General features: G+C 74.3%; 40 protein-coding genes and 1 pseudogene (1 of these 41 cut by a window edge). 25 read left to right on the top strand and 16 right to left on the bottom strand.

The genetic code is table 11. The features are described 5' to 3' along the window. Window positions 1–496, top strand: a 496-nt coding sequence (locus IE305_RS19365) for a malic enzyme-like NAD(P)-binding protein (RefSeq protein ID WP_308440254.1), incomplete at its 5' end; no start/stop codon positions are given. A 15-nt stretch (window positions 497–511) separates the two neighbouring features. On the opposite strand, the gene IE305_RS19360 is transcribed toward IE305_RS19365, so the two are convergent. Beyond that, entirely contained in the window at window positions 512–1,567 is a 1,056-nt protein-coding gene (locus tag IE305_RS19360; RefSeq protein ID WP_190130909.1) for a YihY/virulence factor BrkB family protein, read from the bottom strand. 174 nt (window positions 1,568–1,741) lie between these two features. Between IE305_RS19360 and IE305_RS19355 the strand changes: the two genes are divergently transcribed. The 7 genes from IE305_RS19355 to argJ all read left to right on the top strand — a co-directional run bounded on the left by IE305_RS19355 (window position 1,742) and on the right by argJ (window position 10,403). Beyond that, window positions 1,742–2,332, top strand: coding sequence for a GTP-binding protein (locus tag IE305_RS19355; RefSeq protein ID WP_190130908.1), 591 nt, complete (start codon window positions 1,742–1,744; stop codon window positions 2,330–2,332). Window positions 2,333–2,605: 273 nt separating this feature from the next. Beyond that, window positions 2,606–3,883: an MFS transporter gene (locus IE305_RS19350; RefSeq protein WP_190130907.1), complete on the top strand. Its 1,278-nt coding sequence runs from the start codon at window positions 2,606–2,608 to the stop codon at window positions 3,881–3,883. 55 nt (window positions 3,884–3,938) lie between these two features. After that, a complete protein-coding gene (locus IE305_RS19345) occupies window positions 3,939–5,657 on the top strand; it encodes a thiamine pyrophosphate-binding protein (protein WP_190130906.1) in 1,719 nt (572 codons plus the stop codon). A 2-nt stretch (window positions 5,658–5,659) separates the two neighbouring features. Beyond that, a complete protein-coding gene (locus IE305_RS19340; protein ID WP_190130905.1) occupies window positions 5,660–7,171 on the top strand; it encodes an asparagine synthase-related protein in 1,512 nt (503 codons plus the stop codon). A gap of 56 nt (window positions 7,172–7,227) precedes the next feature. Further along, a complete protein-coding gene (speB, locus tag IE305_RS19335) occupies window positions 7,228–8,178 on the top strand; it encodes an agmatinase (protein ID WP_190130904.1) in 951 nt (316 codons plus the stop codon). Then, complete coding sequence (gene cs1 / locus IE305_RS19330; RefSeq protein WP_190130903.1) at window positions 8,175–9,149, top strand: clavaminate synthase Cs1; 975 nt, start codon at window positions 8,175–8,177, stop codon at window positions 9,147–9,149. Before speB ends, cs1 begins: the two co-directional genes overlap by 4 nt. A gap of 66 nt (window positions 9,150–9,215) precedes the next feature. Continuing rightward, on the top strand, window positions 9,216–10,403 hold the full coding sequence (gene argJ, locus IE305_RS19325) for a bifunctional glutamate N-acetyltransferase/amino-acid acetyltransferase ArgJ (RefSeq protein WP_190130902.1): 1,188 nt from the start codon (window positions 9,216–9,218) through the stop codon (window positions 10,401–10,403). A 59-nt stretch (window positions 10,404–10,462) separates the two neighbouring features. Here the strand turns inward: argJ and IE305_RS19320 are convergent, their stop codons facing one another. The 3 genes from IE305_RS19320 to IE305_RS19310 form a co-directional block, all read right to left on the bottom strand. Further along, entirely contained in the window at window positions 10,463–10,750 is a 288-nt protein-coding gene (locus IE305_RS19320) for a GlsB/YeaQ/YmgE family stress response membrane protein (protein ID WP_190130901.1), read from the bottom strand. 110 nt (window positions 10,751–10,860) lie between these two features. After that, window positions 10,861–12,837, bottom strand: a complete 1,977-nt coding sequence (locus IE305_RS19315) for an APC family permease (protein WP_190130900.1) — start codon at window positions 12,835–12,837, stop codon at window positions 10,861–10,863. A gap of 212 nt (window positions 12,838–13,049) precedes the next feature. Further along, window positions 13,050–13,802 (bottom strand): response regulator transcription factor, encoded by a 753-nt coding sequence (locus IE305_RS19310; RefSeq protein WP_190130899.1) that lies wholly within the window; start codon window positions 13,800–13,802, stop codon window positions 13,050–13,052. A 353-nt stretch (window positions 13,803–14,155) separates the two neighbouring features. Here IE305_RS19310 and IE305_RS19305 point away from each other — a divergent pair, with 353 nt between their 5' ends. Together IE305_RS19305 and IE305_RS19300 are read left to right on the top strand one after the other, a co-directional pair. Next, window positions 14,156–14,869, top strand: a complete 714-nt coding sequence (locus tag IE305_RS19305; RefSeq protein ID WP_190130898.1) for a sensor histidine kinase — start codon at window positions 14,156–14,158, stop codon at window positions 14,867–14,869. Then, the gene (locus IE305_RS19300) at window positions 14,853–15,521 is read left to right on the top strand and encodes a response regulator (RefSeq protein ID WP_190130897.1); all 669 of its coding nucleotides are present in this window, start codon (window positions 14,853–14,855) and stop codon (window positions 15,519–15,521) included. Before IE305_RS19305 ends, IE305_RS19300 begins: the two co-directional genes overlap by 17 nt. A gap of 2 nt (window positions 15,522–15,523) precedes the next feature. On the opposite strand, the gene IE305_RS19295 is transcribed toward IE305_RS19300, so the two are convergent. Continuing rightward, on the bottom strand, window positions 15,524–16,915 hold the full coding sequence (locus IE305_RS19295; protein WP_190130896.1) for a TfuA-like protein: 1,392 nt from the start codon (window positions 16,913–16,915) through the stop codon (window positions 15,524–15,526). After that, window positions 16,912–18,090 carry a YcaO-like family protein gene (locus tag IE305_RS19290; RefSeq protein ID WP_190130895.1) on the bottom strand — a complete coding sequence of 393 codons (1,179 nt, stop codon included), beginning with the start codon at window positions 18,088–18,090 and terminating at the stop codon, window positions 16,912–16,914. The genes IE305_RS19295 and IE305_RS19290 overlap by 4 nt, the downstream gene beginning before the upstream one ends. Before the next feature lie 307 nt (window positions 18,091–18,397). On the opposite strand from IE305_RS19290, the gene IE305_RS19285 reads away from it, so the two are divergent. The 8 genes from IE305_RS19285 to IE305_RS19250 all read left to right on the top strand — a co-directional run bounded on the left by IE305_RS19285 (window position 18,398) and on the right by IE305_RS19250 (window position 28,924). After that, complete coding sequence (locus IE305_RS19285; protein WP_190130894.1) at window positions 18,398–18,550, top strand: hypothetical protein; 153 nt, start codon at window positions 18,398–18,400, stop codon at window positions 18,548–18,550. A 95-nt stretch (window positions 18,551–18,645) separates the two neighbouring features. Next, entirely contained in the window at window positions 18,646–20,514 is a 1,869-nt protein-coding gene (locus IE305_RS19280; protein WP_190130893.1) for a group-specific protein, read from the top strand. Next, window positions 20,501–22,369, top strand: a complete 1,869-nt coding sequence (locus IE305_RS19275) for a TOMM precursor leader peptide-binding protein (protein ID WP_229891200.1) — start codon at window positions 20,501–20,503, stop codon at window positions 22,367–22,369. The genes IE305_RS19280 and IE305_RS19275 overlap by 14 nt, the downstream gene beginning before the upstream one ends. Beyond that, window positions 22,366–23,397, top strand: a complete 1,032-nt coding sequence (locus IE305_RS19270; RefSeq protein WP_190130892.1) for a hypothetical protein — start codon at window positions 22,366–22,368, stop codon at window positions 23,395–23,397. The genes IE305_RS19275 and IE305_RS19270 overlap by 4 nt, the downstream gene beginning before the upstream one ends. Further along, entirely contained in the window at window positions 23,394–25,976 is a 2,583-nt protein-coding gene (locus IE305_RS19265; RefSeq protein ID WP_190130891.1) for a lantibiotic dehydratase, read from the top strand. Before IE305_RS19270 ends, IE305_RS19265 begins: the two co-directional genes overlap by 4 nt. Beyond that, window positions 25,960–26,964 carry a lantibiotic dehydratase C-terminal domain-containing protein gene (locus tag IE305_RS19260; RefSeq protein ID WP_190130890.1) on the top strand — a complete coding sequence of 335 codons (1,005 nt, stop codon included), beginning with the start codon at window positions 25,960–25,962 and terminating at the stop codon, window positions 26,962–26,964. The genes IE305_RS19265 and IE305_RS19260 overlap by 17 nt, the downstream gene beginning before the upstream one ends. Further along, window positions 26,961–28,370 (top strand): SagB family peptide dehydrogenase, encoded by a 1,410-nt coding sequence (locus IE305_RS19255; protein WP_190130889.1) that lies wholly within the window; start codon window positions 26,961–26,963, stop codon window positions 28,368–28,370. The genes IE305_RS19260 and IE305_RS19255 overlap by 4 nt, the downstream gene beginning before the upstream one ends. A gap of 5 nt (window positions 28,371–28,375) precedes the next feature. Then, window positions 28,376–28,924 carry a hypothetical protein gene (locus tag IE305_RS19250; RefSeq protein WP_190130888.1) on the top strand — a complete coding sequence of 183 codons (549 nt, stop codon included), beginning with the start codon at window positions 28,376–28,378 and terminating at the stop codon, window positions 28,922–28,924. Here the strand turns inward: IE305_RS19250 and IE305_RS19245 are convergent. Continuing rightward, a complete protein-coding gene (locus IE305_RS19245; protein ID WP_190130887.1) occupies window positions 28,887–29,354 on the bottom strand; it encodes a hypothetical protein in 468 nt (155 codons plus the stop codon). The genes IE305_RS19250 and IE305_RS19245 overlap by 38 nt on opposite strands. A 118-nt stretch (window positions 29,355–29,472) precedes the next feature. Here IE305_RS19245 and IE305_RS19240 point away from each other — a divergent pair, with 118 nt between their 5' ends. Then, window positions 29,473–29,940: a bacteriocin immunity protein gene (locus IE305_RS19240; protein ID WP_229891199.1), complete on the top strand. Its 468-nt coding sequence runs from the start codon at window positions 29,473–29,475 to the stop codon at window positions 29,938–29,940. 14 nt (window positions 29,941–29,954) lie between these two features. Here IE305_RS19240 and IE305_RS19235 read toward each other — a convergent pair whose 3' ends face one another. Genes IE305_RS19235 through IE305_RS19225 form a run of 3 tightly spaced genes read right to left on the bottom strand, consistent with a single transcriptional unit; the run spans window position 29,955 to window position 32,288 of the window. Further along, window positions 29,955–30,449, bottom strand: a complete 495-nt coding sequence (locus IE305_RS19235; protein WP_190130886.1) for a hypothetical protein — start codon at window positions 30,447–30,449, stop codon at window positions 29,955–29,957. A 46-nt stretch (window positions 30,450–30,495) separates the two neighbouring features. After that, a complete protein-coding gene (locus IE305_RS19230; protein WP_190130925.1) occupies window positions 30,496–31,398 on the bottom strand; it encodes a serine hydrolase in 903 nt (300 codons plus the stop codon). A gap of 8 nt (window positions 31,399–31,406) precedes the next feature. Then, window positions 31,407–32,288, bottom strand: coding sequence for a LysR family transcriptional regulator (locus tag IE305_RS19225; RefSeq protein ID WP_190130885.1), 882 nt, complete (start codon window positions 32,286–32,288; stop codon window positions 31,407–31,409). Window positions 32,289–32,380: 92 nt separating this feature from the next. Here IE305_RS19225 and bla point away from each other — a divergent pair, with 92 nt between their 5' ends. Beyond that, complete coding sequence (bla, locus tag IE305_RS19220) at window positions 32,381–33,268, top strand: class A beta-lactamase (protein ID WP_190130884.1); 888 nt, start codon at window positions 32,381–32,383, stop codon at window positions 33,266–33,268. A gap of 15 nt (window positions 33,269–33,283) precedes the next feature. On the opposite strand, the gene IE305_RS19215 is transcribed toward bla, so the two are convergent. The 4 genes from IE305_RS19215 to IE305_RS19200 all read right to left on the bottom strand — a co-directional run bounded on the left by IE305_RS19215 (window position 33,284) and on the right by IE305_RS19200 (window position 39,418). Further along, window positions 33,284–36,052, bottom strand: a complete 2,769-nt coding sequence (locus tag IE305_RS19215) for an NHLP bacteriocin export ABC transporter permease/ATPase subunit (RefSeq protein WP_190130883.1) — start codon at window positions 36,050–36,052, stop codon at window positions 33,284–33,286. Continuing rightward, entirely contained in the window at window positions 36,049–38,292 is a 2,244-nt protein-coding gene (locus tag IE305_RS19210) for an NHLP family bacteriocin export ABC transporter peptidase/permease/ATPase subunit (RefSeq protein WP_190130882.1), read from the bottom strand. Before IE305_RS19210 ends, IE305_RS19215 begins: the two co-directional genes overlap by 4 nt. After that, window positions 38,289–39,095 (bottom strand): biotin/lipoyl-containing protein, encoded by an 807-nt coding sequence (locus tag IE305_RS19205; protein ID WP_190130881.1) that lies wholly within the window; start codon window positions 39,093–39,095, stop codon window positions 38,289–38,291. The genes IE305_RS19210 and IE305_RS19205 overlap by 4 nt, the downstream gene beginning before the upstream one ends. A gap of 104 nt (window positions 39,096–39,199) precedes the next feature. Next, window positions 39,200–39,418, bottom strand: coding sequence for a hypothetical protein (locus IE305_RS19200; protein ID WP_190130880.1), 219 nt, complete (start codon window positions 39,416–39,418; stop codon window positions 39,200–39,202). Window positions 39,419–39,997: 579 nt separating this feature from the next. On the opposite strand from IE305_RS19200, the gene proP reads away from it, so the two are divergent. Then, entirely contained in the window at window positions 39,998–41,506 is a 1,509-nt protein-coding gene (proP, locus tag IE305_RS19195) for a glycine betaine/L-proline transporter ProP (protein WP_190130879.1), read from the top strand. A gap of 32 nt (window positions 41,507–41,538) precedes the next feature. Here the strand turns inward: proP and IE305_RS19190 are convergent, their stop codons facing one another. Further along, a complete protein-coding gene (locus IE305_RS19190) occupies window positions 41,539–42,153 on the bottom strand; it encodes a LysE family translocator (RefSeq protein ID WP_190130878.1) in 615 nt (204 codons plus the stop codon). A 233-nt stretch (window positions 42,154–42,386) separates the two neighbouring features. Between IE305_RS19190 and IE305_RS19185 the strand changes: the two genes are divergently transcribed. From IE305_RS19185 to IE305_RS19170, 4 genes are read left to right on the top strand one after another with little or no spacing between them, the layout of a single operon-like run. Then, the gene (locus IE305_RS19185; protein ID WP_190130877.1) at window positions 42,387–43,355 is read left to right on the top strand and encodes a cucumopine synthase-related protein; all 969 of its coding nucleotides are present in this window, start codon (window positions 42,387–42,389) and stop codon (window positions 43,353–43,355) included. Further along, a complete protein-coding gene (locus IE305_RS19180; RefSeq protein WP_190130876.1) occupies window positions 43,352–44,464 on the top strand; it encodes an NAD(P)/FAD-dependent oxidoreductase in 1,113 nt (370 codons plus the stop codon). Before IE305_RS19185 ends, IE305_RS19180 begins: the two co-directional genes overlap by 4 nt. 42 nt (window positions 44,465–44,506) lie before the next feature. Then, on the top strand, window positions 44,507–45,565 hold the full coding sequence (locus IE305_RS19175; RefSeq protein WP_190130875.1) for an AMP-binding protein: 1,059 nt from the start codon (window positions 44,507–44,509) through the stop codon (window positions 45,563–45,565). Beyond that, the gene (locus IE305_RS19170) at window positions 45,565–47,019 is read left to right on the top strand and encodes an aldehyde dehydrogenase family protein (protein ID WP_190130874.1); all 1,455 of its coding nucleotides are present in this window, start codon (window positions 45,565–45,567) and stop codon (window positions 47,017–47,019) included. Before IE305_RS19175 ends, IE305_RS19170 begins: the two co-directional genes overlap by 1 nt. Here the strand turns inward: IE305_RS19170 and IE305_RS19165 are convergent. Continuing rightward, window positions 46,946–47,502: pseudogene (locus IE305_RS19165) on the bottom strand (histidine phosphatase family protein) (its annotated part continues 82 nt past the right edge of the window); the annotation flags it as partial. The gene IE305_RS19170 and the pseudogene IE305_RS19165 overlap by 74 nt on opposite strands.

The following is a 47,502-nucleotide window of genomic DNA, read 5'->3' as shown; positions in this document are numbered from 1 at the left end:
TGCGGGCTCGGCGCTGCGGTGGATCGCGGACAACACCAACCCGGAGGGGATGACGGGCACGCTGAAGGAGGCCGTGCGCGGCGCGGACGTCTTCATCGGCGTCTCGGCCCCGAACGTCCTCGACGGCACGGATGTGGCCGCGATGGCGAAGGACGCGATCGTCTTCGCGCTGGCCAACCCCGACCCGGAGGTCGACCCGGCGGTGGCCCGGCAGACCGCCGCGGTGGTGGCCACCGGCCGCTCCGACTTCCCCAACCAGATCAACAACGTGCTGGTCTTCCCCGGCGTCTTCCGCGGCCTGCTCGACGCGCAGTCCCGCACCGTCAACACCCAGATGATGCTGGCCGCCGCCGGCGCCCTGGCCGACGTCGTCGCCGAGGACGAACTCAACGCCAACTACATCATCCCCAGCGTCTTCAACGCGAAGGCGACGGAGGCGGTGGCGTCCGCCGTCAAGCGCGCGGCCCTGGCGGTGCGCGAGGACGCGGCCTCCTAGGCTCTCCTGGGTCTCCTACGCCTTCCTGGGCTGCCGGGCCTCCCGGGTGTTCGCGTGCTGGGGCCCGTGGTCCCAGGCGCGGGTGTCGCGGGGTTCGACGTACGGTTCCTCGTCGCGGGGATGGCCGCCGAGCGCGGCGCGTTCCCGCGCGAGTTCCGCGTCGAACTCCAGGCCCAGCAGGACCGCGAGGTTGCTGATCCACAGCCAGACCAGGAACACGATCACCGCGGCGAGACTGCCGTAGGTCTTGTTGAAGGCGCCGAAGTTCGCGACGTACAGCGCGAACCCGGCCGAGGACGCCAGCCACAGCACCAGCGCCACCACGCTGCCGGGGGTGACCCAGCGCAGGCCGCGGCCGCGGACGTTGGGCGCCGCCCAGTACAGCACCGCGATCATGACGGTGACGAGGACGACGAGCACCGGCCACTTGCCGACCGCCCAGACGGTCAGCGCCGTGTCGCCGATGCCGAGGGCGGTGCCCGCCCGGTGGGCGAGGCTGCCGGTGAACACGACGATCAGCGCGCTGGTGCAGGCCATGGCGGTCATGAGCAGCGTGAGCACGAGGCGCAGCGGCGTCAGCTTCCACACCGGCCGGCCCTCGGGCAGGTCGTAGACGGCGTTCGAGGCGCGGATGAACGCGGCGACGTAGCCGGAGGCCGACCACACCGCGCCGAGCAGGCCGACGACGGCGAGGGCGGAGCCGGTGCCGGCGCCGCCCCGCAGCTGCCGCACGGCGGCGGTGAGCACGTCGCGGGCGGCACCGGGTGCGAGGTGTTCGAGGTTGGCGAGCACCTGGTCGGTGACGGACGGTCCGGCGAGGTCGAGCACCGAGACGAGCACCAGGAGGGCGGGGAAGAGGGAGAGCACCCCGTAGTAGGTCAGCGCGGCGGCGCGGTCGGGGAGTTCGTCGTCCCGGAACTCGGTGACCGTGCGCCGCAGGACCGCCCACCACGACCGCCGGGGCAGGGCGGCCGGCTCGTCGGGTGCCCTGCGCTCGGCCGCGGGTGAGGGCCCGGCTCCGGACCCGTCCCGGCTCTGCTGCGGTTCATGCCCCTGCTCCAACGGCGCCATGCCGGGCGGATGTCCCGGCCGCGGCCCGGGAAACCCCCGGCCGCGGGAGACCCCGTGGCGTTGCCGTGCGCCCTCGCGCGCCCGTGCGCCCCGCGTCGCCCGGCGGATGCGGGGCAGCCGCCGGTGAGGCCGGCGGCGGGGAGGGTCCCCGGGCGCCGGGGAGGGGGGATCGGCGTGACCGAGCACGTGCCGGGGACGGACCGGGCGTACGTGACCGTCAGCACGGTCGGCTCCGCGGGCCACGGCAAGACGACGCTGGCCACCGCGGTCGGCAAGGCGGCGGCGAAGGCGTACCGGCAGGACGCCCGGGCCGTCGACGGCATCGTGGAGGCGGTGAGCCGGACGGACGAGCACGTGGCCACGCACAGTGCGCACAGCGCGTACGTCACGGCCGCCTGCCACTACACGCACTTCGACGCCTCGGCCGGGCATGTGGCGGAGCTGCTGGGGAACACCCGGCTGGACGCGGTGGTCCTCGTCGTCTCGGCCGCGGAGGGCGTGACGGAGCAGACCCGGGAGCATCTGCGGCTCGCCCGCCGGGCGGGGGTGCCGGTGGCCGCGGTGTTCCTGACCATGTGCGACCGGCTGGGCGACGGCGACGCGGGCGGCGTGGAGAAGAGCGTGCGCGAGGTGCTGGACGCCCCGGACGTGCCGGTGATCCAGGGGTCGCCGCTGAAGGCCCTGTCCGGCCATCCGGCGTGGGAGGCACCCCTGGTGGAGCTGCTGGAGGCGATGGACGCCTTCGTCGCCGCACCGGCGTCGTGACGACGGTCACATGAGGGAAATCACCCTCAAATCGGGCCATTACTGCCTCTTCTTGTTCTTTTCCGTCCTTACCCTGGACGGATGCCCCCCTCAGCCCCGGCCCTCTCCCGTCATGCCCGCGTCCAGTCCCCCGACCCCGCCCCCGTCGTACCGCACCCGGCCACCGGGCCCCGGCTGAGCAGCGACGCGAGTGACGTAAGTGACGTAAGTGACGTAAGCGAGGACGGCGGGTCCCCGGCGCTACTCGCCGACCCGCCGGGCGGCCGGCGGGCCATGGTCGTGTGGGGCGTCGGCGTGTGCGTCTACCTCGTCGCCATCGTCTTCCGCACCAGCCTCGGCGTGGCCGGGCTCGACGCCGCCGACCGTTTCCACGTCGGCGCGTCCGCGCTGTCGACGTTCTCCATCCTGCAGCTGCTGATCTACGCGGGCATGCAGATCCCCGTCGGGCTGATGATCGACCGGCTGGGCACGAAGCGGGTGCTGGCGACCGGGGCCGTGCTGTTCACCCTCGGCCAGCTCGGCTTCGCGCTCAGCCCCACGTACGGCATGGCGCTGGCGTCGCGCGCGCTGCTCGGCTGCGGCGACGCGATGACGTTCATCAGCGTGCTGCGGCTCGGCTCGCGCTGGTTCCCCGCCCGCCGGGCGCCGATGATCTCGCAGGTCGCGGCCCTCTTCGGCACCGTCGGCAACCTGGTCTCCACCCTCGTCGTCGCGCGGGCCCTGCACGGCCTGGGCTGGACCGTGACGTTCGCGGGCAGCGCCGCGGCCGGCGTGGTCGTCCTCGTGCTGGTCCTCGCCCTGCTCAAGGACCACCCGGCGGGGCACGAGCCGGCGCCGGTGCCGCACGCGGGTGCCGCGTTCGTGCGGCGGCAGACCGCCGCGGCGTGGCGGGAGCCGGGCACCCGGCTGGGCATGTGGGTGCACTTCACCACGCAGTTCCCGGCCACCGTGTTCATGCTGCTGTGGGGCCTGCCGTTCCTCGTCGAGGCGCAGGGCCTCACCAAGGAGGCCGCCGGTGACCTCCTCACCCTCGCCGTGGTGTCCAACCTCGCCGTCGGTCTCGTCTACGGCCAGCTGATCGCCCGCCGCCCCGGGGCGCGCACCCCGCTGGCGCTCGGCACCGTGGGCGCGACCGCGGCGGTGTGGGCGGCGGCCCTCGCCTACCCGGGGCCGCACGCGCCGGTGTGGCTGCTCGCGCTCCTCTGCCTCGTGCTCGGCGCCTGCGGCCCGGCGTCGGTGATCGGCTTCGACTTCGCCCGGCCCGCGAACCCGCCGCAGCGGCAGGGCACCGCCTCCGGCATCGTCAACATGGGCGGCTTCGTCGCCTCGATGACGGCTCTGCTGGCGGTCGGCGTGCTGCTCGACGCCACGGGCCACGACTACCGGATCGCCTTCCTGTCGGTGTTCGTCCTCCAGGCGGTGGGCCTCACACAGATCCTGCGGCTCCGGGCTCGCACGGCGGCCGGCCGCGGCGCCACTCCGCGCGGCATCCGCTGGATCCGTCCGCAAGGCATCCGTCCACTCCCCCACAAGGCTCCTTCGGCACAGTGAAGGGACCGGCGCGCCCGCCCGGGCGCCGCGCCGTCCCTGCGCAGAGGAGCTGGCCATGTCCCGTGTCCCCACCGGCGGTCCGCGCACGGAACCGACCACGGCCCACGCGCTGTTGCGCAGGCTCCACGACCACGGGGTGCGCACCGTCTTCGGAGTGGTGGGCCGGGAGGCCGCGGCGATCCTCTTCGACGAGGCGGAGGGCGTCGACTTCGTCCTGACACGGCACGAGTTCACGGCCGGCGTGGCGGCGGACGTGCTGGCCCGCCTCACCGGCCGGCCCCAGGCGTGCTGGGCCACGCTGGGCCCGGGCATGACGAACCTGGCGACGGGCGTCGCGACCGCCGCCCTGGACCGGTCGCCGGTGATCGCGCTGGCGGCCCAGTCGGAGTCGTACGACCTCTTCCCCAACGACACCCACCAGTGCCTGGACTCGGTGGCGGTCATGCGGCCGATGACGAAGTACGCGGCGGAGCTGCGGCGCCCCGACGACGTCACCGACCTGGTGGACTCGGCCGTGGCCGCGGCGACGACGGAGCCCGTCGGGCCGGGGTTCCTCTCCCTGCCCGTCGACCTCCTCGGCAGCGGAACCGGCCCCTCCGCCACCCCTCCCCCGGCCAGGACGCCGGCCAGGCCGCTGGTCACCGTGGCGGACGGCTGGGAGGAGGCCGCCGGCCGGGCCGCGGAGCTGCTGGCCGCGGCCTGCCACCCCGTCCTGGTCGTCGGTGCCGCCGCGATCCGTTCCGGGGCCGTGCCCGCGATCCGCGCGCTGGCCGAACGGCTGCGGCTGCCGGTCGTCACCACGTACCTCGCCAAGGGCGTGCTGCCCCACGACCACGAGCTGAACTTCGGCGCCGTCACCGGCTACATGGACGGCATCCTGTCCTTCCCCGCCCTGGAGACCCTGTTCGGCCCCGCCGACCTCGTCGTGACGCTCGGCTACGACTACGCCGAGGACCTGCGGCCCTCGATGTGGCGGCACGGCCGGGACACGACGACCGTCCGCGTCGCGCCCACGGCGAACCCCGTCCCCCGGGTGTACCGCCCGGACGTCGACGTGGTGACCGACGTCCGGGCGTTCGTGGAGCACCTCGACCGCAGCACGGCCGACCTCGCCCCGAAGACGCCGCACGACATCACGCCGCTGCGGGAGCGGATCGCCGCGTTCGTCGCCGACCCCGGGCAGCCCGGCGGCGGGCTGGGGGTGCACCAGGTGATCGACGCCATGAACACCGTGATGGCGGAGGCCGCCGCCGAGGGCGAGGGCACCTTCGTCTCCGACATCGGCTTCTTCCGGCACTACGGCGTGCTCCTCGCGCACGCCCGGCAGCCGTTCGGCTTCCTCACCTCGTCCGGCTGCTCCAGCTTCGGCTACGGCATCGGGGCGGCCATCGGCGCGCAGCTGGCCCGGCCCGGCCAGCCGACGTTCCTCCTCGCGGGCGACGGCGGCTTCCACTCCAACAGCGCCGACCTGGAGACCGTCGCCCGGCTCGGCCTGCCCGTCGTCACCGTCGTCGTCAACAACGACGCGAACGGCCTGATCGAGCTGTACCAGCACCTCGGCCACCGCCGGTCGCACGCCCCGGCGGTCAGGTTCACGGGCGTCGACTTCACCGCGCTGGCCCGCGCCAACGGCGTCGAGGCCGCCCGGGCCACCAGCCGCGACGACCTGCTCGCCGCGCTGCGCAAAGGCGTGGGCCTCGGCCGGCCCTTCCTCGTCGAGGTGCCCGTCACCTACGACTTTGCGGCCGGCGGCTTCGGCGCGCTGGACATCTGACCATGGCGCCGACGCTGCCCGCCGCCGTGGGCTTCCTCGCCGGGATCCACCAGGACGGGGGCCGGCCGCCGCAACCGGTCCTCGCCACCGCGTCGTCCCGTGCCCCGTGGACGCAGCACACCGCCGGGCAGAGCCTGCACGCCGTGCTGCTGCACTCCGGCGCGCCGGACGGGGCCCACGCGCACGCGCGGGACACGACGCTGCTGCTCGCCGGGGAGCTGTACAACCGGGAACAGCTGCTGCCGCTGCTGCCCGGCCGCACCCCGCCCGGCAGCGACGCCGCGCTGGTCCTCGCGCTGTTCGGCACGTACGACGTGCACGCCTTCCGGCTGCTCAACGGGCGGTTCGCGGCACTGCTGGCCGCGCCCGGCCGCGCCGTGCTGGCCACCGACCACGCCGGGTCGCTGCCGCTGTACGTCTCGGCCACCCCGGGCCGGGTGCTGGCGGCGACCGAGGCCAAGGCGCTGAGGGCCGCCCCGCCGGGGCAGCCCCTGCCGGGCCGTCCGGTGCGGCGGCTGGCCGGCGTCCGCCAGGTGCCCGCCGGCACCGTGCTGGACCTCGGGGTGGCCACCGGGCGCTGCACGTCGCACCGCACCTGGGCGCCGCCCCTGGCCCGCCGGGTGCTGCCGGAGGAGGACGCGGTGGAGGCCGTACGCCGGGCGCTGGACGACGCCGTACGGGCCCGCGTGGGCCCGGACGTGCCGCTGGTGGTGCTCTCCGGCGGCATCGACTCCTCCTCCGTCGCGGCACTGGCCGCCGCCCGCTGCCGGCCGGCGCCGGTCGACACGGTGTCGATGGGCACCGACGAGGCCGACGAGTTCCCGCAGGCGCGTGTGGTGGCCCGGCACCTGGGCTCCGCGCACCGGGAGGTCACCGTGCCCACGGACGAGCTGCTGCGCCGGCTCCCGCACACGGTGTGGGCGGCCGAGTGCACCGACCCCGACATCGTGGAGTACCTGCTGCCGCTGACCGCGCTGTACCTGCGGCTGGGCGGCCCGGCCCGGCGCATCCTGACCGGCTACGGCGCGGACATCCCCCTCGGCGGCATGCACCGCGAGGACCGGCTGCCCGCCCTGGACACGGCGGTCTGCCACGACATGGACACCTACGACGGGCTGAACGAGCTGACGCCGGTCCTCTCCGGCGCCGCCGGCCACTGGTCGACGCACCCCTACTGGGACCGCGACGTCCTGGACGTGCTCGTGTCCCTGGAGGCCGGCCTGAAGCGCCGTCACGGGCGGGACAAATGGGTGCTGCGCGCCGCCCTGCGCGACGTGCTGCCGCACGAGACCGTCGTCCGACCCAAGCTCGGCGTGCACGAGGGGTCGGGCACCACCGCGTCGTTCACCCGCCTGCTGACGGACGCGGGCGTCCCGGCCGGCCGCGTACGGCACGCCAAACGGCTCGTCGTCCAGGAGCTGTTCGACCGCGTCGTCGTCGAGGGCCGGCACCCCGGCGACGTCGCGACCGGCGCGGTGGTGGAACACGTCGCCGCCGGCCTCGTACCGCGCTGACACCCCACCGCGACACCCCACCGCAACACCCCACCGCACGGAGGGACCGACCGACCGTGGACCGCATCGACACCGCCGTCTCGCCCCGCTACGCGCAGATCCCCACGTTCATGCGCCTGCCGCACGACCCGTCGCCCCGCGGCAAGGACGTGGTGGTGATCGGCGCCCCGTACGACGGCGGCACCAGCTACCGGCCCGGCGCGCGGTTCGGGCCGCGCGCCGTGCGCACCGAGTCCGGGCTCGTCCACGGCGTGGGCATCGACCGCGGGCCCGGCACCTTCGACCTGATCGACTGCGTCGACGCCGGCGACATCGACCTGACGCCGTTCCACATGCGGCTGGCGATGGAGACCGCCGAGGAGCGGCTGAGCGCGCTGCTCGCCGACAACGCGGCGTTCCTGATGCTCGGCGGCGACCACTCGCTGACCCTCGCCGCGCTGCGCGCGGTCGCCGGCCGGCACGGTCCGGTCGCCGTCCTCCACCTGGACGCGCACTCCGACACCAACCCGGCCGTCTACGGCGGCGAGTACCACCACGGCACGCCGTTCCGGCACGCCATCGAGGAGAAGCTCGTCGACCCGCGGCGGATGCTGCAGATCGGCATCCGGGGCCACAACCCGCGGCCCGACTCGCTCGACTACGCCCGCGGGCACGGGGTGCGGATCGTCACCACCGACGAGTTCTGCGAGCTCGGCCCCCGGGCCACCGCCGCCCTCGTACGCGAACGCGTGGGCGACGCACCGGTGTACGTGTCGGTGGACGTCGACGTCGTGGACCCCGCGTTCGCGCCCGGCACCGGCACCCCCGCGCCCGGCGGCCCCACGTCGCGCGAGGTGCTCGCCCTGCTGCGCGTCACCGGTGACCTGCGCCCCGTCGGCCTCGACGTCATGGAGGTGTCGCCGCCCTACGACCACGCCGGCATCACCGCCGTGCTGGCCACCGAGATCGGCGCCGAGCTGCTGTACCAGTACGCCCGCGCCCACACCCGGGGAAGGACGACGCCGTGACCGTACTGCCCTGTGCCGCGCACGGCGCGGACCTGCTCGCACTGGCCCGGCGGCTGCCCCGCATCCCGCGGAGGGACCTGCACGGCTTCCTCGACGTGGCGGGCGGCGCGGCGGCGGAGCTGCCCGGTCCCCTCGGCGCCGCGCTCGACGCGTTCGCCGCCGAGGGCAACGCGTCCGGGTACCTGCTGCTGCGGGGGCTGCCGGTGGAGGACGACGACGCGCTGCCGCGCACGCCCGACAGCACGCCCGCGCCCGTGGACCGGCCGCTGCTCGTCATGGAGGCGATGCTGGCGATCGCCGGCCGCCGCCTGGGCCTGCACACCGGCTACCGCGAACTGCGCTCCGGCACCGTCTTCCACGACGTGTACCCCGCGCCGGGTGCGCACCGCCTGTCCGCGGCGGCCTCGGAGACGCTGCTGGACCTCCACACGGAGCTGGCCTACCACCAGTTCCAGCCCGACTTCGTGCTGCTCGCGTGCTCCCGCGCGGACCACGACCGCAGGGCGGAGACCCTGGTGGCCCCGGTCCGCAAGGCGCTGCCGCTGCTGCCCGCGGACGTCCGCGCGCACCTCTTCGGCCGGCCGCTGCCGTGCCGCGTGGACATCTCCTTCCGCGGCGGGCCGGACGAGGCCGGTCCGGTCGCTGCCGTCGAGCCGCTGTACGGCGACCCGAGGGACCCGTACCTGGGGTACGACCGGGAGCTGCTCGCCCCGCACGACCCGGCGGACGCCGAGGCCCTCGCGGTGCTGTCGACGGCGCTCGACGAGGTGCGCGAGCCGGTGCGGCTGGTCCCCGGCGACGTCCTGATCGTCGACAACTTCCGCGGGGCGCACGCCCGTACGCCCTTCACGCCGCGCTGGGACGGCAGGGACCGGTGGCTGCACCGCGCCTACGTCCGCGCCGGCCGCGACGGCGGGCTGGACGGGAGCGAACGGGCCGGCGACGTCGTCGGTTTCGTGCCGCGTAGCTGATGTCCACTGGCGCGCGGGCCGGGCGAGCTGCCAAGCTGGGGTCGGTATCTTTATACGGGAGATCGAATGACTATCGACAGCAGTGCCGTGCCCGAACCCCGGGGGTTCGCGGTGCACACCGGCCCCGCCGGCCTCGCGGACGACGGGCGGGACGACTTCACCGTCCTGGTCTCCACCGTGCCGGCCGTCGTGAGCGCCGTGTTCACCCGCTCCCGCTTCGCCGGCCCCAGCGTCACCCTGAGCCGCGCGGCGGCCGCCGGCCGCGCGGCCAGGGGCGTCGTCGTCCTGGCCCGCAACGCCAACGTCGCCACCGGCGCCGAGGGCGAGCGCAACGCGCGCGAGGTGCGCGCCACGGTGGCGCGGGCCCTCGGCCTGGCCGAGGACGAGCTGCTCATCGCGTCCACCGGCGTCATCGGCCGGCAGTACCCGATGGCGGACGTCCGGGACCACCTCAAGAAGCTCGCCCCGCCGTTCCCCGAGGGCGGCTTCGAGCGGGCGGCCCGGGCCATCATGACCACGGACACCCGGCCCAAGACGGCCACCGCGCGGGCCGGCCGGGCCGTCGTCACCGGCATCGCCAAAGGCGTCGGCATGATGGAGCCGGACATGGCCACGCTCCTGACGTTCTTCGCGACCGACGCCCGCCTCGACCCGGAGGAACAGGACCGTGTCTTCCGCCGCGTCATGGACCGCACCTTCAACGCGGTCAGCATCGACACCGACACCTCCACCAGCGACACGGCGGCCCTGTTCGCCAACGGCCTGGCGGGCCCGGTGGACCCGGCGGAGTTCGAGGAAGCGCTGTACGCGGTGGCGCTGAAGCTGGTCAAGGACATCGCGAGCGACGGCGAGGGCGCCGGCAGGCTCATCGAGGTCCGGGTGACGGGGGCGCGCGACGACGCCCAGGCCAAGCGCGTCGGCAAGGCCGTCGTCAACTCCCCGCTGGTGAAGACCGCGGTGCACGGCGGCGACCCCAACTGGGGCCGGGTGGCCATGGCGGTCGGCAAGTGCTCCGACGACACCGACATCGACCAGGAGAAGGTCGTCATCCGCTTCGGCGACGTGGCCGTGTACCCGCCCACCCGGCACGGCGACCGCAGCGAGGACGACGTACGGGCCGCCGTCGCCGAGCAGATGCGCGGCACCGAGGTCGTCATCGGCGTCGACCTGGGCATCGCGGACGGCGCGTTCACCGTCTACGGCTGCGACCTGACCGAGGGCTACGTACGCCTCAACGCCGACTACTCGACCTGAGCCGCACCGCGCGGCCGGCCGGTCACGGCCTCCCGGTGCCGTGACCGGCCCCGCACCGGTTATGCGTGGGAGTGGCGGCCGTGCCGGTGGCCGCGACCGGCGAAGACGCGGTACAGCGCGAGGATGATCACGGAACCGGCGATGGCGGCGATCCACGTCGACAGGTGGAAGAAGCCGTTGATGGACTCGACCCCGAAGATCACCTTGCCCAGGAACCCCCCGAGCAGCCCACCGACGACACCGATCAGCATCGTCACCACCACGCCGCCGGGATCCTTCCCCGGCATCAGCCCCTTGGCGATGGCTCCGGCGAGCAGACCGATGATCACCCAAGCGAGAATGCCCATGATGTGTGCCTCCTTCGACAGTGGCTGCAAGGGCGCATAACCTGCCCGGCGGCCGTCAAACGAGGCGGGGCCGGATCGGGCGCGCCGGCAGGAGGAACCGGTCGGGGGCCTCACCCCACGTGGATCCGCGGCCGCCGGCTCAGGTCCGGCTCGGCGCGGCGCAGGACCTCGCGGGTGACCGGGGCCACTTCGCCGTCGCCGAAGACCAGGAAGCGCAGCAGGTGGCTGAGGGGGTGGCCCTCGGTCCAGTTGAAGTACGCGTGGGGCACCCGGTCGGTGCGGTTGCGCAGTTCCATCAGGACGGCCGCGATCGTGTTGGGCACGCCGGGGCCCTCGACGCGCAGGATGCGGGCGCCGTGGCGGTGTTCGCCGGTGACCTTGAGGTCGGCGGTGAAGTCGGAGGAGTCCTGGACGGTGACTTCCAGGAACAGCACGGGCGAGCCGTCGGGTATGTGGGTCTCCTCGCGCTGGCTGTACTCCTTCTCGCGGTACGCGGCCTCGTCGCGCTCGTCCGGCTCGTTGGCGATGATCCGCAGCGGGCCGGCGGCGGCCACCTCGTCGATGAGGCGTTCGGCGCCCTCGTCGAACGTCACGTTGACGGCCCGTAGTTCGAAGGAGCGGCTGACCCGGGAGCCGAGGGAGGACAGCAGGATGCCGGCGATGAAGAACGAGGCGATCTTCAGGCCGTCGGGCCGCTCGATGACGTTGGTGACCAGGGTGTACGCGAAGACGGCCGTGATCACGGCGAAGCCGGCCGTGGCCGCCGTGTGCCCGCGGTGGCGGGCCGCGATGGTCGCGGCGAAGGACGCCGAGAGGATGAGGACGAGCACTCCCGTGGCGTAGGCGCCGCCCTGCGCGTCGACGTCGGCGTCGAAGAGGATGGTGATCGTGACCGAGACGGCCATGAAGAGCAGCACCAGGGGCCGCACCGCCCGGGTCCACTCGGGGGCCATGCCGTAGCGCGGCAGGAAGCGCGGTACGAGGTTGAGCAGGCCGGCGAGCGCGGACGCGCCGGCGAACCAGAGGATGGCGATGGTGGAGACGTCGTAGACCGTGCCGAAGACCTCGCCGAGGTACCGGTGCGCGAGGTAGGCGAGGGCGCGGCCGTTGGCCTCGCCGCCCTTCTCGAACTCCTTGGCCGGGATGAGCACCGTGGTGGCCAGGCTGCTGACCAGGAGGAAACCGCTCATGAACAGGGCGGCGGTGGTGAGCAGCCGGCGCGTGTCACGGACGCGGCCGGCGGGGTTGTCGTACGTGTCGCCGGTGCCGCCGCGGATCTGCGGCATGACGGCGACGCCCGTCTCGAAGCCCGACATGCCGAGCGCGAGGCGCGGGAAGACGAGGAGCGCCACGCCGATCATGGCGAACGGCGAGGAGTAGTCGGTGGTCAGGGAGCGCCACCAGTCGCCGACCACCTCGGGCCCGGCCGCCACGTGCCACACCGCGGTGGCCAGGACCACGAGGTTGAGGACGAGGTAGACGCCGACGAGGAGGACGGCGACCCGGATGGCCTCGCGGAAGCCCTTGAGGAACACGGCGCCGAGGCCGGCGAGGAGCAGCAGCGTGATCCAGACGTTGGCGTGCCGCATCCATGACGGGGCGAAAGGATTCTCCACCACGTGGGCGGAGGCGTCGGCCGCCGACAGCGTGATGGTGATCATGAAGTCGGTGGCGGCGAAGCCGAGCAGGACGAGGACGAAGAGCTTCCCCGCCCACCAGGGCAGCAGCCGTTCCAGCATGGCGATGGAGCCCTCGCCGTGCGGGCTCTCCCGGGCCACCCGGCGGTAGACGGGGAGCGCGCCCAGCAACGTGAGGGCGATGAGGACGAGGGTCGCCAGCGGCGAGAGCAGGCCGGCGGCGAGCGCGGCGATGCCCGGCTGGTACCCGAGGGTGGAGAAGTAGTCGACGCCGGTCAGGCACATGACGCGCCACCAGCTGTGTCCCTCGTGCTCCTCCGGCGGTGTGCCGTGGGGGCCCGGATGACGTGCCGACTGCTCGCTCAGACCCTCCAGTAACCAGGCGCGCCAGCGGCGGCTTACCGGCCGCTCCGGCTCGGTACGAGCGGGTTTCACCCGCGTGACAGTCATGACTCTTTCCCTGCCGTTCTTCGCGCTGTGGGGGGCAACGAGGAGCGAGTATTCCCCATGCCGGAAGCGAGCCGGACGTCCGGTCGGCTTCGTTTCCGGTCATCGTTCGGCCCGTCGTACGGACGGTGCCGGCCGGCCGCCGGAGCTCGTCGCACACGCCACGTGTACCCGCCGTCCGGCGGTCCGCACGGGGACGAGAACGTCACGCCGGCTCAGGCGTGTGCGGCCGCCGGCACGGCCAGCCGGTACCCCACGCCGCGGATCGTCTCGATCCACTGCCGGTCGCCGAGCTTGCCGCGCAGGGAGCGCACGTGCACGTCGAGGGTGCGGCTGGATCCGAACCAGTTCTCGTCCCACACCCGGGACATGATCTCCTGACGCTCCATCACCGTGCCGGGCTCCTGCATCAGCAGGAGCAGCAGGTCGAACTCCTTGCGCGTGATCCGCACCTCCCGGTCCCGGACGAACACCTTCCGGGTGCGCGGGTCGACCCGGAGAGGGCCGGCCTCCAGCGGGCCGCTGCCGGCCCGGCGCGGCCCGGCGCCGGGCGCGGCCGGCGGCACGGCGTCCGGGGCCGCCTCCGCGGCCGGTGCGGTGCCGTGCCGGACGCAGCCCGCCGCCCTGCGCAGGACGGCCTCGATGCGGGCCACCAGCTCGTAGCGACTGAAGGGCTTGGCGACGAAGTCGTCCGCCCCCAGGTGCAGGGCCAGCACCCGGTCGAGTTCCCGGCTCCGGCCGCTGAGGGCGATCACCGGCACGCAGGACGCCTTCCGCATCCGCCGGCACACCTCGAAGCCGTCCAGGTCGGGCAGGCCCAGGTCGAGCAGGACCAACTGCTCCTCGCCGAGCCGGTCCAGGGCCTCCGCGCCGGTACCGACGCGGTGCGTCCCGTAGCCGTGCGCCACCAGCGTCCGCTCCAGCGCCTCGGCCACGCCGTCGTCGTCCTCGACGATCAGCACGTTCATCGATCAGCCTCCCCCGCTGACGGACCACCCCGCCGTACCCCGGACGCGCCCTGGCGCGCCGGAATTCCGGCCGAACGTTTCCGGATTGTTTCCGGAGCGCTGTCTATCAAGCCGGTGGACGGGGCTCAACGCGGGGCACCGCGACGGCACCCGGAGAGGCAACGGGGCATGCCTCTTCCGGCGCACACCGGCCCTCCGGCCGGGCCGCCCCCACAATGGCGTGATCTTGACGGTTCCCTGACGCTCCGTCGCGGACAGCGGGGTACTCTGCGCACGTCGAACAGGAGTTCAGGCCGGAAAGGCCGCAGGCGTACGGAGTGGCGGGGGTGCCGGGCATGGTGACGGAGTGCCCCGTGGACCGTTCCCCGGACGCCGCCATGGAGGCCGGGGCCCTGGCCGGCGAACGCCGGCGCGTCGCCCGCGACCTCCACGACGAGGTCGCCGCCGGCCTCGGCGCGGCCCTCACCTCCTTCGAGCTGTACGACATGTACCGCGACACCCGCCCCGAGCTGGCACAGCGCAAGCTCGCGGCGGCCCGGGACGCGGTCCGCGCCTCGCTGGAGAACCTGCGCGGCGTCATGGCCGGATTACGCACCCCCGTGGAGAGCACGGACACCACCGGCACGGCATCCCCCGTCCCCCTCGCTGCGGCCCTCGCCCACGACCCCGCCACCACGGACCGGGCCCCCGGCGCCGTACGCGTCCTGGTCACCGGCGACGAGTCCCTGATGCCGCCCCGCACCGCCCGGGAGGTCCTCCTCGTTCTCCGCGAGGCCCGGCGCAACGCCCTGCGCCACGCCCGTGCCGGCCGCATCACCGTCACCGTCGACGTGACCCCGGACGAGGTGCGCGCCACCGTCGAGGACGACGGCCACGGCTTCCAGGACCCGGAAGCCGCCGCGTCCGGCCGGCACGGCGGTCTCCTCGCCATGCGCGAGCGCGCCGCGCTCCTCGGCGGCAGCCTGACCGTGGACAGCCGCCCCGGGCACGGCACCCGCGTCCTGCTCCGCGTACCGCTCGCCCCTGCCGGCGGGCCCGACGGGAACGCCCGTGGCGAGCACGGCTAGGCCCATCAGGATCCTGCTCGCCGACGACCACACGCTGTTCCGCGAGGGCGTCGCCGAAATCCTCGCCGCGTCGCCCGGCCTGGAGGTCGCCGGCGAGGCCCACGACGGCAGGGACGCGTGCGACAAGGCCGCCGAGCTGCTCCCCGACGTGGTCCTCCTCGACGTCGAGATGCCGGGCCAGGGCGTCCGCGAGACGCTGGCGCAGCTGCGCGCCGTCGCACCGGGCTGCCGCGTCGTCGTGCTCACCATGCACGACGACGTGGCGCTCGCCCGGGAGTTGCTCGGCCTGGGCGCCGGGGCGTACCTGGTGAAGGGGTCGACGCGGCACGAGCTGATCGCCGCCATCCACAGCGTCCAGGTCGAGCGGGGCCCCGGCCACGTGATCCTGTCGGTGTCCCGGCAGGGGCTCGACCGCGTCGACCGGGCGCCCGGCGAAGGCCTGTCGGCCCGGGAGCGCGAGGTGCTCGCCCTGACCGCGGAGGCGTTGAGCAACGCCCAGATCGCCCGCCGCCTGTCCATCGCCGAGGGCACCGTGAAGCGCCATCTCCGCAGCATCTACGGGAAACTGGGCGCGGTGTCGCGCATGGACGCGGTGAACAAGGCGGTGGCCTCCTCCCTCATCCCGCCGCCCCTGCGGAGGGACGGGGCCTGACCTCAGCCGGCGGCCGTGCGGGGTGCGGCCCCGACGCGGTGCAGCAGGACGAAGCGCCGCGCGGCCTCCTCGGCCTCCTCCAGGGAGAAGAAGCCCCGGTCGTGGGCGGCGGCCGCGAGCCCGTCCGGGCCGGTGGCCGCCCAGGCCTCCGCGAGGTGGCGCCGCACCAGGGCGCCGGGCAGATCACGCGGGGTGCGCCGGCTGCCGGTGCGGGCCATCTGCGCGTTGAACCGGTCGGCGGCGGCCACCGCGTCGGCGCTGAGCGCCCACGCCCGGTCCTCGTCCCGCAGCTCGGCGGGCACGTCGTTGAACGGTGCGGCCCCTGGCCCGACGCGGAACGACCGCACGAGGAGGGTGAGCAGCCGGCTCCGGGCATCGCCGGAGGCCCGTTCCTCCGTCGTCAGCCAGGAGGCCCAGGCGTGGGCCGGCAGGCGGCCGGCGGTGATGCCGCGTCCCTCGGCCGCCTTGAGGGCGGCGTCGGCCAGTGCCGTGCCGTCCATCGATGCGGCGTCGGCGTTCCCCGCCCCGCCCCCGGCGATGCGGCGCAGTGCGAACCGCCGGTAGCGCTCGGGGAAGTCTGCGGCGTACAACTGCTGGAAGCGCAGTTGATCGAGTTCGCCCACGTCAGCGGCCTGCCCGTCGGGTCCGGTGGCCGGCCGGTGCAGGGCGCGCCACCGTTCGAGGTACATCGTCCGGGGCACCAGCGAGGCCGGGATGGCGGCCGGGACCGGGCCGCCGGCGCGCGGCTCGCGCGCGTGGGCCAGGGCCAGCAGGGCGTCCCTGCGCTTGAGGTCGGACAGGTCGGGCCGGCGTTCGGCGAAGGCCCGCAGGGCGACGGCGGCATCGGCCGCCTCCGGGTGCGTCCGGCGCGCGGTGTGCGCGAGCGCGCCCCAGGACCGCTGGGTGTAGTGCAGGGAACGCGCCACCTCCAGCAGCACCTCGCCGTCGCCGGCGGTCAGCGCGTCCTCGGCGACGGCGTTGGCGATCGTCCAGCGGATGTTGACCAGCGGCACCGTCAGCGCGCGGTGGTCGCCGGACGGGAGGTGGCCGACCGCGACCTCGTCGTCGGCGTCCAGGTCGCCCCGCGCGTACATGCCGAAGACCAGGCCGACGCCCTCCATGCCGCACTGCCACAGCTCGGCGGCGCGCAGCGCGCCCATGCTGGAGGCGCCGATCACCCGTGCGCCGCGGCGCAGGGCGTCGGTGATCTCCTTGTGCCGCACGGGCGCGGTCTGGTGGAACACCCCGTCGATGACGACGACGGTGTCGCCGGGGCCCGGCTGGAGGGCGAGCAGGTCGCCGTGGCGTATCGGCGGGTGCACGACCGCGCCGGGGACCGCCTGCCGGGCCTCGTCCGGGGACAGCGTGGGGCCGAGGAACACATGGATCGTCACGGGGCCTCCTTCAGGAGCGGCGAGGGGGCGGACAGGGGCCGGGTGATCTCGTGCCGGCCGTCGAACTCCAGCCCGGCGGCGACCACCTTGACGACGCTGAAGTCCTCCTCGGTGCTGAGGTCGACCACCACGGGCGGCCGCCCCGTCACCTCCAGCACCCGCTCGGCCAGCCACCGCGTCTCCTCGGTGTCCTCGGCGAACTCGGGCCCGGCCGCGGAGACGTCCTTCCACGGCACGATCTCGCCGACGGTGACGGGAGGTTCGCCGGGCACGGACGGTTCGTGCGGGAACAGCGCGTCGGCGAGGTCGTCGCGGCTGCCGGCGATGGCGGTGAGGCGGCTCTGCGCCGACTCCGTGACGGCCCGGCTGAGAGCCACCGCCGCCGAACTGTGCACGCCCGAGCCGACGGCGAGCGCGGGGAAGTCCTCCGACCACACGTAGGTGACGAAGCAGGGCAGCCCCCAGCGGTTGGGCACGTCCACGATCTCCACCCACGCCCCGGCACCGGCCATCCGCTCCAGGACGCCGGCGCACATCGGGTCGTCGACGCTCGCCGGGTCGACGTGCCGCCGCGCGGTGACGGGCACCGAGCCGATCGCCGCCGTGCAGTCGCGCTCGACGACCTCGTACAGGGCGTGCGTGACGGCCTCGTCGTAACTGTTGCCGCTGGCGAGCCCGTTGGTCGAGCCGTGCAGCAGCGGCGGCTCCCACGCGTCGGACACCTGGTAGTCCATGGCGACGTACGACCGGGGGACGAAGGTCCGCGCACCGGTCACGGCGTTCCTGCCGGTCAGCCAGTCCAGCGGGGTGTGCTCGCCGAGCAGGCTGCCGTGGTGCTGCTGGAGGTCCGTGACGTCGTAGGGCAGCTCCAGCTCGCGGGCGGGGACGCCCGTCAGCTCAGCGGCCGGGCAGGCGTACTCGGCGTGCCACAGCTCCACGCTCTCCATCACGGCGGAGATGCGGGCCAGCAGCAGCGACGTGCCCTTGCCCTGCGAGACGGTGAGCGTCTTCGCGGCCGGGCGGACCGCCATCACCACCGGTACGCCCAGCCGGTCCAGCCCCGTCACGTCGGCGACCCGGGTGACGCCGAACGCGCCCCGCCGGCCGTCGATGACGGCCCAGGTCTCCTCGGGGCGCCGCACCCGGTGCGTGCCGTCGAAATGAACCTTCCTCACCCGGCCCTCCTCGCTCTGTGGTCCGCCACCAGCATCGGACGCGGCACCACAACGCGACGGAAGACGACGGGAAGAGAGCCGTGAAGGCTGCCGAAAAAATACGGGAGGCGAGGGCGAGAAGCATGTGAGCGGAATCGAAGAAGCAGGGAAAAAGACGTGGTTGGCGCTGGCAGATGCGCAGGTCGGAGGGGGTGTCGAGCGGAGTGCGCGGGGCGGCGGGCGAGTGTGCGGCGCGGGTGGCTGCCCCCGCGCGTCCCGGGTTATCAATTGCGCTGTTCATCGTTGATCGAACGAAAGGAGCGGTCCAATGGAGAACGCAGCGAACGCAGCCCTCCTCGACCTCGAGCAGCTCGGCGACGAGATGTTCGAGGTCGTGCAGGACGACGCTGTCGAGAACGACAACGCGGCCTGGGCGTACGCCTGCTGCCGCAGCGCCAGCAGCTCCTGCGCGCTGTCGTAATACCGGGCCGGGCCCCGGCGGCGCGTCACCTGCGCCGCCGGGGCCCGGCCTCGTCACCGTCCGAACCGCTCGCCGACCTGGGGAGGAAGCCGGCCGTGGGCCGCCGACTGACACTGGCACCGCAGGTGCGCCACGCGCCGACCGCCGACGGTGCCGCGGTCCTGGGCCCGTCGTCCGCCGTCGCCCTCCGCGGCGCCACCGTCCACGCGTGGCTGGAGCGGCTGCGGCCCCTGCTCGACGGCCGGCAGGACGTGGACGCCACGCTGGCAGCCCTCCCCGACGGCCACCGGACGGTCGCGCTGCGCCTGCTCGACACGCTCCAGGCGCACGGCTTCGTCCGCGAGGCCGCCGAACCGCTGTCGCACGGCCTGACCGACGACGAACTGCGCGCCCACGCCCCCGAGATCGCGTACGTCGGGAACTGGCTCGACTCCCCCGAGCACCACTTCGAGCGGTACCGCACCGCGCACGTCCTGCTGGCCGGCGACGGCCCCCTCGCCGACGCGGCCCGGCACGCCCTGCTCGCCTGCGGGCTGCGCCGGGTGCACGTCGTGGGCCCGCGGGAGGCGGTGGGCCGGGCGGATGCCGCCGTGTACGCGGGCGACGGCGACGGGCCCGACGCCGTACGGGCGGTCGCCGCGGCCGAGGACGCGTGCCGGGCCACGGGGACGCCGCTGTTCCGCGCCCTCGCCCGGCACGACGGCTGCTGGCTGCTGCCGCACGACGGCGCCCTGCGCTGGGCCGACGTCCGGCACCGCCTGCGCCACCGCCCCGCGGCCGCGCAGCCCCCGGAGCCCATCCCGGCCGCCACAGCCCTGGTGGGCGGGCGCCTGGCGCTGGCGGTGTTCCGCCTGCTGACGGGCGTACCGGCCGAGGACGACGACACCGGTGTCCGGCGCATCGACTGGGGCACGCTCGCCACGCACCGGCACCGCGTGCCGGCGGCGCCCCCGGCGGTCACCGCGGATGCCGGCTTCGCCGTGCGCATGAAGGAGCTGCGGGAAGCCCCGGCCCTCTCCCCCGACGACCTGACCGGCCGCCTGACGGCCTGCGCCGACGGAATGACGGGCCCCTACGGGCCGCCCACCACGGCGTACGGCACACAGATACCTCTGACGGTGGCCCGCTGCGACCTGGCCGCCGGCGGCACGGTCACCGGCGCCGCCCTCGACCCACGGGCCGCCCACGACGAGGTACTGCGCCGGGCAGCGGCGGCCCACGCCCTGACGGCGGCGGCGGAGCTGACGGCGGCGGGCCGCGTCCTCACCGTCTCCGCCGAACGACTGTCCGACGGCCGGCCGGAACCCCTGCCCACCGCCCTGATCCTGCCCCCCGATGCCCCCGTCCCCGCCGCCCACGACCGGCCGACGACAGAGGGTCGCGGCCCGGCCCCCGCCCCCTCCGGTACCGCCTGTGCCGAGAGCTGGGACGCCGCCGTCGAGGCGGCGCTGCTCGACGCCGTGCGGCAACTGGCCCTGCGGCGCATGATGGCGGCGGACGCCGGGCCGTACCCCGTGCTCGATCCGGCCGTGCTGCCGCACCACAGCGAGGCGGCCCGGTACTGGCGACTGCTGGGCGCCCTCGGCCCCCTGCCGCCCGTCCTGGACGTCTCCGGGGGCCTCGGCGCGCCGGTCGTCGCGCTCCTCGCCGACGACGGAGCCGCCGTCGGCTGCGCCGCGCTGGCGGCCGGGGCGTTCGCCGAGGCGGCGCGCGCTCTGCTCGCCCGGCGGCAGGGCGCCTGCCCGTCCCCCGGCGTGGCGCCCGCCGTCCGGGCCGGCGCCCCCGCGCCGGCCCCGGTGCCCGCCGCACTGCCCGGCCTGGATCCGGCCGGCCGGTGCCGGCTCCTCGCCGACCGGCTGGCGGCGCGGGGCCGGACCGCGTACGCGGTGCCGCTGGACCACGACAGCGCGTTCGCGGCTCATGCCCCGTTCGTGGCCCGGGTGGTGCTCCTTGGCGCACACTGACGCCCTCGTGGCGGGTGACGGCGGCCTGCTGCACCACGCGATCGACGAGGCCCTCGGCGCCCGGCCCGCGGTGGCGGCCCTCGTGACGGTCACCGACGCCCGCGCCACCGACGACGACCACGACGACGGCCTGCGGCGGGCGACCGTACTCGGCGTGCCCTTCCTGCCGGTGTGGACCGAGGGCGACCGCGCGGTGGTCGGGCCGGTCGTACGGCCCGGCGTGCCCGGCTGCCACCGCTGCCTGGGCATGCGGCGCGCGCACGCCCCGGACCGGGCCGTCGCCCGGGCCGTGCTCGACCGCTCCCCCGAGCTGTACGCGCAGCCGTCACCCCTGCTCACCGCGGTCGCCGCCACCCTCACAGCCCGCCTCGTGGCCGAGCGCCTCACCGACCCGGACGCGCCCGCGGCCCGCTCCATGACGGTGATCGGCCTGCGCACCCTCGACGTGAGCACCCACGCCTTCCTCCCCGACCCGTGCTGCCCGCTGTGCGGCGGGCTCCCCGACGACGCGCCCACCGCCGTGCCCCGCACCCTCGTGCCCCGGCCCAAGGCGCGCCCCGGCCTGCGGCTGCGGCGGCCGGACACGGCGCTGCTCCACGCGCGCCTGGCCGACCCGGAGACCGGGCTGGTGCGCGGCGTGACGCACACGACGGCGGCCGTCCCGCTGGCCCGCGCGCCGCTCGCGCTGCCCGACGGCGGCGAGGCCGAGGCGGGCCTGGGCGCCGGCCCCGACCGGGACACGGCGACGGCCGCCGCGCTCCTCGAAGGGGCCGAACGCTACGCGAGCGTCCGGCCGCGGGCCCGCCGCACCGTCGTCCGGGCCGCGTACGCCGACATACGCGACGAGGCCGTCGACCCGCGCACCCTGGGCCTGCACCCTGACAGCCACTACGACGTGCCGGGTTTCCCGTTCCGCCGGTTCGCGGAGGACCGGGTGACGGAGTGGGTGTGGGCGTGGTCCCACGGGCGGGCGCGGCCGGTGCTGCTGCCCCGCGCCTACGCGTACTTCCTCTCCGCGGACGCGCGGGACCCGGGGGACCGGGGCTTCGTCTTCGAGGTCTCCAACGGCTGCGCGCTCGGCAGTTGCGCGGAGGAGGCGCAGCTGCACGGCCTGCTCGAAGTCGCCGAACGGGACGCCTTCTTCACCGCGTGGTACCGGCGCAGCCCGCTCGACGCCATCGACCCCGGCAGCGCGTGCGACCGGACCGTGCCGCTCCTCGTGGAGCGCCTGACGCAGCTGACCGGGCACCGCGTGCACCTCCTCGACGCCACCCTGGAACAGGAGATCCCGTGCGTGGTGGCGCTCGCCGTCGACGAGGACGAACGGCCCGGCACGCCGCGCGCCGCCCTCGCCGCGGGCGCCCACCCCGACCCCGAACAGGCGGCCGTGCGCGCGCTGATGGAGCTCGGCCCGCACCTGTCGCTGCTCGCCGCCCGCTACCCGGCCCGGCAGGAACGCGCCCGGCGGCTGGCCCTCGACCCCTCCGGCATCACCCACCCCGCCGACCACGCCCTCGCGGGCGCCGCGCCCGAGTTCTTCCCGCGGCTGGCGTTCCTCCTGGAGGGCCGGCCGCCCCGCGCCTTCCCGGAGGTGCACCGCGGCCGGCGGCTGCCCCGGCACCACGACGACCTGACGGACGACCTGCGCGACCTCGTCCGCCGCTACCTCGACACGGGCTTCGACGTGCTCGCCGTGGACCAGACGACCGCCGAGCTCGCGGCGCTGGACCTGACGGCGGTCAAGGTCGTCGTCCCCGGCACCGCCCCGGTGACGTACGGGCACCTGATGCGGCGCACCGAGGGCCTGCCCCGGCTCACCGGCGACCTGTCCACCGACCCGCACCCGTTCCCGTGACGCCGCCCGCTCCCCACCGCCCGGTTCCCCTGCCGCCGCTCCCGCCGCTGGGCGCGGCCGGTGACGCGCTGCGCGCCGCCCGGACGTGCGACAGCCCGACGGCGTCGCCCGCGCCCGGCCCGGTGACGCTGCAGCAGTTGTCCGCCGTCCTCGGCCACGCCTGCGGGCCGGGCCCCTTCGAGGCCCGCCCCGGTACGCCCCCGGGGCTCGCCCGCGCCCGCGCCCCACGGCCGCTGCTCACCGCAGGCGGCGACGCCCCCGTACCCCGCGGCACGTACGCCTACGACCCGGTCGCCCACGCTCTCGTACCCCGCACCGGCGCCCTCCCGGACAGCGGGGCCGGACTCGTGCTGCACCTGCCGGACGACGACTCGGGTGAACGGGCCGCCCGGGTCGCCCTCGTGGCGGCGGCCTGCGGACTGTGCACACGGCAGTCGGGCGCTGCGCCCGGCTCGCTGCTTCTGCACGCGGGGCCGACCGCCCCGCTTCGGCCCGCTGCCGCGGGCGCCGGGCTCGACGCCGTCCTGGCCGACCTGCCCGCCGGACCCCCACTGCACCTGCGTACCGCTCCGGCCATCACCCGCCAGGAGCTGGGCAAGGTGCTGGCCGCGGCCGGCGTGCGGACGCCGTACCGGGTGACCGTACGGGACGTCGTGGGCCTGGAGGCCGGCCTGTACGCGCCGGTGGCGGACGACCTCGCCTGTCTGCGGCCCGGTGACACCGCCTCCCTGGCGTACGTCCTCACGCGCGGTGGCCCCGCCGCCGTCGCGGCCCTCGCCGACGCGCCCGTCACCGTGCACCTGCTGGGCGAACTGCCGCTGCGCGCGGCCGAGGCGCTGCGCCTGCGGGTCGCCGCGCAGGAGGCGGGGCTGACGGCCTGGTGCGACGACCGGCCGGCGCCCGCCGCTGCGGCACTGCTGCGGGTGGAGCCCGGCGGGGACGCGGTGGCCTGTCACGTCACCCTCGGCCACGCGGCACCCGAACCATGCCTCCGCGTTCCCGTCCTCGTCCCCGGAGCCCTGTCGTGAACACCGCTGCCGCCATGCCACCCGACCCGGTGATCCGCGTCGCCGGCGTCCCCCGGTCCGTGCTGGCCGCCCTCAACACCCCCGAGAGCCACGCCCTGGCCGAGACCGTCCTCGACGAGCAGGAGCGGCTCGACGCCGAGGGCCGGGCCGTCGCCGACGCCCTGCACCCCGTCATCGGGGCGCTGCCCGAGCGGGCGCTGCGCCCCCGCGTCATCGGCCTGCGCCGTGCCGCGCACCAGGGCCGTGCTCCCCGTACGGCCGAGTGGGACCCGGCCGTACGGGCCGCGCTGCCGGCCCCGCTCGCCGCCCGCGTCGAGGACTGGCTCGCGGCGCGCGCCCGCCAGGAGCAGCGCCGCGCGACGCTCGCCGACACCCTCGCGCGCGAGACCGGGGCCGTGCTCGGGGCGCTGCGCGGCCCCCTGTCGGGACCCTCCTTCCGGCAGGGCCTGCTGCACGGCAGCCGGGACCTCGACGACGTCCTGGAACGCTGGCTCGGCGCCCCCGACGGCCGCGCGCCGGGCACCAAGGCCCTGGTGAGCCTGGCGCGTTACCTGTCCCGTGCGGCCGTGAAGACCAGCCCGTACAGCACCTTCACCACCACCGGGCAGGCCAGGTGGCGCCCGTCCGGGCCCTGGCTGGACCTCGGGGACATGACGCGGCGACCCGTGCAGGCGGAGCTCAACCTGGCACGGCTGCGCCGCATCGCCGACGCCCTGCTGCGCACGCATCCGGAGCTCCGCGCGACCCTGCGCCTGCGCCTCAACCCCGCTCTCCACGCGTCCCCCGAGGCGCTGCGTCTGATCCCGCCCACCGCCGGTGCGACGGTCACCACCCTCCCGGCTCCGCCTCAGCTGGAGCGGCTGCTGGAGGCCGTGCGGCAGGTCGACGGGCTCACCGTCGCCGAGGCCGGCCCCGCGGTACGGCGCTTCGTGGCCGCCGGCATCCTCCAGGAGGACCTGCCGCTCGACGACGCGGCGCCCTGCCACCTGACGGCGCTGACCGCCTGGCTCGATGACGCGACGGAGGAACTGGCCCCCCTGCGCGCCGGACTGACCGACCTTTGCGCGGAACTGACCCGGCACCAGTCGGCCGTCACCCACGGCGAGCGCCGGCGCCGTGACCGTGCCGTGCGCGAGCGGCTGCGGTCCGTCGAGGAAGCGCTGGGCCTCCCCGCACCGCGCGAGAGCTACGAGCGCCGGCCGTTCCACGAGGACAGCGTGGCCGACGGCGACGCCGCCACGCTCGGCCACCCGCAGTGGCGTCCCCTGCTGACCGATCTCACCGCCGCGGGCCGCGCCCTGGCGGTCCTCGACCGCGACCTGCCCGCCCGGCACGCCGCCACGTCATGGCTGGCCGAACGCCACGGCCCCGCCGCGCAGGTGCCACTGCTGCGCGTCCTGCACGAGCTCCAGGAGGACCCCTCCCCCGCCGCGCAGCACGTACGCGACCTGCTCGGCCCCGGTTTCGGCACGGACGACGGGCTGCTGGCCGCGAGCCCCCTGCCGGCCCTGCGCCGGCTGGCCGACGAGCGCCGCCGCGTGACGGCCGCCCTGCACGCCGGTGAACTGCCCGCCGGCCTCGCCCTCTCCCGTCCTCCGCTGTCCCTCGCCCACTACGTCCAGCCGCTGGCCGGCCCGGACGGGCGGCCGTACGCCGTCCTCAACGCCGTCACCGCCGGGCACGGCCACTGGCAGGGCCGCCTCGACCGCATCCACGCGCGCGCCACCGGCCGCCCGGTGCCGCCAGGCCCCACCGCGCCCGTACGCGGGGCGGGGCATCGCGGGCCGCTTCCGGTCGACGTCGGCGGCCTGTACGCCTCCAACACCAACCTGCGCCGCCCCACCGTCCCCCACGTCTTCGACCACCCCTTCACCCGCGACACCCGCCCTGCCCACCAGCGCATCGCGCTGGGCGAGGTGACAGTGCACGTCGACCCGGCCACCGGCCTGCCCGCCCTGCACGCGCCGCGCCTCGGCGCCGGCCTCGTCCCCGTGCACCTCGGGCTGATGAGCCCGCAGCTGCTGCCGCCCCCGCTCGCCACCGTGCTGCGGCTCTTCGGCGACCCGCACGCCCTCTTCCGTACCGGGCACCCCCTCCAGCCGGGCCCCTTCACCGACGACGTGCCGGCCGACGGCGTCCGCCACCTGCCCCGCCTCCGGGCCGGCCACGTGGTCCTGCGCCGCCGCGGCTGGCTCACCCGGGCCGCGTCCGTACCCCTGCGGCGGCCCGGCGAGCAGGACCACGACCACCTGCTGCGGCTGCTCGCCTGGCGGCGGTCGGTGGGCCTTCCGCAGCGCTGCTTCGTGCGGACCCGCCCGGCCGGGGCGACGGCACCGGACCCGTTCGCGGACAAGGGATACAAACCCGCGTACGTCGACTTCGCCTCACCCCTGCTGACCGCCGCCTTCACCCGCACGCTCACCTCGCCCGGCACCGTCGTCCACATCGAGGAGGCGCTGCCCGACCCGGCCGCCGGCCACGGCCCCGGTACGGGCCCGTACACCAGCGAACTCGTCATCGAACTGCCCGCCGGACCTCCGTCCGGCCTCCCCGGAGAGCACCGTGCCGCCCACCCCTGACACCCACCCGCCGTCCGGCCACTGGACGGCCGTGCACCTCTTCCACCAGGGCGACCTCGACGTCCTGCTGCTGGACGCCGTCGTACCCGAGCTCGGCCGGCTCGCCCGGGCCGGGGCCGTCGGCGGCCACTTCTTCCTCCGCTACTGGGAGGGCGGCCCCCACCTGCGGGTCCGCATCCGGTCCGCCGAACCCCTCGGCGACACCGCCGGCCACCTCGTGGAGCGGTGGAACGACTGGCTGGCCCGCCACCCCTCGCCCCGCACGGTCGACGAGGCCGCCTACCACCGCTTCGCCACGGCGGCGGCGCAACAGGAGCACCTGCCGGCCCACGAGCCGTGGCGCGGCCTGCACGACACCGCGCAGATACGCCCGTACCGGCCGGAGCACGACCGCTACGGCACCGGCGCCTCCCTCGCCGCCGTCGAACAGCACTTCGTGGAGGCCAGCGACTGCGCCCGGGCCCTGCTCGCCCGCCACCCCTCCCCCGCCGAACGGTTGTCGGCCGCTTTCGCCGTCCTGCTGCTGACGTGGACCGTGACCGCCCCGGACGCCGGGCAGCGCCTGGCCGCGCTGCGGGCCGGGGCGGAGTCGTGGCGCCGCATGCTCGGCGCGACGTACGACACGGAGGGCTTCGACCGGGCCTACGAACGCGGCCGCCCCGGTCTGCTGCGCCGCGCGGCGGCGCTGCTGGCCGCGCCGGTCCCCGCAGCCCCGGGTGCGGGGCCGCTCGCCGCCTGGCAGCACAGCGTCGCACGGCTCCACACGACCCTGGCGGGCCTGGAGGCCACCGGCGCGTTCGCCCCCGACCTCGCCGCCCTGCGCGACGACCCCTCGCTGCTCGCCCTGCCCAGCCCCCGCGCGGCCCTCACCGCCAACCGCTGTGCCCACCTGATGTGCAACCGGCTCGGCCTGGACGCCACGCAGGAGGCCATGCTGCGCCACTTCGCGGCACAGGCCGCCGCCGACCTGGAGGAGGGCCGGTCGTGAGCCCGTTCCTCCTGTCCCTGGTGCCCGGCACGAGAGTGCAGCGCGACGACACCCAGGGGCTCGTGACCGTCCGTCACCGCTGGGGCAGCACACCGGCCGGGCCGGGCGGCCGGCCGCTGGCGGACGCGCTGACGGCCCTGGCACAGGGCCCGGTGGCCCCGGACGACCTCACCGGCCCGCTGGCGGAGACCGGAGTCGCCCTGCTCCTGCACTGCCTGGATCAGCTCGGCCATACGCTGTGCCATCACGCCACCGCTGCCGGCACGCGCCCGCTGGCCACCGCCGTACCGCTGGCGCCGGAGGCGACCCCGCGCCCCGGCCCCCTGCCGCCCGGCGCGGTGACGCTCGACCACGCCGCCCACCTGCGCCCACTGGACGGCACGCTCGTGGCCGAGTCGCCGCGCTCCCGGTTCCGGGTACGCCTCGACGACCCGCGGACGGCAGCGGTGTTCGCGCCCTTGGCGGGCCCCACGACGCGCCAACAACTCTTCGCCGCCGTACCGGACTTGACGGAGGAGGAAGTCACCGACCTCCTGACCCTCCTGCACGTCGCCGGCTTTCTGCACCCGGTGGACGGGGACGGTCCCGGCGCGGCCGCGCTCCCGGTGGGCTGGTCCTTCCACGAGCTGCTGGCCCACGACGGCAGCCGGGCCGGCCTCCGCGACCGCCTCTACGGTCCCGTCTTCCCCTTGCGCGGCACCGAGGCGCCGGCCCCACCCGTCGCGCCCGCCCGTCCGGGCCGCACGATCACCCTGCGCCGCCCCGACCTGGACGAGACACGGCGCGAGGACCGCACGTTCACCGACGTACTCGAGTCCCGCACATCGGCCCGCGCCTACGGGGAAAACCCGCTCACGGTCGACGAGCTGGCCACGTGGCTGTACCGCGCCGCCCGGGTCCGTACGGTGCTGGACGCGCGGCCCGAGGACGACCGGCCGTACGCGATCACCAGCCGTCCCTACCCCAGCGCCGGTTCGGCGTACGAGCTGGAGCTGTACCTGGCCGTGCACCGCTGCGCCGGGCTCGGCCGCGGCCTGTACCACTACGACGCGCTCACCCACGCCCTGACAGCGCTGCCGGGCGGTCCGGCGGAAGTGGACGCGCTGGTGCGTGAGGGGACGGCCGCGACCGGTGGGCCGCCGCCGGACGTGCACGTCACCGTGGCGTCGCGCATCAAGCGCCTGTCGTGGAAGTACGCGGCGCACGCCTACGCCCTCACCCTGAAGAACACCGGGGTGCTGCTCCAGACGCTGCACCTGGTGGCCACCGCCATGGGCCTGTCCGGCTGCATCCTGGGCGGCGGCGACGGGGAGACGCCCGCCCGGGCCTTCGGGCTGCGGCCCCACACCGAGATCCCCGTCGGCGCCTTCGTCCTGGGCAGCGCCGCCGGGCGGCCCCTACGGTAGGCGGCATGGGACCCGTAGCTGACACCGGCTGGCCGACCAGGGCCCGGGGCGCGGCGTGCTGCGCCGCCCTGCTCTTCGCAGTGCTGACCGCGCTGGACGCCGCCACGCTGGGGCTCACCGGTCCGCGTACGCTGCTGTGGGCGGCCCTCGCCGTGGTGTTGCTGGCGATCCTGTTGCCGCCGCGCGTGACGGCCGGGGACGGCTGGCTCGCCTCGCGCGGGCTGCTGGGCCGGCGCCGTGTGCTGACGGACCAGCTGGTCGCCGTGCACTGGGGCGGCGCCTTCGCTCAGCGGCTCGTCCTCCGCGATGCCGCCGGCGACCGTCTGGAGCTCGACCTCCAGGTCCTCGCCACCAACCCGGCGCTGTGGCACCGTCTCGACACCGCCCTCCGCCACTCCCGCACCCACGGCACCCTGCGCATCGGCTCCACCGACCAGGAGCAGCTGACCCGCGCCCTGGACGCGGTGACGGCCCACGCGGTGCTCAGGGTGTCGGGGCTGGCGGGTCTCACGGAGTTCAGGGGTGGGCACCGCCCTCGTAGACGCCGCGGCTGAAACCACCCTCCACCTGCTCGATGATCTCCGCGTGCTCCAGGCACAGGAACCGCAGCTCGCGCCAGCGCGGCCGGTAATCGGGGTGGCCGTGGAAGTGCGCGGCGGTGGCGCACAGCCGGTTCCACCAGATCCCGACGTCCTGCCGCAGCCGCTGCACGTGCCCCACCTGATGCGTCCGCCCGGCCTCGACGACGTCCTCCCACTCCCCCAGCAGATCGGCCAGGTGAAGGGCGTCGTTCCGCACGAGGTCCTTCAGCCGCACGGCAGTGAAGTGCGCACCGGACCCCTCCGGCGCGGCGTCGATCAGCTCGTCCAGCCGGGCCACGAGGAACTTCTGCAGGGGCTGGACGTCGGGGACCCGCAGGTCGTCGGAGAACTCCAGTATCTCGACGGGCGCGAGCACATCGCGCCCGAAGTCGTCACGGTTCACGGCACGTTACCGCCCTTCCTGGCGAACCTTCCGAACGCGCGAGCGTACCGGCTGCGGGGACCTGCCGGGCGGGGTTCGGGACGGACGGCACGCGATCGAGTGGCGGCATAATGCCGAGGTGGAACCGGACCTGGACCTGAGAGCGGAACTGCTGCCCCCGCCGGTGAGCCGGGAGCGGCTCGACGAGCTCTGCCGTGAGATCGAGCGGATCGCCGAGCTGGTGCTCGCGGGCGCGGAGAGCGCGGACGCCGAGATCAGTGCCTTCAACGCCACGACGGGCCACACCTACTCGGCTTCGGACTTCGCCGAGTACGACGGCAGCCAGAACCTGATCTCGTTCGCGACGACGGCTGCACGGCCACCACGTGCCCCGGTCGCCGGCCTGACAAGGGACGAACTCGTCGGCATCGTCCGCAAGCTGCTGGCCGGCGACGCGGAGAGCGACCACTGGCTCCGGCTCCTCGAAGCGCACGTACCGCACCCGCGCGTCAGCGACCTGATCTTCCACCCGCCGTCCGGTCCGCGGGACCCGTCGGCCGAGCGCATCGTCGACGAGGCCCTCGCGTACCGGCCGATCGCGCTCTGAAGGGCAGGGGCCCGTCAGCGGTCCCGGACCGGGTCGCGGTCCTTGTAGAGGAAGTCGTAGTAGTGCTCGTCCGCGACCAGGACCGACGTGAAGCACACCGGCAGGCCGCCGCGCTCGCGCGGCACCTCCTGCGACGTGGAGCGGGTGAAGCCGAGCGAGACGCCGGGCATGCACACCTGCTCGGGGTCCGCGTCGTCCACAGTCCATCCGCGGGCTGCGGCGCGGCGCATGAGGGTGCGGGCGGGGGTGGTGAAGACGTCGTCGCCGTCGAGGAGCACGCGGGTGCTCGACGTCCGGCCCTCGCCGGGCCACCACAGTTCCAGGGCGGTGACGCGGTTCCGCTTCTCCAGGAGCACCTGGAAGCCGACGTGGTCGAGGGACACGCTGATGAGGCCCTCCCGAGCGCGGGGCCGCCCGAAGGCGCGGGTCACGGCGTCGACGGCTTCGTCGAAGGTCATGCCGAGGCGGACGGGGGACACACCGCGGGGCGGGTCGAGCACGAGATCCATGGGCGGCAAGGGTAAAGGAGCCAGTGACGGCAGTCGTCGCCGGCTGTCACCACTGCCTCAAGTGGTCGCGGAGCTCCCTGGCCACCTGTGCCATCAGGGCCTCCGCGCCCGGTTGCGTACCCGCAGGCACCAGGGACTCCGTGAGGACGGCGACGGCGAAGACCTGGCCGTCGGCGTGCTCGACGACGCCGATCTCGTGCCGGAGGTTGAGGAGCGTACCCGTCTTCGACGACCACGTGCTCGCGTCCGAGCTGAAGTCGGGGGCCAGGCGGTGGCGGAGCAGGTTGTGCAGCATGAGGTCGCGGACGCGCGCCGCCACCTCCGGGGGGATCGCGGAGGGCGTCCACAGGGCCTGCAGCAGGTCGACGAAGGCGCGGGCGCTGCCCGTGTTGGCGCGGGTGGCGTCGAGCTGCGGCACCCGGTGCCCGCGGCCGCTCGTGCCGGCGTCGATGGCCAGCGCGTGCGCGAGGTGCACCTGCGCGGCATCGAAGCGTTCGACGGGGGTGTCGCTCAGTTCCCCCGTCAGGTGCCGGACGCTGATGCCGCCGAGCCCGAACTCGTGCAGGATCTCCGCCACCCGCGCCGGCGGGGTCAGGCCGAACAGCGTGTCCGCAGCGAGGCTGTCGCTCATGCACATGCTCAGATAGAGGAGGTCGTCGACCGCGATCCGGGCCGGGTGCCGGAACCGGCTCAGGCCCGTCGGGCCCGGCGTGTCGACCCGTCCGGGCTGCACGTCGAGCCGGGTCGCCCCGTCCAGCTCGCCCCGGCGGATGCGTTCGAGCGTCGCCAGCGCCAGCGGTACCTTGACGAGGGACGCGGACGGCAGCTGCGTGTCCGGGTCGATGCCCAGCTCGTCGCCCGTGTGCAGGTCACGGACGAGCAGACAGCCGCGCAGGCCGCCCTCCTCCAGCCGGCGGCGCAGGTCGCGCAGCAGCGCCTCGGTGTTCATGCCGGTGTTCATGCCGCCACCGCCTCCGCGCCGAGGCACCGCGCGATGGCGGTGCCCAGGCGCGCCCGGACGTGCTGCGGATTGCCGTCCGCGGCCGCGGCGAGGGCGAAGCCGCGGCGCAGGGCGATCTCCCCCACGGGCCGCCAGTGCAGGCCGAGTTCGCCGGCCTGCGCCGGGGAGCAGAGCAGCAGGTCGCGCGTGCTGAGGACCTCGGCCGCGGCGGTCGTGAGGTCGGCGGCGACGGCGAGCTGCGCGGGCCGCAGCCCCAGCGCGTCGCGCAGCCGCGTCAAGGGGTCGCGCAGGTGCGGTACGTCGTCCTCCGGCTGGAGCCAGACGCGGCGGGCCGGCTCGGCGGAGCCCCGCCCGAGCCGGAGCGTCTCGAGGTAGACGCGCTTCACTCCGGGATCCTGCGCACCGGCCAGCCCGAGGGGGACCGACCACGTCGCTTCGTCCGCCGGCACGGCCAGCAGCGCGGCGCGCACCTGCTGGGCGTGGACGAGTTCGACGCGGCGCGCGGGCGCCGCGACGCGCAGGTCGAGGGTGAGGCCGTGCTCGCGGGCCTCGGCGACCAGGCGGGCGAGGGCGACCGTCGGGCAGATGCCGGGCACCGCGAGCCGCAGCGGCTTGCTCCTGGCGGCCTGCGCCTCGTGCAGCAGGACGTCGGCCGCCTGCACGAGCTGCCGGGCCGCGGGAAGCATGTCCCGGCCGAACGGCGTCAGGACGGCCCGCCGCGACGTCCGTTCGAACAGCTGCTCACCGAAGCGTTCCTCCAACGCGGCCACCCGGCGGCTGGCCACGGACTGCGACATCCGGGCCGCGGCCGCGCCGACGGTGAAACTCCCGCGCTCGCTGACGCTGACGAACGCCCGGCACGCCCCCACAAGATCCATGCGCCCACCCTATGCGACCCATGCGGAAACAGCATGAGACCGCCTGTTTCGGTATTGGACCGCATGACCACCCGGCCGCCAGGGTGATCCCCATGCGACACATACGCGCGCTCAGCGCTCTCGCCGCCACCCTCGCGTTCGTTCCCCTGACCGCCTGCGGCTCCGGCCCGGACTCCGGCAAGGCGGCGGCCACCAAGCCGTACGCGGACCGCCTCAAGGCCCTGGAGCAGACGTACGGCGCCCACCTGGGTGTGTACGCGATCGACACCGGCACCGGACGGGAGGTGACGTACCACGACGGCGAACGGTTCTCCTACAACTCCACCTTCAAGGCGCTGGCCGCCGGCGCCGTCCTGAAGAAGTACACCCTGGCCGGCCTGAACAAGAAGGTCACGTACTCCCGGGACGACCTGGTCCCCAACTCCCCCGTGACCGAGAAGCACACCGACACCGGCATGACCCTGGCGGAACTGTGCGACGCCGCCGTCCGCTACAGCGACAACACCGCGGGCAACCTGCTCCTCGACGACCTCGGCGGCCCACACGCCCTCGACGCCGCACTCGAGCGGCTCGGTGACGACGTCACCCGCATGGAACGCCACGAACCCGAACTGAACGACTGGGTCCCCGGCGAGCAGCGCGACACGACCACCCCCCGCGCCCTCACCAAGGACCTGCGCGCGTTCGTCCTCGGCGACGTCCTCGGCAAGGACGAACGCGACCAGCTCACGAAGTGGCTCCGGACCAACACCACCGGCGACGAAACCATCCGCGCCGGCGTCCCGAAGGGCTGGCAGGTCGGCGACAAGACGGGAGCCGGCACCTACCACGGCACCCGCAACGACATCGCCGTCGTCTGGCCCCCGAACTCCGCGCCCATCGTCATGACCATCCTGTCGTACCGGAACGACAAGAACGCCAAGTTCGACAACAAGCTGGTCGCGCAGGCGACATCCGTGGTCACCGACGCGTTGTCGTAGAACACCGTCGCCCTCTCAGCCCATCTGCCTCCGTACCAGTTCGTGGAAGAGCCCGCCCGTGTCCGCCAGGAGCTCTGCCGGTGGGCCCTCCTGGACGATTCGGCCCTCCGCCATCACGAGGACCCGGTCCGCGTCCATGACCGTCGACAGGCGGTGGGCGATGACGATGCGGGTGGCGTGCAGGGCGCGGGTCGACTCGATGACGATGCGCTGGGCCTCGTTGTCGAGGGCGCTCGTGGCCTCGTCCAGGAAGAGGAGGCGTGGCTTGCGGACGAGGGCCTGGGCGATCATCAGGCGCTGGCGCTGGCCGCCGGAGACGGTGCCGCCGCCGTCGGAGAGCATGGTGTGCAGGCCCATGGGCATGGCCTTGATGTCGTCCGCCAGGCCCGCCGCGGCCGCGGCCTGCCACACCTCCTCCAGGGGGTACGACTCGGCGCCGCTGATGCACTCCAGGATCGAGCCGGCGAAGGGCTGGGCGTTCTGCAGGACGACGCCGCACTGGCGGCGTACGGCGGAGCGGTCGAGGGCGGAGAGGTCCTGGCCGTCGTAGAGGACGGTGCCCGAGAGGGGGGTGTCGAGCCCGATGAGGAGGCGCAGCAGCGTCGACTTGCCGCAGCCGCTCGCGCCGACGACGGCCACGAACTCCCCGGGGCGGACGCGGAAGGACACGCCGTCCAGGACCAGGGGGCCGTCGTCGGCGTAGCGGAAGGAGAGGTCGCGGGCCTCCAGGGCGCCGGTGAGTTCGCCGGGCGGGGCGTCGCCGGAGCGGGTCTCGGGGACGGCCCGCAGGATCGGGCGGAGCTGTTCGTACAGGGGCTGGACGGCGGCGGCCGACAGCAGTGCGCCCGTCAGCTGGGTGACCGAGGAGAAGAGGAGGGTCACCGACGTGCTGAAGGTGAGGAAGTCGCCGGCCGTCAGGGTGCCCTGCGCCGGCCCGGCGAGCAGCATGAAGAGGACGAGCGTGCAGAGCGGCAGGCAGACGGCGTTGAGGATGGTGACGGTGTTCTTGAGGCGGCCGATGCGTTGTTGCAGGTCCCGGGTGCGGGCGAATTCCTTGGCCCACGCCGCGTACGCGAAGCTCTCGGCTGCCGCCACGCGCAGTTTGGGCAGGCCGCGCAGGGTCTGGAAGGCCCGGTTGTCGAGCTGGTGGCCGAGGACGACCAGCCGGCGCTGGTGGCGCAGCTGCCACCAGCCCAGGCCCAGGAGGACCCCGGCGACCAGGACGAGCATGGCCAGGGCGGCGAGGGCCAGCGGCACGCTGTAGACGAGCAGCAGCACGAGGTTCACCGCGCCCAGCGTGCCGGCCTGGAGCACCACGGGGGCGATGCCCGAGACGGTGCGGCGGATGGCGCTGATGCCCATGGCGGCGCCCGCCAGTTCGCCCGTCGAGCGGTCGGCGAAGAACGCCGCCGGCAGCCGGAGCAGCCTGTCCCACACGGCCGGTTGCAGGGTGGCCTCGATGCGGCCCTCCAGGCGCAGCACGGAGACGTTCTGCAGCAGCATGAAGACGGCCGAGAGGGCGGCCACCGCCGCCAGGGCCACTCCCGTCTGCACGATGAGGCCGGTCTCGGCGCGGGGTACGTACGTGCCGAGCACCTTGCCCGTGGCGACGGGCACGAGGGTGCCCAGGCCGACGGCGACGAGCACGCCGAGCGCGATGCCGCGCAGTTCGCGTCCGGTGCCGCGCAGGCCGAAGCGCAGGAGGGTGCGCAGGGTCAGGGTGCCGTCGGGGAGCGGGCGGTAGAACATGACGGCGCGTGGTGCGTAGTCGGCGTGGTTGTCCCGGCCGATGCGCTCCCGGCGGCCGGTCGCCGGGTCGACGGCTTCGTAGCCGCCGCGCCGCCACAGCAGGGCGACGGGGGCGCCGTCGTCGTCCCGGTGGCCGAGCAGGGGGCCGGTGTCCTCCCGCCACCAGGCGCCGGCCAGGCGGACGGTACGGGTACGGATCCGGGAGGCGAGGGCGATGCGTTCCACGGGGTCGGGGCCGGCGGTGGGCGTGTCGGCCGGTTCGCGCAGGGTGATGCGGGCCGCCTCGGCCACGAGCCGGCAGGCGGCGTACGTCGCGTCGGCGCCGGCGGCGGTGTGGCGGGCGCGCCGGCGGGGGCCGTCGATGGCGGCGAGGAGGGTGCGGTCGGCGCCGGCGCGGGCGGCCTCGCCCGCCGCGATGCCGGCGGCGGCCCGGTCCTCGTGGTCCCGTTCGAGCTCCTCGATCCAGCGGTCGACGGCGTACAGCAGCCGGTGCTGCTGCTCGGTCATGCCCTGCCACAGGGTGGCGTCGACGAGCAGCGTGCCGTCCGCGTACCCCTCGTACGCCGCGCCGTAGCGGACGCTGCCGGGGGCGACCTGCATCCAGAGGACGTCGTCGGGTGCCTGGCAGAGGACGTGCAGTCCGCGGCCGGCACCGAGTGCGAAGGCCTGTTCGAGTGGGCCGGGTTCGCCGGTGGCGTGCCAGGTCCAGGCGTCCTGCGGGGACCATTGCAGTTCGCGGAGTTCGATGCGGCGCAGCCGGCAGCCCTGGGCGGGCCGGGCGACGAGGGTGTGGCGTGGCCCGTCGGCGGGGCCCAGCAGCAGGGCGCCGCGTTCGAGCCGGCCGAGGTGGTGCCAGGGGCCGGCGCGTTCGGCGTCGACGGCGAACAGGTCGGTCGCGCCGGCCTCGACGAGCCAGAGGATGTGCGGGCCCTCCAGGGTGAGGCTGCGCAGGCCGGTGCAGTCGACGGGGGTGCCGAGGCCGCCGAAGGACTCGACGACGGGGTCGTGGGGGTGGGGCAGGTGCGGGTCCGTCATGCGAGGAGCGCTCCCCGGTCGCCGATGAGCCGGGCGTACGCGCCTCCGGCCGCCACGAGGTCCTCGTGCCGGCCGCGTTCCACGACCGTGCCGCGTTCGAGGACGACGATCTCGTCGCTGTCGCGGACGGTGCTGAGGCGGTGGGCGATGACGACGCAGGCGCAGCCGCGGCGGCGCAGGTTGTCGATGACGAGGCGTTCGGTGACGGCGTCGAGGGCGCTGGTGACCTCGTCGAGGACGAGGACGCTGGGGTGGCGGACGAGGGCGCGGGCGATCTCCAGGCGCTGGCGCTGGCCGCCGGAGAAGTTGCGGCCGTCCTGTTCGACGCGGCTGCGGATGCCGCCGGGGCGGCGGGCGACGGCGTCGTACACGGCGGCGTCCCGGAGGGCGGCGACGACGGCCTCGTCGGTGACGGACGGGTCCCACAGGGCGACGTTGTCGCGGACGGTGCCCTCGAAGAGGAAGACGTCCTGGTCGACGAAGGAGACGGAGGCGGCGAGGGCGCCGCGCGGGATGTCCTCCAGCCGCATGCCGTCGATGCGGATGGTGCCCTCCCAGGGGGTGTGGAGGCCGGACAGGAGCCGGGAGACGGTGGACTTGCCGCTGCCGGAGCCGCCGACGAGGGCGACCTGCCGGCCGGGGCCGACCGTGAGGGAGAAGTCCTTCAGCAGGGGCGGGTCGAGGGGGCTGTGGCCGAAGGTGATGCCGTCGAGTTCGACGTGGCCCTTGAGGCGGCGGGTGGTGCCGGCGGCGCCGGCGGGCCGGGTGTGGAGGGGGTCGGCGGGGAAGTTCTCGACGTCCTTGAGGCGGGCGACGTCGGCGGTGAAGTCCTGGGCGCGGCCGGCCACGCCGTTGAGCCGGGTGAGGGGGGCGGTGAAGCTGGTGACGAGGGACTGGAAGGCGACGAGCAGGCCGACGGACAGGTGGCCTTCGACGGCGCGGACGCCGCCGGTGGTGAGGATCAGTGCGCTGTTGAGCGCCGCCAGTGCGGGCGCGACGACCGCGAGGCGGGCGCTGGGCACGCCGAGCCGCTGCTGGACGTCGAGGGTGACGGCGTGCCGGCCGGCCCAGCGGCGGAAGAAGCCGTTCTCGCCGCCGGTGGCCTTCATGGTCTCGATCAGCTGGAGGCCGCTGTACGAGGTGTTGGTGAGCCGGGCGTTCTCGGCGCGCAGCTTCTGCGCGCCGGTGGCGCGTACGCGGACGGTGACGCGGAGGGCGACCACGTTGAGCAGGGCGACGAGGACGCCGAGGACGGTGAGCTGCGGGTCGTACGTCCACAGCAGCACCGCGTAGAGGACGACGACCACGGCGTCCACCGCGGCGGCGGCGAGGTCGCGGGCGAGGGTTTCGGCGACGGTGTCGTTGGAGCGGAGGCGCTGGACGAGGTCGGCGGGGTTGCGCTGGGCGAAGAAGGTGACGGGGAGCCGCAGGAGGTGGCGCAGGAAGCGGGCGCTGCCGAGGGTGGAGGAGATGATGCGGCCGCGCAGCAGGTTGGCCTGCTGGAGCGCGGTGAGGGTGGCGGTGAGGGCCAGGGCGACGGCCATCGAGGTGAGGAGGGTGCCGAGGGCGGAGGTGCGGCCGCCGATGAGGAACTCGTCGATGTAGGTGCGGCTGAGTGCGGGGACGGCGGCGCCGGTGACCACGAGCAGGAGGCTGGCGAGGACGGCGGCGAGCAGGGTGCCCGTGGTGCCGCGCAGCATGCCGCCGAGGGCGCCGGCCAGGCCGGGGCGGCGGCCGGTGCGTCGGAAGCCGGGGCCGGGTTCGAAGGTGAGGACGACGCCGGTGAAGCTGGTGTCGAACTCCTCCATGGGGACGAACCGGCGGCCGTTGGCGGGGTCGTTGACGTACACGCCGCGGCGGCCGCGCCGGCGGGCCGTGCCGTCGTAGACGACGTAGTGGTTGAACTCCCAGAACAGCACGGCGGGCGGGCGTACTCCGGCGAGGGCGGCCAGGTCCATCTGCATGCCCTTGGCCTGGAGGCCGTGGCTGCGGGCGGCCTTGAGGAGGTTGCTGGCGCGGGAGCCGTCGCGGGAGACGCCGCAGGCGATGCGGAGTTCCTCCAGGGGGACGTGGCGGCCGTGGTGGCCGAGCACCATGGCCAGTGCGGCGGCGCCGCACTCGACGGCCTCCATCTGGAGGACGGTGGGGGTGCGGACGGCGCGGGGCGCCCGGCCGGCGGGGCGGGCGCCGCGGCGGCGCGAGCGGTGGGCGGTGCGGGAGCGGTGTGCGGTGGTGCTCATGGCAGGAGCCAGTCGACGGGCCGGCGGTCGGCGAGGTGGACGGTGGCGGTGACGGGGGTGGTGCTCTGCGGTGCCTCGGGGGGCCCGCCGGCGCGGGACCAGCGGTAGCCGGAGGGGGCGGTGGCCGAGCGTTCGAGGCGTACGACCACGGCGAGGGGGTCGCCCTGCCGGGCGAACTGTCCGGCGAGGCGGGCGTCGCCGAGGAAACCGGTGATCTGCTCGGGCGTGCTGGGGGTGCGGCCGACTTGGGCGACGTGGCCGCGGAGCACGCCGTACTGCTGGGCGGGGAGGGAGGGGACGGTCAGGTCGACGGCCGCGCCCTCGGTGAGGGCGGCTCCGCTCGCGCCGGGTACGTAGAGGACGGCGACCAGGGGGTCGGCGGGGTTCGTCACCCGTTCGACGGTGGCCACGTCCGCGCCGGTGGTGACGACCGAGCCGATTCTGGTGCGCAGGGCCGTCACCCGGCCGGCGGCCACGGCGCGCACGGTGCGTTCGCCGCGGTCCGTGGTGACGGTGAGCAGCGGCTGGCCGGGCGCGAGCTGCTGGCCCTCGTGGGCGTGGACCGCGGTGACCTGTCCGGCGTACGGGCTCTGCAGCAGGTAGCTGCCGTCGGGGTGGGTCAGGACGCCGGTCGCGTCGAGGGTGGCCGGAACCGTACCGGTGAAGGCCCAGCAGCAGGCGGCGGCCATGACGACGAGCGTGACGGCGAGCACGAGCCGGCCCTGCGGCCGGGCGAAGCGTACGGGCAAATCGAGTTCTTCGGGCGATTGCAGCTTGGAAAGCGCCTTTTGGCGGAACTGCACGGATGGGTCCTTCGACTGCATTCGCGGCGCGGCGACGAAAGGGAATGGGAACGGCAATGAACCCCGGAACGGTGAGGGTTCCGGGGTTCATTTAAAGGGGTGGCTCAGAGGCCGGCGACGCCGACGTGGACGCCGGCGATGCCCTCGACCTGGCCGGGCAGGCCGTGCACGGCCTGGACCGTGTGCAGGCCGGTCACGGTGTTGACGATGCCGTCGACGTCGCTGGTCACAGCGCCGAGGAGGCCACCGGAGATGGCGACGCCACCGGCGACGGCGTCGAGCTCGGCGTCGGCGATCTCACGGGTCTCGAGGTTGTCACGCATGATTGCGCACCCTTCTTTCGTGTTTTCCGGGGGGAATCCGGGGGGAATGGGGACAGGAATCCCTTTCCGCAGCGGTCCGGCCGGACCGGCCACCGTTCGAAGAACCGCTGCGGTGCGCAGATGTAAGCACGGGGACCGGCGGCATTTCCAACCGTGCGCGCTCCGACCGCCGCATGCACCGACCACCCAAAGGGCACACTTTCCTGTTCCTTTACTGAATCATCACAAGTTCTCCACAGGATCGAGTAACAGATACGGAGCCCTCGGCCCGCTCGGGGAACACATCCGGACACACGGCCACCAAGTACGTGGGGCGAAACCGGCATTTCGCGGGGCGGCCGTGTGGTGACGGACACACGGCCCTCACCGTGTGAAGATTCCTTGAAGTGACGAAGCGTGACCGGCCCACCACGGACATCGCACGTGTGGGCCCCGCCCGGCCGGGCAGGAGCCACCGCGTCCCCGCCCCGATCACAGCAGGTGAAGGATTTGAGCGCCGATCGCAGAAGAACCCCGAAGAGGACGCCGGCTCCCGGGCGCGGCAGCCCGCAGCGCGGCGGCACTTCGGCCACCGACCGGATGCTCAGAACGGTGCTGCGGCGCCGCAAGAAGGTGCTGACCCTCGAGGACGTCACCGTCACCGACCGCCCCGAGGTCCACCGCGCCGTCTCCGCCGCGGCGCTGGGGAACATGATGGAGTGGTTCGACTTCGGCGTGTACGCCTACATGGCGGCCACGCTCGGCAAGGTCTTCTTCCCCTCCGGCTCCTCCGGCGCCCAGGTGATCGCCGCCTTCGCCACCTTCGCCGCGGCCTTCGTGGTGCGCCCGCTCGGCGGCCTGGTCTTCGGCCCGCTGGGCGACCGCATCGGACGGCAACGGGTGCTGGCCGCCACGATGATCATGATGGCGGTCAGCACGTTCGCGGTCGGCCTGCTGCCCGGGTACGCCACGGTCGGCGTGGCCGCGCCCGTCCTGCTGCTCGTGTGCCGGCTGGTGCAGGGCTTCTCCACCGGCGGCGAGTACGCCGGGGCCACCACGTACATCGCCGAGTACGCCCCGGACAAGCGCCGCGGGTTCCTCGGCAGCTGGCTCGACTTCGGCACCTTCGTCGGCTACGCGCTCGGCTCCGGCCTGGTGACCGTGCTCACCGCCGCCCTGGGCACCGACGGCATGACCGACTGGGGCTGGCGACTGCCGTTCCTGGTGGCCGGGCCGCTCGGCCTGATCGGCCTCTACATGCGGATGCGCCTGGAGGAGACACCCGCCTTCCGCGCGGAGGCGGAGGCCGCCGAGAGCGACGAGGAGCTCGCCGGCGCCGAGGAGGGCCGGCAGTCCGGCCACGGCAGGCTCAAGGAGATCTTCACCGGGCACTGGCACGCGGTGCTCATCTGCATGGGCCTGGTGGTGGTCTACAACGTCACCAACTACGTGGTGACGTCCTACCTGCCCACGTTCATGACCGAGACGCTGGGCCAGAACCCCACCACCGCACAGCTGCTCGTCCTGGCCACGATGATCCTGGTCGCCCTGACCATCACCACCGTGGGCCGGCGCTCCGACACCTGGGGCCGCCGCCCGCTGTTCATGGCGGGCAGCGCCGCCCTGGTCGCCCTGGCCATCCCCGCGGTGCTGCTGATCCGGGCCGGCGGCGCCCTGCTGCCGGCGCTCGGCTGCTTCGTCCTCGGCCTGCTGCTGGTGGTCTTCGCCGGCACGTCGGCGGCCACGCTGCCGGCGCTCTTCCCCACCCGGATGCGCTACGGCGCGCTGTCGGTGTCGTACAACATCTCCGTGTCGCTCTTCGGCGGCACCACCCCGCTGGTCGTCTCGGCGCTGTTGGAGAGCACGCACAACGAGATGGTCCCGGCCTACTACCTGATGGGCGCCGGCGTCATCGGCTTCTTCTCCGCGTTCTTCCTGCACGAGACGGCGGGCAAGCCGCTGCGCGGCTCCGGCCCGATGGTGGAGACCCCGGAGCAGGCGCGGCGCCTGGTCGCCCGCAGCCGTACGGAGGCGGGCCGCCGGGCCCGGAACGTGTGGTTGCGCCTGCGCCACCCCGGGCACGGGCACCGGAACCACGAGGAGCGCTGAGAGGGGCGGGCCGCGCCCGCCCCTCCCGCCCGTCAGGCGTCGGTGAACGCGAGCTTGGCGCCCAGCGCCACGAACGCGCCGGCGAAGGTGCGGCGCATCCACGTCAGGACCCGGGGCCGGGAGAGCACGTGGTCGCGGACGGAGGCGGCCAGCAGGCCGTAGCCGGCGAAGACCACGAACGTCATCAGCATGAAGACGGCGCCCAGCTCCAGCATCCGCGGCACCGGGTGCGCCTCCCCCGCGCCGACGAACTGCGGCAGGAACGCCAGGAAGAAGATGGTGAGCTTCGGGTTGAGGAGGTTGAGCAGGACACCGGTCAGGGTCACCCGGGCCGCCGACGGCGGCTCGCCCTGCTGCTCGTCGACGCTCAGGGTCCCGCGGTCGCGCCACGTCTTCCACGCGACGTACAACAGGTAGGCGACGCCGAGGTACTTGAGCGTCCGGAACGCCAGGGCGCTGGTGTGCATGAGCGCCGCCAGGCCCAGCACGGTGGCGGCCAGGTGGGGGACGATCCCGAGGGTGCACCCGAAGGCGGCGACGACACTGGGCCGGAAGCCGCGGGACAGACCGGTGGCCAATGTGTACAGGACGCCGGTGCCGGGTGAAAGCGTCACGACGAGGGACGTGACCAGGAATTCGACGCTCAAGGGGCGTGCTCCTCACGGATGCGGCGGAAAGGGACGGACAGTACGTCATGTTGCCCTCGATCGCCGCCGGGCGCGCGGGGTTTTCGCCCGGCCAACGCGCCACTTGAACACGGCGGTTGACCAGTTGGTCATGGCATGTAGTCTCTCCCGAGCAGGGCGTGGAGATCATCTCCGTCCGTGACTCTTTTCCAGAGAAATAACAGCGGCGACATCTCACCGAACAGGGGAACGTCTTGACTTCTGCATTATCCGGCCGGCATATCGAGATTTCCTGGCCCGACCTGGGTGTCACCGTGACCGCGGAACTCGACGGTCGCAATCCCGAACTTGCCGATGCCCTCTGGGAGGCTCTGCCCTACCAGAGTCTTCAGGGACACGCGCTGATAGCGGGACAGCATCTGTACCACGCGGCACCGATCCCGTCGCTGCTGCACCTGTCCGCGTCCACGCGGATCGCGGACCGGCGCGAGGCGCCCGACGGGACCGTGTTCTGCTCCGGTCTCCAGCACCTGGGCATCAAATACGGCACGTTGACCGAACCGATGCCGGCCACCCCGGTGGGCAGGATCCGCGAGGAGGACATGCCCGCACTGCTGGAGGCCGGAAAGGCCGTCTGGGATTCGGTCTATTCGACGAAGAAGCCCATCCTGGTGGAGGTCCGCAGGGCGGGGGCCGAAGGCGGCCACAGCATTCCGCTCCTGACCGCCGCCGATCCCGAGGCGAACCGTCTCCTCCAGGACGTGTACACCGCGACCGAGCGGGCCTGGCTGACCGCGCCCGAGGAACTCGCCGGCCTCCACGCGGGCGTGATCCCCTCCGGGGCGGGCAGCTTCGAGACGGTGCTGCCCACGCTGCTGTTCGTCAACGGCGAGACCCGTCCGCTGGGGTACGCCACCTACGGTGGTCTGGCCCGGGCCACGGTCCAGGGCATGCCCATCGAGTCACTGCGTCACATGGCGCGCCTGCTGGTCGGTGTTCCTGCCGAGTTCCTGGGCTACTGCGGCCTGGAGCAGCTGTGGAGCTTCACCCAGCGCTTCCTGGCCTGCCTCGACCGGCTCGACCGCGACGACTTCCTGAGCGTGGTCAGCCAGCTGGCGCTCTACATCAACTGCCTGGGCGGCTGGAACCTGCACCTGTACCCGTGGGACACCGGGGACCACCTGCGCCAGCTGCGCGCCGGCGAGCCGGTCGGCCGGCCGTGAGCGGGCTCCCCGACCGCACGGACGTCCTCGTCATCGGCGGCGGCGTCATCGGCACCTCGGCAGCGTGCCGGCTGGCCGAGGCGGGCGTCGGCACCGTCCTGCTGGAGAGTGGCGCGCTCGGCTCGGGAACGTCCGGGACCACGGCGGGCGTGGTGCGCACCTACTTTCCCGGCAACCCCCTCATCAGCAGCCTGGCCGTGCGGAGCCTGGCGGCCTACCAGGAATTCGCCGAACGGACCGGAACCGACCTCGGGCTGGAGCGCATCGGCCTGCTCGTGCTGTTCACCGACGAACAGCAGGTGCAGGACTTCCGGGACACCCGGGCCGCCCAGCAGGCGGCCGGAGTGGACGTCGAACTCGTGACCGCCGCCGAAGCGGCGCGGATCAACCCTCTGGTCGACGAGCGGACCGTCCTGGCGGCGGCTTGGGCGCCCGAGGCCTACGCCTGCGATCCGCCCGCGATCGTACGTGGCTACGCCGCAGCCGCCCGGCAGGCCGGCGCCGTCCTGCGAACGGAGACACCTGTCACCGGCATCGACCCGGACGGGCTGGTCCACACGCCCGCGGGCAGCATTCGCGCCGACACCGTCGTCTGCGCGGCGGGCCCCTGGGCGGGAACGGTCGCCGCCATGGCCGGCGTGCACCTTCCCGTCACCACGTACCCCGTCGAGATGCTCCTGGCCGACGCCGCCGGCAGTGCCCCGCGCGACGCCCTGCCGATGACCATGCACCCGTCCAGCCTGCGGATCCGGAGCTGGGGAGACCGCATCCTGGTCGGCATGGGCCGCCCCGGGCCGGACGAGACCCGGGATGCCTGGCTGCAACGGGTGTCGCACCACCTCGGCACGACGTTCCCGGCCCTCGCCGGCCAGGGCCTCGAGCACGGGTGGAGCGGAAACCTCGACGTCAGCCCGGACGGAATGGCCTTCATCGGCCGCGATCCCTCCCGCCCGTTCGTCTACGCGGCCGGCTTCTCCGGGCAGGGGATCTGCCAGGCCCCCGCCGCCGGGGAGATCGTCCACGACCTCGTGCTCGGCAAGGAGTCCTGGATCGACACGGCCGGTCTCTCCACCGCCCGCTGCCCCGGGGTCCCGGCCGGGACCGCGTAGGAAGCCGCCGGGCAGGTGTTTCATTCGTTCGAGAGGAAAAGCATGGTCGAGCACACCGGCGGAGAGTTCGTCCGGGAGATGATGCAGTGGCACTTCAGTCCGGAGACCGGGTCACCGTTCTGGCTGAAGCGGGCCGGGACCCTCGGCTTCGACCCGCTGACCGACGTCAAGGACTTCGACGACCTCCGCCTGTTCCCCAACGTGGTCGACGAGCTGCGCGATGTCGGCGTCCATGAGCTGATTCCGCGTGGCTACGGTGACGGGCACGGGGCGGCCGTCTACGAGAGCGGCGGCACCACGGGGCAGCCCAAGCGGGTGATGTACGCCGCGGAGTGGCAGCGGCGCAGCGTCGAATGGTTCAGTGAGCGACTGGATTCCCACGGCGTACCCCGCAATGTCGACTGGCTCAGTGCGGTCCCCAGCGGGCCGCACAATGTCGGGGCCATGGCGGCCGACACCGCGCTGTCCCGGGGCGGGGTGAACTTCTTCATCGACCTGGACCCGCGATGGGTGAAGAAGCTGCTCGCGCAGGGCCGGACGGACGTGGCCGGCGCCTACACCGATCACCTCATCGAGCAGGTCGGCTACATTCTGGCCGGCCAGGACGTGGGCGTCCTGTTCGCCACCCCGCCGCTGCTGGAGCGCCTCGCGCACCACGACGACCTGGTGGAGCTGGTGAACCGGAAGGTCCGCGCGATCATCTGGGGCGGTACGCACATGGACGCCGACACCCGGGACCTGCTGCGCGACGAGGTGTTCCCCGACGCCACGTTCGTCGGCGGGTACGGCGGCACGATGATGCTGGGCACCTCGGTGGAGCGGCCCGGCCTCGGTCGCGACGAGCCGTGCGTGTTCGACTCGTTCGCTCCGTACACCACGTTCCGGGTGGTCGACCCCGACACCGGCGAGGTCGTGCCGTACGGCGAGCGCGGGCAGGTCCTGACGCACCACATGAGCCGGACGGCCCTGCTGGTCAACAACCTGGAGCGGGACTACGCGACCCGGATCGCGCCGGTGGACGGCGGCTTCGGTGATGCGGTCGCCGACGTCACCCCCGTGGCGTCCTTCGGCGACACGACGGTGATCGAGGGCGTGTACTGATGTTGTCCCTGGATGTTCTGGGCCCCGGCGGCCCGTATCGGTCCCGGCGCCAGGAGACCATTCGGGACCTCGCCGGAAACCCGGTGGCGACCTTGAGTCTGGCGCCCTCGCTCTACGTCACGCGGGCGATCAAGGCCATGCGCCGGGCGCCGGCGCTGCCCCTCGACGCGCGGGTCGCGGCATTCGCCCGGGCGGCCCGGGCCTTCGCCACGCAGTCGGTGGCGGGGCTGACGCCGGAGGAGTACCAGCACACCGTCAGCACGGTCACCGGCATACCGATTTCGGTGGTGCGCCATGCCACCGACGACATTGCGCGGGCCGCCGAGCAGATCCACCGGAGCGTGGAGAACGCACGGCCGGCCGCCGCGGTCGGCTCGTGGCGCGATCCGCGGGCCCGGGACGGTGCTGCGGTGTGGACCCGGCGCGGTGAGGTGTTCGCCGTGCATGCGGCGGGCAATCACCCGGCGGTGCACCAGGGGTGGCTGGACGCCCTCGCGCTCGGCTACCGCGTCGCCGTGCGGCCCTCCCGCCGGGAGCCGTTCACCCCGCACCGGCTGGTCACCGCCCTGCGCGAGGCCGGTTTCGGCGACGAGGGCATCGCGTTGCTGTCCACCGACCACGACGTGGCCGACGACATCCTCCGGCACGCCGACTTCGGCATGGTGTACGGCGGTGCGGACGTCGTGGGCAAGTACGCGGGTGATGCGCGCGTTCTGCCGCAGGGCCCGGGGCGCTCGAAGATCCTCATCACCGCCGAGACCGACTGGGAGCCGCTCGTCGGCACCATCGTGGAGTCGATCAGCAGTGGTGGGGGCACCGGGTGCGTCAACGCCACGGGCATCCTGGTCGAGGGCGACCCCTCCCCCGTGGCCGCGGCGATCGCGGAACGCCTCGCCGCGCTGCCCAGCCTGCCCCCGACGGACGAACGCGCGGTCCTGCCGGTGCAGCCCGTCGGTCTCGCCCGCCGGTGGGACGGGTACCTGCGGCAGCGGGCCGCGGGGACGAAGGCGTGGCTCGGCGGGGACGGTGTCGTCGACGAGCTCGGCGACGGTTCGGCGGTGCTCCGGCCGGCGGTGCACCAGCTCGACAGCCCGTTCGCCGAACAGCTGGGGCTGGAGCTGGGCTTCCCTTGTGCGTGGGTCGCACCGTGGGACCGCGACGCCGGGCTGCGGCCGCTGCGCGACACCCTCGTCCTCACCGCCGTCACCACCGACGCGGAGCTGATCGACGCGTTGGTGGCCGAGCCGACCATCGCCAACGTCTACGTCGGTGACCATCCGACGCCGTGGATGGCGCACGGGCTGCCGCACGACGGCTATCTCGCCGAATTCCTCATGCGCACGAAGACGGTCCGCTGCGGAGTCGTTCCGGCTGCCGGGGTCAGCGGTGGTCCGCCAGGTGCGCGGTGTCGTTCAGCGAGTGCACCGTCGCGTTCCCCTGCCCGTCATAGGTGACGGCCGACAGCGAGGCCGCCGACAGTTCCATGCGGAACAGCGTCTCGGGTGGCGCGCCCAGTGCCAGCCGGATCAGTGTCCGCAACACCCCGACATGGGACACGACCAGCACGGTCCGCCCCTCGTACCGTGCCAGGAGCCGGTCGCGTGAGAGCGTGGCCCGGCGGGCAACCGAGGAGAAGGTCTCCCCGGTGCCGCCGGGCACCGCGTCCGGCGAGGCGAGCCAGGCTGCCATCTCGTCCGGGTGGCGCTCGCGCACCTCGGCGAACGTCAGCCCCTCCCAGGCGCCGAAATCCGCCTCGGTGAGCCCTTCGTCGATGTGGACGTCCAGGCCGAGCCGTCGTGCCGCCGCCTCGGCCGTCTGCCGGGCCCGGCGCAGCGGTGAGGACACCACCGCCTGCACGGCGCCGCGTGCCGCAAGCCTCCTCGCGGCGGCCTCGGCCTGCCGCAGCCCGGCCTCCGACAGCTCCGGGTCGGGTCCGC

The organism is Streptomyces mashuensis, from assembly GCF_014654785.1.
Taxonomy (GTDB): Bacteria; Actinomycetota; Actinomycetes; order Streptomycetales; family Streptomycetaceae; genus Streptomyces; species Streptomyces mashuensis.
Note: the sequence above shows the minus strand (reverse complement) of the source record. Positions and strands in the feature narration are given on the sequence as shown.

Excerpts from the sequence above, each read along its gene's own strand:
- IE305_RS19360 (WP_190130909.1), bottom strand. The coding sequence starts at position 1,567 with ATGGCGCCGTTGGAGCAGGGGCATGAACCGCAGCAGAGCCGGGACGGG.
- IE305_RS19350 (WP_190130907.1), top strand. The coding sequence starts at position 2,606 with ATGGTCGTGTGGGGCGTCGGCGTGTGCGTCTACCTCGTCGCCATCGTC.
- IE305_RS19345 (WP_190130906.1), top strand. The coding sequence starts at position 3,939 with ATGTCCCGTGTCCCCACCGGCGGTCCGCGCACGGAACCGACCACGGCC.
- IE305_RS19340 (WP_190130905.1), top strand. The coding sequence starts at position 5,660 with ATGGCGCCGACGCTGCCCGCCGCCGTGGGCTTCCTCGCCGGGATCCAC.
- argJ (WP_190130902.1), top strand. The coding sequence starts at position 9,216 with ATGACTATCGACAGCAGTGCCGTGCCCGAACCCCGGGGGTTCGCGGTG.
- IE305_RS19320 (WP_190130901.1), bottom strand. The coding sequence starts at position 10,750 with ATGGGCATTCTCGCTTGGGTGATCATCGGTCTGCTCGCCGGAGCCATC.
- IE305_RS19315 (WP_190130900.1), bottom strand. The coding sequence starts at position 12,837 with ATGACTGTCACGCGGGTGAAACCCGCTCGTACCGAGCCGGAGCGGCCG.
- IE305_RS19310 (WP_190130899.1), bottom strand. The coding sequence starts at position 13,802 with ATGAACGTGCTGATCGTCGAGGACGACGACGGCGTGGCCGAGGCGCTG.
- IE305_RS19285 (WP_190130894.1), top strand. The coding sequence starts at position 18,398 with ATGGAGAACGCAGCGAACGCAGCCCTCCTCGACCTCGAGCAGCTCGGC.
- IE305_RS19250 (WP_190130888.1), top strand. The coding sequence starts at position 28,376 with ATGGGACCCGTAGCTGACACCGGCTGGCCGACCAGGGCCCGGGGCGCG.
- IE305_RS19235 (WP_190130886.1), bottom strand. The coding sequence starts at position 30,449 with ATGGATCTCGTGCTCGACCCGCCCCGCGGTGTGTCCCCCGTCCGCCTC.
- IE305_RS19230 (WP_190130925.1), bottom strand. The coding sequence starts at position 31,398 with ATGAACACCGAGGCGCTGCTGCGCGACCTGCGCCGCCGGCTGGAGGAG.
- IE305_RS19225 (WP_190130885.1), bottom strand. The coding sequence starts at position 32,288 with ATGGATCTTGTGGGGGCGTGCCGGGCGTTCGTCAGCGTCAGCGAGCGC.
- bla (WP_190130884.1), top strand. The coding sequence starts at position 32,381 with ATGCGACACATACGCGCGCTCAGCGCTCTCGCCGCCACCCTCGCGTTC.
- IE305_RS19215 (WP_190130883.1), bottom strand. The coding sequence starts at position 36,052 with ATGACGGACCCGCACCTGCCCCACCCCCACGACCCCGTCGTCGAGTCC.
- IE305_RS19210 (WP_190130882.1), bottom strand. The coding sequence starts at position 38,292 with ATGAGCACCACCGCACACCGCTCCCGCACCGCCCACCGCTCGCGCCGC.
- IE305_RS19200 (WP_190130880.1), bottom strand. The coding sequence starts at position 39,418 with ATGCGTGACAACCTCGAGACCCGTGAGATCGCCGACGCCGAGCTCGAC.
- proP (WP_190130879.1), top strand. The coding sequence starts at position 39,998 with ATGCTCAGAACGGTGCTGCGGCGCCGCAAGAAGGTGCTGACCCTCGAG.
- IE305_RS19175 (WP_190130875.1), top strand. The coding sequence starts at position 44,507 with ATGGTCGAGCACACCGGCGGAGAGTTCGTCCGGGAGATGATGCAGTGG.
- IE305_RS19170 (WP_190130874.1), top strand. The coding sequence starts at position 45,565 with ATGTTGTCCCTGGATGTTCTGGGCCCCGGCGGCCCGTATCGGTCCCGG.